Annotated in this window: 55 protein-coding genes and 2 pseudogenes (1 of these 57 only partly in view); 29 read left to right on the plus strand and 28 right to left on the minus strand. The window is 59.9% G+C overall.

The genetic code is table 11. The annotated features are described in order from the left end of the window. The first annotated feature begins 81 nt into the window (after positions 1-81). From HDG34_RS15050 to HDG34_RS15065, 4 genes are all read left to right on the plus strand, one after another. Positions 82-447 (plus strand): macro domain-containing protein, encoded by a 366-nt coding sequence (locus tag HDG34_RS15050; protein WP_221309150.1) that lies wholly within the window; start codon positions 82-84, stop codon positions 445-447. 136 nt (positions 448-583) lie between these two features. Further along, on the plus strand, positions 584-892 hold the full coding sequence (locus tag HDG34_RS15055; protein WP_184061046.1) for a hypothetical protein: 309 nt from the start codon (positions 584-586) through the stop codon (positions 890-892). 318 nt (positions 893-1,210) lie between these two features. Continuing rightward, positions 1,211-1,867 (plus strand): hypothetical protein, encoded by a 657-nt coding sequence (locus tag HDG34_RS15060; RefSeq protein ID WP_184061047.1) that lies wholly within the window; start codon positions 1,211-1,213, stop codon positions 1,865-1,867. A 19-nt stretch (positions 1,868-1,886) separates the two neighbouring features. Next, positions 1,887-2,303: a type II toxin-antitoxin system antitoxin SocA domain-containing protein gene (locus HDG34_RS15065; protein WP_311734761.1), complete on the plus strand. Its 417-nt coding sequence runs from the start codon at positions 1,887-1,889 to the stop codon at positions 2,301-2,303. Positions 2,304-2,371: 68 nt separating this feature from the next. On the opposite strand, the gene HDG34_RS15070 is transcribed toward HDG34_RS15065, so the two are convergent. The 4 genes from HDG34_RS15070 to HDG34_RS39840 form a co-directional block, all read right to left on the minus strand. After that, positions 2,372-4,402 (minus strand): BCCT family transporter, encoded by a 2,031-nt coding sequence (locus HDG34_RS15070; RefSeq protein ID WP_184061049.1) that lies wholly within the window; start codon positions 4,400-4,402, stop codon positions 2,372-2,374. 254 nt (positions 4,403-4,656) lie between these two features. Beyond that, positions 4,657-5,526: a mechanosensitive ion channel family protein gene (locus HDG34_RS15075; protein ID WP_184061296.1), complete on the minus strand. Its 870-nt coding sequence runs from the start codon at positions 5,524-5,526 to the stop codon at positions 4,657-4,659. A gap of 723 nt (positions 5,527-6,249) precedes the next feature. Next, on the minus strand, positions 6,250-6,663 hold the full coding sequence (locus HDG34_RS15080; RefSeq protein WP_184061050.1) for a hypothetical protein: 414 nt from the start codon (positions 6,661-6,663) through the stop codon (positions 6,250-6,252). Positions 6,664-6,709: 46 nt separating this feature from the next. Then, positions 6,710-7,780 carry an inovirus-type Gp2 protein gene (locus tag HDG34_RS39840; RefSeq protein WP_184061051.1) on the minus strand — a complete coding sequence of 357 codons (1,071 nt, stop codon included), beginning with the start codon at positions 7,778-7,780 and terminating at the stop codon, positions 6,710-6,712. 313 nt (positions 7,781-8,093) lie between these two features. Between HDG34_RS39840 and HDG34_RS15090 the strand changes: the two genes are divergently transcribed. From HDG34_RS15090 to HDG34_RS15115, 6 genes are all read left to right on the plus strand, one after another. Continuing rightward, entirely contained in the window at positions 8,094-8,468 is a 375-nt protein-coding gene (locus HDG34_RS15090; protein ID WP_184061052.1) for a hypothetical protein, read from the plus strand. A 430-nt stretch (positions 8,469-8,898) separates the two neighbouring features. Then, complete coding sequence (locus HDG34_RS15095) at positions 8,899-9,222, plus strand: hypothetical protein (protein WP_184061053.1); 324 nt, start codon at positions 8,899-8,901, stop codon at positions 9,220-9,222. A 182-nt stretch (positions 9,223-9,404) separates the two neighbouring features. Beyond that, the gene (locus HDG34_RS15100; RefSeq protein WP_184061054.1) at positions 9,405-9,728 is read left to right on the plus strand and encodes a hypothetical protein; all 324 of its coding nucleotides are present in this window, start codon (positions 9,405-9,407) and stop codon (positions 9,726-9,728) included. Between the two features lie 213 nt (positions 9,729-9,941). Next, positions 9,942-10,337 (plus strand): hypothetical protein, encoded by a 396-nt coding sequence (locus HDG34_RS15105; RefSeq protein ID WP_184061055.1) that lies wholly within the window; start codon positions 9,942-9,944, stop codon positions 10,335-10,337. A gap of 144 nt (positions 10,338-10,481) precedes the next feature. Next, the gene (locus HDG34_RS15110) at positions 10,482-11,051 is read left to right on the plus strand and encodes a hypothetical protein (protein WP_184061056.1); all 570 of its coding nucleotides are present in this window, start codon (positions 10,482-10,484) and stop codon (positions 11,049-11,051) included. A gap of 12 nt (positions 11,052-11,063) precedes the next feature. Then, a complete protein-coding gene (locus tag HDG34_RS15115; RefSeq protein ID WP_184061057.1) occupies positions 11,064-12,248 on the plus strand; it encodes an arabinofuranosidase catalytic domain-containing protein in 1,185 nt (394 codons plus the stop codon). Positions 12,249-12,296: 48 nt separating this feature from the next. Here the strand turns inward: HDG34_RS15115 and HDG34_RS15120 are convergent, their stop codons facing one another. From HDG34_RS15120 to HDG34_RS15130, 3 genes are all read right to left on the minus strand, one after another. Continuing rightward, positions 12,297-13,583, minus strand: coding sequence for a hypothetical protein (locus HDG34_RS15120; protein ID WP_184061058.1), 1,287 nt, complete (start codon positions 13,581-13,583; stop codon positions 12,297-12,299). A 67-nt stretch (positions 13,584-13,650) separates the two neighbouring features. Then, positions 13,651-15,783, minus strand: coding sequence for a DEAD/DEAH box helicase (locus tag HDG34_RS15125; RefSeq protein ID WP_184061059.1), 2,133 nt, complete (start codon positions 15,781-15,783; stop codon positions 13,651-13,653). Positions 15,784-15,811: 28 nt separating this feature from the next. Further along, positions 15,812-17,425, minus strand: a complete 1,614-nt coding sequence (locus HDG34_RS15130) for a DnaB family ATPase (protein ID WP_184061060.1) — start codon at positions 17,423-17,425, stop codon at positions 15,812-15,814. Positions 17,426-17,525: 100 nt separating this feature from the next. On the opposite strand from HDG34_RS15130, the gene HDG34_RS15135 reads away from it, so the two are divergent. The 7 genes from HDG34_RS15135 (at position 17,526) to HDG34_RS15165 (ending at position 26,592) form a co-directional block, all read left to right on the plus strand. Continuing rightward, a complete protein-coding gene (locus HDG34_RS15135; protein ID WP_184061061.1) occupies positions 17,526-18,098 on the plus strand; it encodes a hypothetical protein in 573 nt (190 codons plus the stop codon). Positions 18,099-18,148: 50 nt separating this feature from the next. Further along, positions 18,149-20,362 (plus strand): hypothetical protein, encoded by a 2,214-nt coding sequence (locus HDG34_RS15140; protein WP_184061062.1) that lies wholly within the window; start codon positions 18,149-18,151, stop codon positions 20,360-20,362. A gap of 280 nt (positions 20,363-20,642) precedes the next feature. Then, entirely contained in the window at positions 20,643-21,818 is a 1,176-nt protein-coding gene (locus HDG34_RS15145; RefSeq protein WP_184061063.1) for a hypothetical protein, read from the plus strand. Positions 21,819-21,821: 3 nt separating this feature from the next. Beyond that, positions 21,822-23,516, plus strand: coding sequence for a hypothetical protein (locus HDG34_RS15150; protein WP_184061064.1), 1,695 nt, complete (start codon positions 21,822-21,824; stop codon positions 23,514-23,516). A 70-nt stretch (positions 23,517-23,586) separates the two neighbouring features. After that, a complete protein-coding gene (locus HDG34_RS15155; protein WP_184061065.1) occupies positions 23,587-25,566 on the plus strand; it encodes a hypothetical protein in 1,980 nt (659 codons plus the stop codon). 143 nt (positions 25,567-25,709) lie between these two features. Next, complete coding sequence (locus tag HDG34_RS15160; RefSeq protein WP_184061066.1) at positions 25,710-26,123, plus strand: hypothetical protein; 414 nt, start codon at positions 25,710-25,712, stop codon at positions 26,121-26,123. A gap of 25 nt (positions 26,124-26,148) precedes the next feature. Next, positions 26,149-26,592 (plus strand): hypothetical protein, encoded by a 444-nt coding sequence (locus tag HDG34_RS15165; protein ID WP_184061067.1) that lies wholly within the window; start codon positions 26,149-26,151, stop codon positions 26,590-26,592. Between the two features lie 54 nt (positions 26,593-26,646). Here the strand turns inward: HDG34_RS15165 and HDG34_RS15170 are convergent, their stop codons facing one another. After that, on the minus strand, positions 26,647-27,129 hold the full coding sequence (locus tag HDG34_RS15170; RefSeq protein ID WP_184061068.1) for a hypothetical protein: 483 nt from the start codon (positions 27,127-27,129) through the stop codon (positions 26,647-26,649). A gap of 256 nt (positions 27,130-27,385) precedes the next feature. On the opposite strand from HDG34_RS15170, the gene nhaA reads away from it, so the two are divergent. Then, entirely contained in the window at positions 27,386-28,741 is a 1,356-nt protein-coding gene (gene nhaA, locus HDG34_RS15175; protein ID WP_184061069.1) for a Na+/H+ antiporter NhaA, read from the plus strand. A gap of 31 nt (positions 28,742-28,772) precedes the next feature. Then, positions 28,773-29,282: a hypothetical protein gene (locus HDG34_RS15180; protein ID WP_184061070.1), complete on the plus strand. Its 510-nt coding sequence runs from the start codon at positions 28,773-28,775 to the stop codon at positions 29,280-29,282. A 27-nt stretch (positions 29,283-29,309) separates the two neighbouring features. On the opposite strand, the gene HDG34_RS15185 is transcribed toward HDG34_RS15180, so the two are convergent. The 3 genes from HDG34_RS15185 to HDG34_RS15195 all read right to left on the minus strand — a co-directional run bounded on the left by HDG34_RS15185 (position 29,310) and on the right by HDG34_RS15195 (position 31,531). Continuing rightward, a complete protein-coding gene (locus HDG34_RS15185; protein WP_184061071.1) occupies positions 29,310-30,242 on the minus strand; it encodes a TraB/GumN family protein in 933 nt (310 codons plus the stop codon). A 66-nt stretch (positions 30,243-30,308) separates the two neighbouring features. Continuing rightward, positions 30,309-30,512 carry a hypothetical protein gene (locus tag HDG34_RS15190; protein ID WP_184061072.1) on the minus strand — a complete coding sequence of 68 codons (204 nt, stop codon included), beginning with the start codon at positions 30,510-30,512 and terminating at the stop codon, positions 30,309-30,311. Beyond that, the gene (locus tag HDG34_RS15195; RefSeq protein ID WP_184061073.1) at positions 30,509-31,531 is read right to left on the minus strand and encodes a DNA-binding protein; all 1,023 of its coding nucleotides are present in this window, start codon (positions 31,529-31,531) and stop codon (positions 30,509-30,511) included. The genes HDG34_RS15190 and HDG34_RS15195 overlap by 4 nt, the downstream gene beginning before the upstream one ends. Before the next feature lie 155 nt (positions 31,532-31,686). Here HDG34_RS15195 and HDG34_RS15200 point away from each other — a divergent pair, with 155 nt between their 5' ends. From HDG34_RS15200 to HDG34_RS39175, 7 genes and pseudogenes are all read left to right on the plus strand, one after another. Then, on the plus strand, positions 31,687-32,859 hold the full coding sequence (locus tag HDG34_RS15200; protein WP_184061074.1) for a tyrosine-type recombinase/integrase: 1,173 nt from the start codon (positions 31,687-31,689) through the stop codon (positions 32,857-32,859). A gap of 241 nt (positions 32,860-33,100) precedes the next feature. Further along, positions 33,101-33,379, plus strand: coding sequence for a winged helix-turn-helix domain-containing protein (locus tag HDG34_RS15205; RefSeq protein ID WP_221309151.1), 279 nt, complete (start codon positions 33,101-33,103; stop codon positions 33,377-33,379). 252 nt (positions 33,380-33,631) lie between these two features. Continuing rightward, positions 33,632-34,195 carry a YSC84-related protein gene (locus tag HDG34_RS15210; protein WP_184061076.1) on the plus strand — a complete coding sequence of 188 codons (564 nt, stop codon included), beginning with the start codon at positions 33,632-33,634 and terminating at the stop codon, positions 34,193-34,195. 588 nt (positions 34,196-34,783) lie between these two features. After that, positions 34,784-35,257 (plus strand): hypothetical protein, encoded by a 474-nt coding sequence (locus tag HDG34_RS15215; protein ID WP_184061077.1) that lies wholly within the window; start codon positions 34,784-34,786, stop codon positions 35,255-35,257. A gap of 218 nt (positions 35,258-35,475) precedes the next feature. Continuing rightward, the gene (locus tag HDG34_RS15220) at positions 35,476-36,348 is read left to right on the plus strand and encodes an undecaprenyl-diphosphate phosphatase (protein ID WP_184061078.1); all 873 of its coding nucleotides are present in this window, start codon (positions 35,476-35,478) and stop codon (positions 36,346-36,348) included. A gap of 38 nt (positions 36,349-36,386) precedes the next feature. Then, positions 36,387-36,545: pseudogene (locus tag HDG34_RS15225) on the plus strand (site-specific integrase); the annotation flags it as partial. Positions 36,546-36,629: 84 nt separating this feature from the next. Further along, positions 36,630-36,773 (plus strand): annotated as a pseudogene (locus tag HDG34_RS39175) (LysE family translocator); the annotation flags it as partial. A 159-nt stretch (positions 36,774-36,932) separates the two neighbouring features. On the opposite strand, the gene HDG34_RS15230 reads toward HDG34_RS39175, so the two are convergent. The 8 genes from HDG34_RS15230 to HDG34_RS15265 all read right to left on the minus strand — a co-directional run bounded on the left by HDG34_RS15230 (position 36,933) and on the right by HDG34_RS15265 (position 46,754). Next, positions 36,933-37,919 carry a cellulase family glycosylhydrolase gene (locus HDG34_RS15230; RefSeq protein WP_184061079.1) on the minus strand — a complete coding sequence of 329 codons (987 nt, stop codon included), beginning with the start codon at positions 37,917-37,919 and terminating at the stop codon, positions 36,933-36,935. A 49-nt stretch (positions 37,920-37,968) separates the two neighbouring features. After that, positions 37,969-39,087 carry a hypothetical protein gene (locus HDG34_RS15235; protein WP_184061080.1) on the minus strand — a complete coding sequence of 373 codons (1,119 nt, stop codon included), beginning with the start codon at positions 39,085-39,087 and terminating at the stop codon, positions 37,969-37,971. Beyond that, on the minus strand, positions 39,077-40,369 hold the full coding sequence (locus tag HDG34_RS15240; RefSeq protein WP_184061081.1) for a lipopolysaccharide biosynthesis protein: 1,293 nt from the start codon (positions 40,367-40,369) through the stop codon (positions 39,077-39,079). The genes HDG34_RS15235 and HDG34_RS15240 overlap by 11 nt, the downstream gene beginning before the upstream one ends. Positions 40,370-40,381: 12 nt before the next feature. Continuing rightward, positions 40,382-41,536, minus strand: a complete 1,155-nt coding sequence (locus HDG34_RS15245; protein ID WP_184061082.1) for a polysaccharide pyruvyl transferase family protein — start codon at positions 41,534-41,536, stop codon at positions 40,382-40,384. Then, the gene (locus tag HDG34_RS15250) at positions 41,536-42,783 is read right to left on the minus strand and encodes a glycosyltransferase (protein WP_184061083.1); all 1,248 of its coding nucleotides are present in this window, start codon (positions 42,781-42,783) and stop codon (positions 41,536-41,538) included. Before HDG34_RS15250 ends, HDG34_RS15245 begins: the two co-directional genes overlap by 1 nt. Next, a complete protein-coding gene (locus tag HDG34_RS15255; protein ID WP_184061084.1) occupies positions 42,780-45,068 on the minus strand; it encodes a polysaccharide biosynthesis tyrosine autokinase in 2,289 nt (762 codons plus the stop codon). The genes HDG34_RS15250 and HDG34_RS15255 overlap by 4 nt, the downstream gene beginning before the upstream one ends. Positions 45,069-45,138: 70 nt before the next feature. Continuing rightward, positions 45,139-45,603, minus strand: coding sequence for a low molecular weight protein-tyrosine-phosphatase (locus HDG34_RS15260; protein ID WP_184061085.1), 465 nt, complete (start codon positions 45,601-45,603; stop codon positions 45,139-45,141). After that, positions 45,600-46,754 carry a polysaccharide biosynthesis/export family protein gene (locus HDG34_RS15265; RefSeq protein ID WP_184061297.1) on the minus strand — a complete coding sequence of 385 codons (1,155 nt, stop codon included), beginning with the start codon at positions 46,752-46,754 and terminating at the stop codon, positions 45,600-45,602. The genes HDG34_RS15260 and HDG34_RS15265 overlap by 4 nt, the downstream gene beginning before the upstream one ends. Between HDG34_RS15265 and HDG34_RS15270 the strand changes: the two genes are divergently transcribed. Continuing rightward, positions 46,705-46,863, plus strand: coding sequence for a hypothetical protein (locus HDG34_RS15270; protein WP_184061305.1), 159 nt, complete (start codon positions 46,705-46,707; stop codon positions 46,861-46,863). The genes HDG34_RS15265 and HDG34_RS15270 overlap by 50 nt on opposite strands. A gap of 92 nt (positions 46,864-46,955) precedes the next feature. Here the strand turns inward: HDG34_RS15270 and HDG34_RS15275 are convergent, their stop codons facing one another. Further along, entirely contained in the window at positions 46,956-48,317 is a 1,362-nt protein-coding gene (locus HDG34_RS15275) for an undecaprenyl-phosphate glucose phosphotransferase (protein ID WP_311734766.1), read from the minus strand. On the opposite strand from HDG34_RS15275, the gene HDG34_RS39180 reads away from it, so the two are divergent. Together HDG34_RS39180 and HDG34_RS15280 are read left to right on the plus strand one after the other, a co-directional pair. Beyond that, entirely contained in the window at positions 48,199-48,441 is a 243-nt protein-coding gene (locus HDG34_RS39180) for a hypothetical protein (RefSeq protein WP_260321198.1), read from the plus strand. The genes HDG34_RS15275 and HDG34_RS39180 overlap by 119 nt on opposite strands. A gap of 363 nt (positions 48,442-48,804) precedes the next feature. Continuing rightward, positions 48,805-49,167, plus strand: coding sequence for an IclR family transcriptional regulator C-terminal domain-containing protein (locus HDG34_RS15280; protein WP_184061087.1), 363 nt, complete (start codon positions 48,805-48,807; stop codon positions 49,165-49,167). 134 nt (positions 49,168-49,301) lie between these two features. Here the strand turns inward: HDG34_RS15280 and HDG34_RS15285 are convergent, their stop codons facing one another. The 8 genes from HDG34_RS15285 to HDG34_RS15320 all read right to left on the minus strand — a co-directional run. Further along, complete coding sequence (locus tag HDG34_RS15285; protein WP_184061088.1) at positions 49,302-50,903, minus strand: LamG domain-containing protein; 1,602 nt, start codon at positions 50,901-50,903, stop codon at positions 49,302-49,304. Between the two features lie 198 nt (positions 50,904-51,101). After that, positions 51,102-52,220, minus strand: coding sequence for a DUF746 domain-containing protein (locus HDG34_RS15290; protein WP_260321183.1), 1,119 nt, complete (start codon positions 52,218-52,220; stop codon positions 51,102-51,104). Beyond that, positions 52,168-52,626, minus strand: coding sequence for a hypothetical protein (locus HDG34_RS15295; RefSeq protein WP_184061089.1), 459 nt, complete (start codon positions 52,624-52,626; stop codon positions 52,168-52,170). The genes HDG34_RS15290 and HDG34_RS15295 overlap by 53 nt, the downstream gene beginning before the upstream one ends. Before the next feature lie 9 nt (positions 52,627-52,635). Beyond that, positions 52,636-53,271, minus strand: a complete 636-nt coding sequence (gene tssJ / locus HDG34_RS15300; protein WP_409259387.1) for a type VI secretion system lipoprotein TssJ — start codon at positions 53,269-53,271, stop codon at positions 52,636-52,638. 32 nt (positions 53,272-53,303) lie between these two features. Continuing rightward, on the minus strand, positions 53,304-54,377 hold the full coding sequence (tssG, locus tag HDG34_RS15305; RefSeq protein ID WP_311734762.1) for a type VI secretion system baseplate subunit TssG: 1,074 nt from the start codon (positions 54,375-54,377) through the stop codon (positions 53,304-53,306). A 26-nt stretch (positions 54,378-54,403) separates the two neighbouring features. Beyond that, entirely contained in the window at positions 54,404-56,203 is a 1,800-nt protein-coding gene (tssF, locus tag HDG34_RS15310) for a type VI secretion system baseplate subunit TssF (RefSeq protein ID WP_184061092.1), read from the minus strand. A gap of 12 nt (positions 56,204-56,215) precedes the next feature. Further along, positions 56,216-57,322, minus strand: a complete 1,107-nt coding sequence (locus tag HDG34_RS15315; protein ID WP_184061093.1) for a hypothetical protein — start codon at positions 57,320-57,322, stop codon at positions 56,216-56,218. Continuing rightward, positions 57,319-57,378: the end of an ImcF-related family protein gene (locus HDG34_RS15320; protein WP_184061094.1), read on the minus strand. Its footprint extends 3,531 nt past the window's final position; only the last 60 of its 3,591 coding nucleotides appear in the window; its start codon lies beyond the right edge, outside the window; its stop codon occupies positions 57,319-57,321. Before HDG34_RS15320 ends, HDG34_RS15315 begins: the two co-directional genes overlap by 4 nt.

A 57,378-nucleotide genomic window follows, 5' to 3' on the forward strand; every position in this document is an offset into this window, starting at 1 on the left:
CAACGTCAAATATGACCTTATAAGCAGCGACAATTACCCCGTTGACCGGCCAAGATAGTTGTCGCTGACCGGCCATGCTGCTTGACGCTGTCTATTCCGGACAATTTCGAGGCTTACGCGGTTGCGTGCGCGCGTGGAGAAGTCCGGCCAGGGCGCGTTCAAGTGTTTGAACGGACACCGCCGGCACATCCCCGATACATCATTAACTTTCCCACAAAACGTCACTGGCGTGACGGCAGCCTGATCGAGGATATCGATGCAGGCCTCTCGGATCTGGTGAACGTCCTCCAGCTACGGCATATCCGGTCGGTCGCCATTCCGCCACTTGGCTGTGGTCTGGGTGGTCTCGATTGGGAGCACGTGCGACCACGTATTGAACTCGCCATGCGGCAGGTTCCGCAGGTGTACGCGCTGCTTTGTGAATCCGGGCACCAACCACTGCGATAGCTGGCTGGCGAGCGGCGGCGCCACTTCTGTCCGTTCAAGGGCGTACGAGAACAGAGACACATGAAGGAGCCGCAATCCTATGGGTGCCGCGGGCGGCGCCTTCATGTCGCTCCTGTCTGTCACACGGGGAGCGGGATTGATCAACCTCACCGCGAGGCAGACGAAAATGAGCACTCCCGAGACTGATGCAGGCGCGGCCACGCCCACACTCGACCAGCAGGTCAACTTTATGTCCAGCTCGACAAGCCCGCCGTTGCAGGCCTGCGTCGTCCAGATCTGGCCGGATGGCCTCGTCGATCTTGTTGTCACCGACCCATCGGTACTCGATGTGTTCAAGGTGCGGCGCGTGCCTTTCGTCGCTGCAGATGGCACCAACACGCCGGTATATGCGGGTGATACGCGATACGCACAGGCGCTGGCCGCGTCGTCGGATCAGCAGCCGTAGCTACGCGCCCGGTCGTCCGCCTTGCGGCACATGGCGCGGTGACCCGGTTGTCACTTCGCACGTTTCCAATCGCGCAGAACTGCACTTACTTCGCCACGGCGCGTTCGCGGACCGTGGCGCTTTTGCCGCCGTTATCACCACCCGGCCGGCAGTTCCTGATCCGCAGTAAAAGCTGACCGCATCAACCCATCCAATGGAGGGCTCCCGCCGGATTCGCGATGCGCTCCGGTGGGCTTTCCCCACTCCCTTTTATCGTGCAGAAAGAGCGTTATTCATAGGAGATTTAAACATATGCAGACTATCCGATTCCCAGCGGAAATGCTGAAGGCCGTCGCTTCGCTTGCAGCAACGAAAGATTCTCGCAGCTACCTGAATGGTGTGCTCGTTGAGGCACGCAAGCACGAAACACGTCTGGTCGCCTCATGCGGCCAGAAGCTTGGGATTGTGCGTGCGGATGTTGAAAACGAAGTCGATCACGACGTCTCGTTGATCATCCCGATGAGCATGTTGCGGCAGATCAAGGTGCGGGCGCGGCCAGGGCTTTTAACGGAGCTCGTCGTCGATGGGGACAATCACTATCTCCGGCTCCCCGGGGACGGCATGCAATACACCTTCAAACCGGTAGCGGACAAGTACGTTGACTATGCCAGAACGGTGCCTGGTGAATTCTCGGGTACCGCGGCGCAGTTTGATCCCCAGCACCTGATGGATTTCTCCCGATGCGCGGCCGTCCTGACCGGCAAGCCAGGCGTGCCGCGCGTGACCCCCAATGGAGACAAGGCGGCTCTCGTGACGATCAACGGCTACGACGATTTTGTCGGCATTCTCATGCCCTACAGGTTCACAGGCACCGACAAGCTGGCCGACATCAGCTGGTTCAAGAGGGTGCGCATGCCTGCTCAAGGACAAGATGATGTCGCTCCATCCAATGCAACTCGCCGCGGAAATCGTCCGGCGATCGCCTCAGCACGGTAAGCAGCAGACGAACCAGTCGGTGCAGAAGCTCGCGTACTTCTGCCATGGCTGGAGTCTGGCTCTGAGAGAAGAGCCGATTGTCGATGAACTGTTTGAGGCCTGGCGGCTCGGGCCCGTGCTCGGACCGCTGTATCACACCCTGCGGGTCTTCTCGATCGCCTCGATCCCCGCAGATCACCCTTTCATCAGGCGGCAGCCGCGGCTGTCCGACGCCTGCTGCGAGGCGAAGCTGATCGAACGAGTTCTCGAGGTGTACGGCAAATTGAGTACAGCGAGGCTGTCGTCAATTTCGCGCATGGACGGCGGGCCGTGGGAGCTCGCATGGCATGGGTCATCCCATGAGTGTTGGATCAGCAACGAATCTATCCATGCCTGGTTCGACCGTATCGCCCACTTCGAATACACGCCTGGTGAACATTGCCCGGAGTATGACTGAGTGGCCGTGATCCATGATGTTTCACCTTTTCTCTATAACCAATCAGGAGATTTTTAGTGAATCAACCTTTAGCCCTGCTTGCCACCCGTGTCGGCGTGGCCCGGTGCGCGGCTGAGCAGGTGCGTGCGAGTATCGGCGGATAGCGACACGTAGCGCTCGTATTGCCGCAGCACGTCGGCGATGACCTCGTCGCCGCGCAAATACTCAATATCGTAGCCGACACGCCCGTCCGAGAAGAACGTAACGATCTCATAGACGTGCGAGCGCCGCGCCTCCGGCTCGGCCGCGTCGCGCACGAGGAACGCCGGCGCGGACTTGCGCGAGACGCGCGCGCCGTAGACGAAGTCGCGCTGCCCGGCCGTCGGCACGGTGAGACGCACGGCGTTGTCGTCATCGCGCTGCACGTGCGCATCGACGCCGCCCACACGCAGTTCGTTCGCCACCTTCTCGAACGCGGGTACGACGGTATCGGCAACGAACTGGCGCGCTTCAGCTTCCGTCGTCTGCCGCAGGATGTGCGCCAGACGGTGACGCCAGTGCTGTCCCGTCCAGAAGTCCGTCGCGAGCGCCATGTCCTGCGAGTAGTGCGCATGGTCGGCCTTGAGGCCGAGCCAGAGCCCGTAGCAGAGCGCGAGCATGATGAGCGCGACCGGCAGCGCCGCGATCAGCGTCATCGTCTGCAGCGCCTTCAGGCCGCCCGCGACCAGCAGCACGGCGGCCGTCACGCCGAGCAGCGCGGCCCAGAAGAGCCGCTGCCACACGGGCGAATGCGTTGCACCGCGCGTGGCGATCGAATCGATCACGAACGCGCCGGAATCGGCCGAGGTCACGAAGAACACCGCGATCAGCACGATCGCGACGATCGACAGCAACTGCGTCAGCGGCAGGTAGTCGAAGAAGTGGAACAGCAGCGCGTCGACGTTGCCGGCCGTCTGCGCGAGTGTGCTCGCGGCCACGTGCGAATCGAGCCAGATCGCGCTGTTGCCGAACACGGTCATCCAGACGAGGTTAAAAGCGGTCGGCACGAGCAGCACGCCGATCACGAACTGGCGGATCGTCCGGCCGCGTGAGATGCGCGCGATGAACATCCCGACAAACGGCGACCACGACACCCACCAGGCCCAGTACAGGATCGTCCAGCCACCGAACCAGCCCTCCTCGCGTGGCGATGCGTAAGCGTAGGTGCGGAACGACAGGTCGACGAAGTTCGACAGATACTGGCCGACGTTGTCGCTGAACGCGCGCAGCAGGAACGACGTCGGGCCGGTGGTCATCACGAATGCGAGCAGCAGGAACGCGAGCAGCAGGTTCAGTTCTGACAGCCGCCGCACGCCCTTGTCGAGCCCTGAGGCGGCGGAGATGCCCGCCAGCGTCACGACAAGCGCGACCAGTCCGATACGGAAGGCATTGCCGCCGGTATTCCACCCCGCGACGATGTGCAGGCCCGCGCTGAGTTGCATCACGCCGTAGCCGAGCGTCGCCGCGATTCCCGCGATCGTGCCGACCAGCGCGAACGTGTCGACCGTATGCCCAATCCAGCCGTCGATGCGTTCGCGTAGCAACGGATACAGCCCGGAGCGCAGTGTGAGCGGCAGGTTGTAGCGGAAGCCGAAATACGCGAGCACGAGGCCCATCACGCCGTAGATCGCCCACGCGTGGAAGCCCCAGTGGAAAAACGTCATCAGCATCGCCTCGCGTGCGGCCTCCGGCGTGCCGCCCGCGACGGTCGGCGGCTTCAGGTAGTGCTGCATCGGCTCGCCCACGCCGAAGTACATGAGCCCGATGCCCATGCCGGCCGCGAACAGCATCGCAGTCCACGACACGAAGCTGAATTCGGGCTCGGCGTCGTCGGGGCCGAGCTTGATGTTGCCGAAGCTGCTCGCCGCGATCAGCACGAGAAAGATCAGGAAGGTCGTGACGGCGAGTACGTAGAACCAGTCGAAATGGCCGATGACCCATTGCTGGCCGGCCGTGAAGAACGCACCGGCCTGGTCGGGCCGCAGGGCGCAGACTACGAGCAGCGTGCCAATCACGGCAAGCGACGGCGCGACGACCTGTGGCTTGAGCGTCGTCTGTGGCATTGATCGAGTTCGGGGCATGGTGTTGGCATCCAGAAGAAGCAGCACGAGGATCGGTGGAAGCGGTGTCGATTGCAAGCACGGCCAGTTTCAAATGCAAGTCGCTACCGCTACAGCTCCAGGCAGCGGCCTGCGGTCCGGTTGCCGATCCACAGTCAGGTCCATTATGGAGCGGAGCGGCATGGAATTGACAACGTCGTGGCAAGCCAGACCTGCTGAATTAAAGATACTTCAACATTTCGGGGGACTTATAACTTCTCCCCTTTATCCGGCCTTTATCTGGCGGCGGCCGCGTCGCCGGTCGCCGTACTCTGCACGATGTGCAATTCGCGGGTGCGCAGCGGCAACGAGCATTGTGCGTCGGCCAGCGTCTGCCGTACCTGGCGCGCGAGATCCCAGCGCATGTCCCAGAACACGTCGATGTTCGACCAGACGCGGATATTCAGCACCGCCGTGCTGTCGTCGAAGCGACTGACCATCACCTGCGGCGCGGGCTCCTTCAGTGCACGCGGGTCGGCAGCAGCGAGGGTGCGCAGCGCCTGCAGCGCACGACCCACGTCATCGCGCACGGAGATCTCCACTTCGAGATCGAGCCGGCGCGTCGGATTGCGGCTGTAATTGCGGATCGAGTTGCTCCACAGGGCGCTGTTCGGCACGTATTCGCAGATACCGTCGGGTTTCGTCAGGCGCGTCGTAAACAGGCTGACTTCCTGGACCGTGCCCGCGACGCTGCCGGCCCCACCATCGATATAGTCGCCGACCTTGAACGGCCGCAACAGCAGCAGCATGATGCCGGCGGCGATGTTCTGCATCGTGCCCTGCAGGGCAAGACCGATCGCGAGGCCGGCGGCACCGAGCACCGCAACGATGCTGGCCGTCTGGATGCCCAGTTGCGACAGCGCCCCGATGATCGCGACGACACGAATACCCCAGAGGCATGTGTCGCAGAGGATCGGGCGCAGCGTGGCATCCATGCGCGATTGACGGGCAAGCAGACGGCCCAGCGAGAGCGAAACGCGGCGCGCTATCCACCAGCCCGCCAACAGGATCACTACGGCGGCGCACAACTGCGTGGCGAAAACAGCGAGTGCATCCCGGAGGAATGTCCACCGGTCCGGATGGATTTCGGCGAGAAGATTCGGCATGGCTTTAGGGGTCCTTGTTATGCGTGGTGATTGGTACATCGCCACGCAGTTGAAAGAGAAGCAATTGCTCCGGAGGTACCGGCCTTCAATGGCGATGCGCTCGGAACGGCGTGACGTCGCTGGAGACATCGTGGACGGAACCTGTCGTAAAGTGGCCGTCCCTGGTAGGGGAGATTCTACCGGTACGGTGTGTGTGCCGGTGCAACTCGTGTCGGGAGGCGGGTCACGGGCGCTGGCCGGAGGCGATATGGCAGCGGTGCTGGATATCGCCAAATTGAAATATCTCGAAATTACTGACGTGTGCACCAGATAGTGCGTAATACGTTATACAGTGTCATAAGGATCCAACGCGTACCGGCCTGCTGCCGATCGCGCGTGACGCCATCGATGACGCGAAACGCAGAACGTTCGCAGACCGTGTGACATTTGCTAACCGGATCGCCTCATCGTTGCCTGGCTTCGTGGACGGCACGGAGGTGAATGGTGGTGACCTGGTGGAGTGGTTCAAGGAGCGCCTGCATGAGCTCCGCGGTGTGTTTCGGGAGAATCTCCATGCCTCACTGAAGGCGAAATTCCCCGAGATCGCCGGAGACGGGGTGGCGATCAGCGGCGCCGATCTGGTGGACTGGGTGAATGAGGAACTCGGAGCCGAGCTCGAAGCTGTTCGTGGTGAGCACAGACAGGTGTACTCAGGACGAGTTCCCCGACCCCGACATCGCAACGCTATCCTTCAGGGAGTTCGAGGAGTGGCCCGACAATTTCGAGCTCGACCCTGAGAGCGACGGACAGCTTGGCATTTACCACTGTCCGGAGTGCGGGCCAAAGTTTCGCGAAGGCATTCGCATTGAATGAGTTCGTGATGCCTGAAGCTGCCCGCGAAGGACGCCATAGCCACGGGCGCAGGCGGCGGTTGCCCATCCGGGCATGGGAAGAAAACGGCTGGCCGTCGGCACTATGCAAGCGATTGATCATCGCGTGTTGCGGGAGCACATCATGCCAAGCAAATCTCAAAAGCAGCACAATTTCTGGGAAATCGTCTTCCACAGCCCGGAGTTCGCGAGGAAGGTAGACGCCAGTAAGAAGGTCGCCCATGAGTTTCTGGAAGCTGACCGGCGTGCCGGGCGGTTTCAGTCCCACCGAAATCCGCTTGTACCGCGGAAGAAGTAGTGGTCTGCTTCTTGCCCTAGCGTTTCTTTCCCGTCACTAGCGTGCGCACTCCGCCTACAGACAGCCGGAGAAACCGATCCAGTTTCGTCAGATACTGAAGCGCATCGTGCAGATCCTGACTGGTCTGCATGTGTTGTGGCCCTTGCCGCCACACAGTGGGCGCTGGCGTGGTCCAGACAAAGTATGCCCCGCAGCCCTGTGTGGCGCGCCCAGACCAATACGCCCCTATTCTTTCGCCAACGTCCTGAAGATCCACGCTGATAGCCTGGCTAAAAAAGAAGAGGCAGTGAAAATGGTAACCAGCGCCTGAGCTGTATTCGATCTTTCGTACGTGCCCTGGCATTGCCGTATCGAAGTCATGTTTGAGAAGAGAGATCAGCCTGTCGTAATGCTTTTTGGCAAGCTTGTGAACTTCCCTGAAGGATGAACGGTGAACCCAGTCAGTCGTATCGTGGTATCCAAGATCGATGCGGATATATTGCATGGATTTGTGATGGGAAAGTAGATTCGAAATGTAGCGTTGCAGACTTTTGAGGTTCTTCGTACTCGCTCGGATAAAGTAGTGCTCGCGCGTTTTGAAATCCTTGTCCGATAAAACAGATTTTAACGCTGTCAATGATTTGTTGATGTCGTCGATCACTTCCATTGGCGGACCCATCGAGAGCCATTTGTTTCCAAGATAGAAGCCGTATCTCGCCAGTTCTGTATTTCGGGAAAGGATCTCTTCTAATACCGGATTGACAATGTGATGATCGAATACCTTCTCAAGCTGATTGAGATCGAGATACAGCCATGTACGAACCAGCAGGACATCAGGTGTGAGTGGAACAAAATGCCCCTGCGTAGCTTGATGTGATTTAGCAACCAGGCGAACATCGTTTCCGTCCCTGATTCGTTTCGCAAGACGATCGATCCGGCCGAGCGCCTCGAGCATTTCGTTTTCAGACTTGAGCCGGATGCGTGCGCCGACGGGCAGCGAGCGATCGAATGAAAAAAAATGATCGCGCAACCCATCATTACCCGCTTGCTGGAGCAGCGACGTGTCGCCAGCGAAAGATGCTCCCAACCCATTTTTTCCTGTCCTCACGGCAGATTCCTTGTCAGAGCGTTACGAATCAGTCTAGATGACTTGGTTCGCATTTGCTCACCCACTTGGTTCGCATTCGATCTGCGCGGGCCGTTGCGGTCCGTCGCTTTTATCGCGTTTTTTTCCGCGGCGGGACACATGCGCGAGGCCTGGTTAGCAGCCTTGGCTTGCGCGCGTATGCATTGGCGAGTCAGGAATTGCTGAAATGGACGATTCAAAAAAATCTCAACGATATATTCCGCCCGCGAGTCCAGACCAGTAATGGAACGAACTCAATTATCCAACAGACAGAAACGAACCAAGGAGTATCACCATGTTGAATAACGTTCTCAAGTTTGCGGCAACGGCAGCTCAGGAAACATCTGGCATTTTCGATAATGCGCCGGTTGAATCCGTGGTTAAACCGGCCTCGGGATTTTTAGAAACGTGTACGGACTGGGTCAACGAAAACAGGAATGCGGTCGTTGGGGCCGGCGCTGCGGTCGCAGTTGGCGTGGGCATTTACTACAGCTATCCGTGGCTTCGCGACAAGGTCAAGGATATGACCGGCGGAAAAACGGAAGCGACATCGGCGACACCTGAAGCGAATGCAGCGCCCACCGCCGAGGAGATTCAGGAGGGATTGGAGGAGGCGGTCCGTAAAGCCAACGAATACACGACCCGAAATCCGAAGTCGGCAAAGAAGTAAGTCACGCCTCTAAAACAGCAATCACCGGGGACGCTCGCGTCCCCGGTCTATTTTGTCGATCTGAAGAACAAAGGAGTTGGAAATGGGTTTCTGGAAATCACTCGGCCAGGGAGCGGGCGCCATTATTGGACTGTACATCGGCTGCCGGCTCTGTCAGGAGTTCGATGAGTATCTGCTGAAAAAGAAGCGTGGATTCTAGGACGGACCTATCCGGAATTGGAATCAGGCGCCCGGCAGCGCGGTCTCGTCTCCGGGTATTTTTCCAGATGGACAGCAGAGTGGATTTCAAATGGACTTCTGCATTTCGGTTGCCTGTGGCGCGCTTCTGGTCGTTGGACTTTACGCATTGGCCAGGATCACCAGGCTATTGACAGCCGTCTTTGCAGGAGAGACAGAAAGCGGGCCAGACTTGACGAGGAGGTAACGACCGATGAGCGAGGCAATGATGTACACGCTGTACCGTGCGAAGGCCGCTCTGGGCGACTTCAACGACGCGTTCTTCCCTGCTGATCCGGATGATCCCGCTGCGCAGTTAAAGCGAAACGAAGAACTTATCGAGGAGCTCGACGAGCTTCTATGGGTCCACGATCAGATCGGGGTGGAGCTGACCCGCATCAGGGAATGCGCGCAATCCGAAGCGGATTTCGCGAAGCTCCAGGTGGCGGCCACGAGTGCACAGGAAGACACGCCTGCCAGGGGCTACCATCGGGTGGCTGAGTTCTATCGCAGGCTGACAATCCTGCGCGAACTGTAGTCGTCTGAGGTCGGACATCGAGGCGCGTGGGCGATAGTCTGATGTGGTGCTGGACGAGGCTGAAGCATGCGATGCAAAAGGCGGAGGGCATGCCCTCCGCCTTTTGCCGACCTCATTTTTTTGCACGGTATGCCCTGCGACCTGAATGACGAATTGTGTGAATCGTCTTTCAGGAGCGTGTCGTGGAAGAGAAGAAGAAGCCCGGGTTCGTGGCCAGGGTGTGCGAGGACCTCTTTTGCAGCTGGAACGGTGACGTCGACCCGGCCCGCTTTTTCGGTTATGGCTTTGTGATGCTGGGCGGCCTGGTATTCATCATTCTGTCGATCTACGACACCATCAAGCACCAGACCTTCAACAGTCTTGCATTTTCAGGCGGCCTGGTCGCGATTGCCGGTGCCGTCACGGCCGCGGCAGCTGGCGTGAAGATCAAGGAATCCTCGGAGATTCCCATGCCAACAGAAACCATCGAGGCGGTGGAAGCCGAGATCGAGACAAAAACAAGCTGATGCGCGTATATCCATGCGGACCTCGCGACGTCCCCGTCCCGGGTTCCTCGCCCGTTGCCCTATCCGAGAAACGTTCAGATAGATATTACTCAAACGGGTGCTGGGCGACGGCGCAGCCCTGCGGCCCCGAAGAAAAAAACTGCTCTGGCTACTCCTATGAATGTCAGGCAGTTCAAGGAAACGACATTCGATTACCAAAGGAGAACTGTGTATATGACCGATCCAACAGACGAATCCCCGCGTCTGCGCCGGTCGAACTGGATCGAAGTAGTCAGGCGGCTCAGGACCATCTCGCTGAAGGGTCTGGGCATTTTGTTACAGCACGCATTTAACGGGACACAGGAGGCGCCCGACAACTTTATCAACTGGATTCGTTCCCAGATATTGCACCCACGGGATCTTGACTGGATAGACGAACACGCACCTGCATTCCGGATCGATGTGATTGACCTGGTTCATCCCCAGACGCACCACTTGACACAGACGCTGAGCATTACGTTCAGAAGCCTTGATTTGACGGTTCACCACCCGCTCATTATCAACGTATATCTGGATCGCGACCGGAAGATCCAGCCGGGATCAATGCTGGTGCTTTCAAAACTCGAATAACCACCCGCCAGTAACTGCCCGGCCACCACGTGGCCGGGCTCTATGCCATGAGACGCAACTACCGCCAGGTGATGCGAGCGGCGGGATGCCGCCTTGCCGCCAAAGATACCCCGATCGTTCCCAATGATTCCAGGGAGAGCTGAGATGATGCTGCATGAAGAAGTGCCGACTCGCGAAAGCCCGCTTCCGAAACTATTGGAAAAGACCGTGGCCGGCCTGTGGTTCCTGCGGAACGAACTGGCCGAATATATGGACGATGGAGGCCTGTCGAAGCTGAGCGGCTACATTGACGACGTATGGAAGCGTGCTGTCGTATTACACAACCAGGCACGACCGTTCATGCCGTCTTTCCGCTTCCGGCAGGATGAGGATGACTTGACCGTGGTGCATCTCCTGGTGCTGCTGCCGGGCCCGCATTTCAATCAGGGTACGCTCGTCGGCGAAGTACGGATGAACACGGCCGTGGTTGACGGCCAGCTTGTACTCTCGCCGGCACAGGAGTCGGGCGCGCACGCGCTCGCGCGGCAGCACAGATGGAAGGCTTCCGAAGAGGAGCTTCAGGCACTCGATGAGCTGATCAGTTCTGCCACGCGGCTCAAGCGTCTCGCCCGAAGCTTCCCCGTCAATATTGCCTTTACCGATCACGGAATCGAGATCGGCGCGAACTATCACGATCCGGCCGCCCCGGTGCGGGCCGCCCTCAGGTCGATCTAGCGGAATCGTGCCATGACTATCCTCGACAGGCAGTATTTTGCGACGAGCCAGCAGTTTGCCGATGCGGTCGTCAGGCAGATCACGCAGACGCCGGCGGATAACCAGTTTGTCAGCAACGCCCTTCAGAGGGCGATAACCGCCGTAGAGGCGAGCAGTCCCGATGCGCAGATCGTATACGGCACGTTTTCGTATCGGACGACGGCCGGCAAATGGATGCGGCAGATCGATCTGCTCGTCGGGCTCGCCTCTCCCCTGAGTCATTTCAGGTATTCCATGCTCTTCAACACGAAAAATAACCTGGGGGACTATTACGTCGATGTATCGACGATGCAGATGTTCGATCTGACAGACATAGTTTCAGCCGTTCCTTTCATCGGCCCTCTCGATACGCTGCAGATCTCGCCGGTGGCAGCCTGGAGTCTGCGACGATTGACAGGGCAATGGTCAGGGGCGGCTATTGGGGTCACGCGCGCTGCTGATGGCGTCCAGCATGACATCGGGTTCACCGTGACTGGTGATCTGGATCTGGACGCGCTGGCAGCATTTGCCGGCTCGGGCGATGCCACGATCCGTACCTGGTACGATCAGGGCGGCAATGGTAACCATGCCGTGGCGAAGGCCCTCGATGGCGCGCAGCCATACATCGTGCAGGCTGGCGTTCCCGTCACCATCAACGGGCAAGCGGCGATCATCTGGGATTCTGGCGGCACCGTGAACCAGCAACTGCAGGCCGCGGTGCAGGTCCCCATGTCCAATGCAAGTCGTGTGACGATGAACGCAGTTTTCAACTGTGCTGTCCAATATGGCACTGGGGTCGCGGATTATTTCGTGAGCGCGTCCTACAACGTCTACCGTTTCGGTGTCGGGCAGGTCAATTCGATGTCGCCGCCGCGACACGCGATGGCCACCATGGTCACCAGCAGCCAGCAGAGCAGCAATACCGTATCGGACACGGGGTTCAATGCCGCGAGCGCATTCCAGAGCGGTGGATTCGCGAATATCGTGTTAAACGGTGTGCAGACGGCGGGCACCGCGGCGTTGGGCACCACCGCAAATGCGCAAACGCTTGTGCTGGGACTCGCACCATCGTCGAGCAAGCAGCGCGCAACAGTCTGCCTTGCAGAAGCGATCGTGCTTCCGTCTGGGGATGAAAATGCACTCTATGCCGATCAGCGCACCTACTGGAGTTGTCCCTGACTGGGTTCGATCTCAACTGATCGGTGCCGAAGCTTTCTTTTTTTGTGGCTATCCGTTGAAGATGCCGCGCAGGCCCAGGTAGTTGCAGTACTTGCTCCCGCGCAGTGACCGGAAGGCTTCCTGCAATGCCGGCCGCTGGAAGGCGCGCATCAGCAGTTTCGCGTAGGCCTCGATCCTGTCGCCAGCGGCGATCACTTCACGATCGCGCCCCTGTGCGGTCTCCGACAGCTTTCTGAGGGCGTCGCCCAGTTTTGCTGCCGCAGCGGAGAATTTCGACTCAAGCTCCAGAAAATGTTTCACGTTATCGCAGTAGGCCTGGGCGGCGTCGAACACCTCTTCCAACTGTTGCACGGACAGGACAATCTGCCTGCTCCGGATGATGGACGCAAGAGGGCCGGACATCGCTTTGCTGGCCGTATGGCCCGCGCTCGTCTTCTCGACCACAAAGCCACTGCGGCTCATCTGCTCCAGGCGGCTTCCCTGGTTTGGCGTCGTACTCGCTACCACGCTGGTCATGTTGAAATATTTGCCGTTGCCCATGAACTGTGAATCGAACAGTTCGACTGCAGACTTAAGTGTTTCGACCTTTTTCGCGAGCGCGTCAATCGACGCCCTGTCTTTCGCGCTGCCGCCTGCGAGGATCGCGGCCAGCTTCTCGATGGCAGAGATGACCTCCGCCGGGTACTTCGTGAGCATGTAACCTGATCCGGCGAGATCGGTGGACAGCGCTGCGGTCAGGTTTTGGGGCTGCCCCTGCCCGGTTGTGAAAAAATACCATAGCCCGTGAAGGCTGATTTCGACCCGGTTGCCGAGCTTCCCTTTTTTCTGCTCGAACTCCGCCCTGTTCTGCCGCGTCTTGCCCTCATACTTCGCGAGCTTCCCTTCGATCGACCGGAACGCGTCCAGGATGATGTCCTTGTAGTGCTTGAAATTCAGCACGGGGTCCTGGAACAGCAGGGTCTTGAGCGTCGTGGCTATGCCCTCGAGGGCGATCCCTGCCTGTTCTTCTGCACTCGCCCTGGTGTAGCTCTCGAGAGCGGGGAAGTTCATGACTTCCAGTCCGACACTAGCGAGCTGCTGGTTGACGCCCCTGATGATCAATGCGGTGAGCGCGGGCGTGACAGCGTTGCCGTGAATCAGGTCACGCAGTTGATCGTAGTACTCGTGGATGGATTCGGCTACGACATCCATCGCCGCATCGTGTTCGAAATCCTCATCCACGGTTTCGGCCATCCCGGCGCGTACCTGATCGTCCCCTTCCGGTACCGAGTCATCCAGGGTTTCCTCACTCTCGACAGGCTCATCACATTCGAGCGCGACGCGCAGCAGGCTCACGATTCATTCTCCTCGCTCAGATGAAACTCCGGACGACAGCGTCGTCAAAGGATTCGCGAGGTACAGCTCAACCCATGTGCCGGCTGACGCACGCCTGTTCGCGCGGCTGGTTGGCCCACCGCAGCCAGTCGGGTAGCTGCGCTCCGTATACATCGGTCGCCAGCCGACCGGTCCAGGGCTCCATTGCCTGTGTGAATTCCTCGCACGCGATGGCGTCAATCGTCAGTGATCCTGTGGCGCGCCCATTGCGCTCGCGAAGGGATTCAGTGGCGATCAGCTGTTCGTTCTCGAAGCCGAGCAACTCGTCGACCTGGGCGCGGCTCCATTGCATGATGTCGATTGTGCGCGAGGAGATGTTTGATTCGCTCCCGGTATCAAGCACGACGTCGTTGACATAGACGCTTTCGTCCTGTCCGAGCCGTTTGCACCGCGCGACTGCCTGATCGTACTCGAACGAACGGAAGGGAGAGTTGGCCATGACCATGGTGTTCGCCATGATGAGCGGTACGGCAGACGAGAGTGACTGGTACGTGGCGATCATGGGATTGGCATCCTCATTGCGACCGAACTCATTGACCATACCGGCAAGCTCGTTGTTGGTCTCGCCGTAGACACGCAGTGGCCGGTAGCCCTGCTGTTTGAGGAATTCGGCCGCGGCATCGACCACGCCCACGTAGCTGGTGAACATCAGCGTCTTCTTGAGCGCGGTATCAATGATGTCCTCGAGACCGATGTGCGGCACCATGTCGATGATGCACTGGCCCCGCTTCCTGCCGAGAATCTGCCCGAGTGCCTCGCCCTGCACCTTCAGCTTGTAATATTTCACGACTGATTTCGCGTCCTTGAAGTCCTGGCGAATCGGTTTCGGTAGCGCCGGGAGGATGACCTTCTTTTCGTAGCTTGTGGCGAAACGGATTTCGTCCTTGAGCTTCGACGGATCGAAATCCTTGCGGATGAGTTTGACCGCACGCTCGTAGTGCCGGAAGTTCTGTTTCTGTTCGGGTGTGACGAGCGTTTTTCCGAAGGCCTTGAGCGCGTTTTCGAACATGCGTTCGTACTGGCGCATGTTCGAGAGGTAGTGTTTCGCGCGTTCCTCGATGAAGCGGCGCATCTCTTCGCGGATGGAAGTGAGCGTATAGTTTTCGCCGTTGGGGATGCGAACCTTCTTCTGGATGTGGTGGAGCTCGACCTTTACCACGCTGCCACTCTCGACCTTGTAGGTGACTTTTCCCAGCCGGTGCGCGAGGATGTCGTTGGCGCGCTGGGACGCCTTGCCGTAGATCGCGGAGAAGCGTTGCTGGGCGTCCCGATCGAAGAGTGGATCGATGGTGCGGAATAGCGGTGCCATTTCGCCACCCAGGGCCTTGACCGGCGTGCCGGATTCCCAGAGGATGTACTGGCTCTTCGTGATATCGCACAGGGCGATGAAGAGTTGCGTGCGCAGCGCCTCGATTTCGTTCATGCCGTGGGACTCATCCAACAGGATGACGGGTTTGTGCCAGTGTTGGGTACGGGCGAAGGCGAGGAATTTTTCCTGCGCGTCATAGTGCACGATGTAGTAGCGCATCCGGGCTTCGGGCGGCCGGCCCATCTGGCTGTGCCAGTACGGCTGGGGCCGCTTGAACTGGGTGACGATCGTGTCCTCCCAGACCTTCTTCACGGCCCGACCCGGACATACGACGATCACCACGTCGGCATGCAGCTGCAGCCCGAGCGCCAGCCCCATGAAGGTCTTTCCAGTGCCAGGGCCGGCGCCCAGCAGCGCACCGCGCAGACGAAAGCGCGGGACCATCTCGTTGAACCAGCGAAAGAAGCCCGCCTGGTGTTCAAGCGGCGCCCACTTCAGCTGGTTGAGCTGGGCCGGGTCCAGGATATCCGGATGCTTGACCAGCGTGTCCTTCATCCATGTCGCCTCATAAATGCTCGCGACGACCTTCTTCAGCGCCCTGATATTGTGTCCCCTCCTCTTTTCCGCAATGATGCGGCTAAAGGCGTACACCACGTCAGGGGCGAAGAAGCGATTGAAGGCGATATCGGAAGGACTGACCCTGCTGAACATGATGCTGGCGATTTTCTGTGTGCCCCAGACCTCGCCGATGGTCTTTGCGACGGAATTGCCCGGCAAGCCCGATAGCTTGATCTGGTCTCCCGATTCCTCAACACGTACCATGCCAAGCAGACGTCGCAGACCGTAGAACATGGGTTGCTCCTGATACGATCAGAAATGGTCAGGCGCCCTCCATGGAAAAATCCCAGAAGGGTTTAACGGAGCGGCCGCCAGGCGCGCTGCTGGGAGGGCCACTGGCCGTGCTACCGGCAGGACCACCTCCAGGTGATCTGCACGTGATTTCGGGTGCGTCGATGTCGAAGGGAATGCCGTGCTGGTTAAAAGGCAGCACACAGTAGAGGTCTCTTGATGAGGTCTGGCCGATCAGGCGATGCTTGCCGCGCTGAACCGTGAGGAACGACTCACCGTTGACGATCTCGATATGGATGAAGATCTCCAGATCAACCTCCTGATCGATCTGGCGTGAGCCTTTGTAGTAACCCATTCCCGGCAGGTGTTTGACGAACTCCGTGGTCCCTTCGCGGATGAGCTGGCGCGCATCGCTCGAAAGCTGATGTGGGGTGATAAAGGCAATCTTCTTGACTGAAAAGAAGTTGCGCACGCGCCGGTATAGATCGAGCAGGTCGGTGCCGGCTGGGCCCGTGGTGCAGCCAGTAGTCGGCAGCATCGAGAGGTAATCCACCATGCACAGGTGGACTTCGTAGCCTTCGGCCTCGAGTTCGAGGATCTTGTTGCAAAGGTCCTTGTAGGTCCAGTTCGAGGGGTTGACCCGCATGAGGCGGATCTCGTAGCCGTTCACTCGCAGGCGATCCTGCACGTAGGTCGCAATGGGTGCGATGTAGGCCTCGAGTTGCTCCTCTGACATTTTCTCGAAGTCAGCGCGACTCCTTGTGATGATTTCTGCCTCGCGTCCGTCGTGTGCCATCAGCACTTCGTACATGTACTGGAAGTTCAGCTCGAGATCATCTTCGAAGGAGATGCGCAGAAGCAGCGGGCGACGCGCCGGATCGATCATCTCGGGCGTATTGAAGAGCGCCACGCCGATGAAGATCGCCAGTGAAAAACCGGTCTTGAACTTGTGCTGCAACGCCGGGATCACCACTTCCTGCCCGCGCCTCAAGCCGCCGCGCAACATCCGGTTGACGGCTTGCCAGCCAGTCCTCATGAGGCTTTTTCCGCTCTCGGCCTTCTTGACTTCACGGAAGATGCGCTTGATCTCTTCCACGCGCGAGAAGTCGACCTCGGAGACGATGGCTGGATCCTTCGCCTCCGAGTCGACCTGATAGGGTTCGAGCTCGGCGCACACCTCCGAGACGAACTGCTTCATGCTGGTGACTTCGGTGCGGTTAAAGCGCAGCTTGTTGGCCGCCTGGTTGATGATCTGCTGGATTTTCTCTTCACGAAAATATTCGTTCAGCGAGCGGCGCAGGTTTAGCACGGTGCGCCTCAGGCGGCTCTCTCCGAGCTCGGCGCTCATGCCGTCGACAAACGATCCATAGAGCTGCTCATCCTCCCCACAGTCGACTTTCAGTTGCTGCAGGATCTCGACGCTTTCGTGTTCGTGGTCCGGCGGGACTTCGCACATTGAGAGTGCGGTCTTCTTCAGGGCCCGGACGATCTCCCGATCATGTTCGAGTCCGATGGAGTGTTGGGGCTCCTTGATCTCGGCGAGCACGTTTCTCACGAGCTGCGCGGAATTTTCCTGTGCACCAGACAGTTGGTTCTCGCGAAACAAGAGCGTGATGCACTTCACGAGCATCAGTTTGTCGTTCATGTCGGTGAATAGTGTGAACAGCGTTTCCCATGCATAGGTAGGCGACGGGAAATAATTTTTTGACTGTCGGCCCTTATCGACCCTTACGGAGCCGAATCACGTGATCGCGTCAAGCTCACCCGGTTCATTGAAGGAGATCGTGCTCATTCCCCACTGGGTGCATGAAGCATTGGCCCGTCAGAAGCTGCCGCTCTCGGAGTGTCTTAATTTCGCAGTGCTGCAGAAAATGTCGAGCGTCAACGATCTGGCCTGCTTTTATGGTCTGCAGCACTACATCGAGGAGCTGGTCTATGCGTCCGGCACGCTCGCGCGCTGCTGGGAGGAGACGGCGAAAGACAGGGACAGCCGTGCGCTGCTGATGCAAACGATTCTTCCGCTTGCGGCCCATCTTCAGGCAAGCGGGGAGCTTGATTCGCGCCTGTTCAGTCCGCAGTCGCGCCTGCCGTGGCACGACGAGCCGTTCAGCATTCACGACATCACGAGGGAAGTCGGAGGTGTGGTGATTTACCCGGGTTTCTTTGTCGAAGAGGGAAAACCCAACACATACCGGGAGCAGCTGGTCGTTGGTCTTCTGAAACTATTGTATGCCTACAACGCCTCGCACGAAGTGTCGGGCACGCGTCTTTTCCGGCACTACCTCGACATGTTATCTGGCAGGCAGTTGACGGTCTGAGTCGGCCCGCCCCGGTAGCCTCCCTTTAATCGTGATAGTCAGGATTCCAGATGACCTACGCAACCACCCTCTTCCGGAACAAGGGTCGCAATGGCGCGCTGCCGGTTTCGCAGCTCGATCGTCTGATCGAGTCACTTCGTGGTGAACAGCACGAGCGCGGCTGCGCATTCGCGTCGAACCAGATGACGCGCGCAGCACTTGCTCTGGAAAGCATCGACTCTTCGGTGCAGATCGAACTGAACAACACACTCGACGGGCTCAACACGGCGCTTGAGACCATCGTGACGGAGCTCGGGCTCGCCCGCGAACTGACTCAGGCACAGCGGGACGCGGCCGGCGCCGCGGGGATGCTCTCGGGCGACATCGCTGCGGCGCTGCATCAGCCGATCCGGCACGAACGCGTGTCGACCGAGAGTGTGAACTACCTCTCACCCGAGACCGGCGAGTTCTTCTACGAGCGCATCCAGCCCGCGCTGGAAGCCTACGACGAAAAGGAGAACAGGAACGCTGTCGTCTATATGGTGGCCTACAACATGATGGCTGCCCGCCAGGACGAGTTCGGCGAGGCGTTCTATCCAACCGTCGTGGTCGGTAACGATCAGGTGGGCTACACCGTCTCGATCCGGCTGATCGAAATCAGCAACGATATCCGCCGGCCGATCTCTGGCGACGCGTCGAACAACTTCAACCGGCGCAACATCGTGCAGGCGGTGATCTATCCGGACCTGCTACGCAACGACATCACGAAGGTCATACCCGTGGTGCGTGACGACTCCGCAAAATACTTCGTCGACCCGGCGCTCGTTGCTCCCTACAGCGTGCTACTCACCGACGGCAGTGCGTCCAACACTGCGCCGCTGGCGATTGGGAAGAAGTTCTCGCTCGTCAACATCTCGCAGACCGAGTCGACGCTTGACAGCGGCCTGATGGATATCACCGACGCACTCGACACCAACGTCGTGCTCGACGCCGTGTACGTCGAGTTCACAAGCGGCGGGACGAACGAAGTGGTGAAGTTCCGTACCGGTGCCATGCAACGCGCGACGTTCAACTTCGCGGTGCAGGGCTACTACCGGGAGATGAACCTGCAGTTCGACAGCGAGACGCTGCTTGTCGGGCCGAACACGGTACTCGCTGATGGCGGTCAGTCAACCATTCTGGCGCCGGTTCTTTCGCAGGGCTACGAGGCCCGTATCGGCATGGACGTCTTCGGCAAGGTGGTGCTCGAAACCGGCGACATCTCGTTGAATGCTTCGACGGTACGACTGAATGCGATCAAGGATACGACGGACAAGGTGCTCGATCTGACGGCCGGCACAGGCGCCACGCTCGCCGCCCTTTTCGACGACGCGACGGTCATCGGGTACGACATCGACGCGCGGCGCACCAACAGCAACCGCCGCCAACGCGGCAAGCTGCTGAATACCAACTTCTTCAGCCAGGTGTACACGGTTCCGCTGCACGCACCGATCACGATTCCACGCCCGATGCAGGTGGGCGATGTCAATGATTCGAGCGACCTCGCGGCGCTGATCACGGCCACACGCATCATGACCAGCAACGACGCGGTCGATGCGATTTTCAGGCTGCGCGATCTGCTGGCCGAGACAACCAGTGCACTGAATACGACCCCAGTGCCGAACAACCCGCTGGACACGCCGGCGATCCTTGGGGTGTCGGCGTTCATCATCCAGCCGGCGTTCATGTATCGCGAGCTGCAGGTCGACTCGAGCCTCGATTCGCTCTCGGCTCACCAGCGCGCAGCGGACGTCCAGGCGGCGCTCGTCAACGAGATTCGCGACATGGCCTACACGCTCTACGTGCAGTCGGGCTACAAGGCCGCCGCGGATGCACGTGCCGGTGGCGTGGCGCCGGTACCGACTGTCGTGATCGGGACGGATCCGTATATTGCACGATATCTGATGACGACCGGCGACCTGCGCACGATGGGCATTGCGTTCGACACGAAGGTTGTCTCGACGCTCAACGAGCGCATGTCGGGCAGGATCGTTCTGTCGTTCGGCGACTTCTCGTCCGAGACGGCTGGCGTTCCGAATCCACTGCATTTCGGAAACATGGCGTGGAAACCGGAGACGACGGTGGTGCTGCCGATGGTGCGCAACGGCGCGCAGTCCAAGGAGCTGACAGTACAGCCTTCCTACCTGCATATCAACAACCTCGCGGTCCTCGGCGTGATCGATGTCTCAGGTATCACTGCCGCGGCGACCTCGAAGGTGCCGGTGAACATGCGCACGGTGGCGTGAACGATGCATCGTTATGCGTTACGCATATCCTGTCCCGGGGCTCGTGCCCGCTTCGGCCACGTGGCCGCGGCGGGCTTCGTTTTTTGCCGCCGTTGCAGTTGCCGGTGTCGGATATCCAGGCAGGCCTCAGGCCTGCCTTTATGCCCGCCGGGGTCTGATAACGAAGAATTCTTCGACGATATATCACTGTCCTGAGCGCCGCTGTCACGGCGCACTTGCAGAACAGGGAAGTCATGCTGTTCAAGTCAGGGAATCGAAATGAACGCGTCCGAACCAGCGAATGAGTTTTGACCAGAGCGACCACTTTGTCCCCGACACGTGGTACGGAACACCCGTGTTTTCTGTCGTGGGGCGCAACGAGCTGTATGCCAGTCAGCAGCACGAGAAATTCGAAAAGAGAACAAGGTATTTTAACTATTTACCGCAGACTGTGACCGTTATTGAGCGCAACGGTCTGTGTGTGGAATTGCCACCCCTTCCAGACGCCTCGCGATCGACCTTTGTGATCCAGACGGACTGGCTTGTGCACCGAAGTCTGCAAACGCGTTTGATGCAAGCGCTCAAGAACGGTCACGAGCACGAGACGAAAAGCGTTATCGCCCTGCGCGAATGCGTGCAACGCCAGAGAGTTGAACCGCATGACCACTGGATCACGTTCCGGTGCGAGTTGTCGGTGTCGCTGGAAGATTTGAACCGACATAGGGGAGAGATTTACGAAAACGATAGCGACATTGTTATTTCCGTCTATCCTGGAATAGATGCGGGCCCGCATCCGTTTAGCGAGACGGGGCGAGTTCTTGCAGAGCTGCACTCGTGCACGCAGGCAGCTGACGAGCACGCGTTCTTCGAAAGCATCAGGATCGTGGACAACGCAGGCACCAACGGCGACCGGTTCATCAACCGCAATGGTTCCGTACACCGCATTAGAAGTGCACGGGATCCGACCCGGGAAAATGGTGTCTGGCTCGCCCGTCAAAAACCATTTACGCACCCGCGCCAGACCGACCAGATCGGGTGGCGGCGCTACGGATTCGAGGAAGCCGATGAAGCGCTTGAACTGTATAAAACTTACGCGGATGCGAAACATTGTGGTGATCGGGAGACGAAGCAGAAGCAGGAGCTTGCCGGGCAGGAAGAAAAACTGGCACGGGCGAAATATGAACTGAAGGAGCAGCAGGTCGCACACCAGGAAAAGCAGCAGGCATGGGAGCGTGAGAAGGCGAAGTTCCAGGAAGAGCTGGAACGGCGGCAGTTCGCCTTCGAGGAGGAAACGCGCCGCAGCAGGCAGGAGGCCGAGCGTGCACGCTTCTATTACGAGCAGCAGTTGCTGGAGGCAAAACAGAACGCCGAAAGGAGGAAGGAAATCAACGACTGGCTCAAGCAGATGCCAGGAATCCTGAGTGCGGTCGCGCTTGCGTGGTTGACCTATAAAACAGCCAGGTTGCAGGCGAAGTAATAATTGGTAATCAGGGCAGCAAATGTGCCGGAACCGGCAGGGAGAGAGAAAATCGACCCCGAAATTGAAAGACTGATCGATGCGCATACGCCGCGTCTGAATCCGGTGATTGCGAACGGCATCGCGGTCGAGCACATGCAGCAGGTGCACGTCATCAATTACATCGATTCGGTGTTTCGTGCGGCTGCGAAGGGTTTTCCGGAGTGGCTGACGTACGAAGGGTGTCGTGTGTGCGCCCCACCGGAAGAATATGGCGAGGCATCGCGCAAGCAGGGCAACAGCAGACGGACGATCGATATCGCGCGATCAGATCTCTATCTGGTGAAGTTCCGTTTCAGGTTTCGGGATGAAGAAATCGAACGCAGCATGTATCTGCCGTTCGTGGGTGAAGCGGGAAGCATCATGCTCAGAGGCAAGCGGTTCTTCATCTCCCCTGTGCTGTCGGACCCGATCATCAGTGTGGGCGCTGAAAGCGTTTTCGTGCGACTGCTGCGCGATCTGCTGACGTTCAGGCGCGTGACGCACTACTTCGTGGCCAATGGCCGCGTCGACCAGGCGAGCGTCGCGTGGTCGCTCGTGTATCACAACACGCAGAAGAAGATGAAGAACGTTCAGCCGACGGTGAAGATGCATTCGACCATGGCGCACTATTTGTTCTGCAAGTATGGCCTCGTCAGGACGTTCGAACTGTTCGCAGGATGCACGCCGGTCGTCGGTGGTACCGAGATCACCGAGGAGCAATATCCGCCCGATGCGTGGGTGATCTGTCGCAGCCGGCAGTTCAAGCCAAAGGGATTCCTGAAATCTCTCTATGAGCCATCGCGGCTACGCATTGCAGTCAGGCGCGAGGAATACACGAGGCTCATGGTGCGAAATCTCATCGGTGGCCTTTTCTACGTTGTCGATCATTTTCCGTCGCGGGTGCTGCCTGAGTATGTGAACAATTTGACACCGGCATGGAGGGACAACACGCGCACGTGGATCCTGCTGATGGGGCATGTCCTGTTTTCCGGCGACATGCCAGAGGGTGTGCTCGCAGACGAAATAAACAAACATTTTAAATCGCTTGATGAATATGTCGATAGCTTCGTGCTGAAAAAATTCAACGCAATTGGCATGCCGGTTTCCGACCTGTATCAGTTTTTCGCCGTTGTAGTTGAGAAAATCAGTGAATGGATTTTTGAAGGTGCAGGTCACATCAACAGCATGTACGACAAGGAGCTTTCAGTTCTGTATTTTGTGTTACAGGACATCACGAGAGCCATTATGGGGCTTTATTATAAAGTCACGTCCGTCGAAAAGAAGGATCTCACGCGCAAGGACGTCGAAGACCGGATGCGAAATACCATCATGACCGGGCTGATCTACCGCATTACCCGGCAGCATCCGGAGGTGACACCGCAGTCGAGCTCAGGAGACAACAAGGCGCTCAAGATCACCGGTGTGCTGGTACCGCAGTCGGACAGCTCGAGGCAGGGTGGGCGGAAAAAACGGACGGCGCTGGATGATCCCACGAAGTTTCTGCACGTCTCCATGGCGGAGGTGGGTGGCTACAGCAACCTGCCAAAGTCAGGACCCACCGGGGACCGTCGCCTGAGCCCATGGCTGCAACTCGACCCATCAGGACGCGTTCTGCGTAACCCGAAATTTATTGCAATGCTTGAACGTATTCAGGGCGAGATTACGCGCTCCAGATAAATCCCCTTCGCTTTCGGTATCAATCCGATTCCACCAGGCGAGTAACAGATTTTTCAAGGAACCAATTTTCATGTATTCCACGCTTTCCCAAACCGCGCCTCATTCATTGCCAGTGAGTCCGCAGGCACTGGAACAGGGTTTTCTGCGGTTTTCCATCCAGGATCCCCCGTACGTTCCCAGGGTCGAAATCGAATCCTGGATGTACAGCTACGTGCGGATCGTCGCCGGCTTGAGCGCGAATGTGATTCAGGAGCAGGCCCAGAGTAATCCGCTACGCGTATTCTTCTTCAACCTCTTTGCCAGAAACAATTTCGCCAACGAGGAATTCACTGCGCTGGTTCAAGGCATTCTTGACTACGTGGTTGTCACGGTTGTGAGCCAGCCAGGCATCCAGGTGGAAGCAATACTCGATGATGCGGTGAGGAATCTCATCGAATTGATGACGGCATCGATGACCAAGCTCTATCCGCAACTCGGCCACTATCTGAATGCGCAAAGCGCCGAAGTGGTGAACGGCCATATACGGGAATTCGAAAGGATCACCGAGGCGATCAAGGAGTATCGAAGACGGTTTGGCTATCAGCAGATTTCGCCGGGCCAGCCGGGTATCCGGTCACCAGGATATGACAGGATGGCTGTGCCGCCTGCGCGCCCGGGCGGCTTCCCGGACATCTATCCGGCACTGGACCGTCAGCCGGTGCCGGCGGGGTACCCGGCCCGTTACGACGGTGTGCATGATGCCTCGGCGCAACTTTTCGGTGGCGTCCAGTCGCCGCAATCCACTGCTCCACGGTCCGGCGAGATATTCAGCAGCCGGTTCTCCAACCTGTCCGACACGTCAATGCCGCGATATGCGCATGTGAACGGGTCGACGTCGCAGGGAAATCGCACAATGAATGCCGTAATCGAAGAAAAGCCAGCACATAAGGATGGTCCGCTTGAGGACATCAATGAAACCGCGCTCGTGTGGTTTCCATTCCGCGATCAGTTGTATCACCCCATCTACGACCCGGATGCGCACCAGCTCTTCTACCAGAAACTGGCGGGGGGCGATGTGCTGGCCGTTCTCAGGAACCGCGGGGATGACATGGATTACGATCGTCACAGGACGAAGAGTGTTTTCGGTCCGATTCCTCCGGCGCTCGACCTTGATGACCGCGAGCGGGTCGCCGATCGCCTGCAGCAGGGGCTGAAGGAAATCAGGCAGGAACGACAGGCGCGCGAGGAAGAAGCAGTGCCGGAGGTCTGTACACGCGTGAAGGAGGCGGTCATCGAGGAATCGTCGCTGGAGGCCGTCTGGCTGCAGGCAGCCATCGAGTGGCAGGCCTCGGCGGAAAGCGGAGACCGGCCCGGGATCTTCCGCGTATATGGTGATGTGTACGACATTGCGGTCGGCGACGAGGATGAAAGCGATTTTGTCGAGTCGCTCAGAACTGCAGGGACGTTCAGGAATCTGCGCAGGACGCTCGACGACCAGTATGGCGTGGTATCGGAAAGTCTCTGGCACAAGGCCAACGACCGCGCTACCCGCCTCGTCAATCGGGTTCTGGCGTTGAATCTGGGACTGCGCGAAACCTCGATCGATTCGTTCACGGAAGATCTGGAAGCGCTGCTGCAGATGTTGCGCCAGTCCCACGGGGCAGCGATGGTCGAGGCGCTGGAGCGGCACCAGCGCACCCTGATCGCAGCGATCTATCGGGAAACGCCCGGGGATAACCAGGCTTTTATCACGGACGGTTTGTGCGATTCCTGGCCGGAGGGTCTGGACAGACCGAAGCTGACGTTCATGTCGTCGTGGTCGAGCCTGACATTCGTGAACTGCACGTCACACGAACTGGCCGTCGAATGGGCCAGCGACACGGCCGCGCTTGTCACGAGGCACGCGGTACCAGTCTTCTACCAGATCGTGCGGGATATCGTCGAGGAGGCGCGGGTTGTGGGCCATAACCTGGAGCATTACCTGTTGCAGACGACCGATGGGAAGATCATCGAAATCGGTACTGCCTTCCTTGCTGACGATGAGGGATATGTCGTGCGGCTTTTAAAGTAAGTAGTACATATCGGTTGGGAAGAACATTCGACCTCCGGCAGATGGCCGGAGGTGTGGATGGAGTTCGGGAAGTGAAATGACGATTCATGCCAGTAATCTGGTGCTGGATTCCCGGGATTTGCAATTTGACAAGGAGTGCAATCATGAACGTGGAGGGAGATCCGCTGGAAGTCATTGTCCAGGGCGGATCCATTGATGCCAATACGGTGGTCTACGGAGTTGTGCAAGGTGCGCTCTCCGACGCGGGCTTTACCGGGGTGACGGTTTCTTCGCCGCAAGGTGAAAGGGCGGCGCATGTCGGCAGGATCCCGACCATGCTCGATGCCTTGCGGGTCTCGCGCCCGGAACTGTTCGCGACGCCCATCAACGTGAAGCAGCAGGCGTGCGTTGAGGAGGTCGGTTCGCTCATCGCGGACAATCCCGATCACCTCGATCTTGGACACATCGTCTACGGAACGGGAGATTCCGACGACGTTGATCCGGGCGTGAGCGCCGAAGATGCCGCACAGGTAGCGGACAAGTCAATGGAGGCTGAAGCCGTTCAAGAGCAGGTCTGACTGGCGACGGAACAGGTAGTGCGAAGTGCAGAACGTCCTTCCCAACTTTCAATGGGAAGGACGGGCAGTACCTTTGTTTTCATTTTTTTTGGGGGATTCCGGCAGCAAACCGGGAAACCAGTTCTCAAGGAGGTGTGCTGTGACGAGGACCGGATGTCAGGCAGGGGGTGCAGAAGTCGCCGCCCTGCTTGCAGTGATGACGCTTGACGAGAATTACTCGACTGACGCTCTGGCCGCCAGGCTTGGCTGGACGATGTCGGCTACACGCATGATGATCCAAACTGCGCAGGACACGGGCGTCCTCTGGCAGAATTACCAGGGGGCAAGCAAGGGGCCAATTCTGTGGGTGCGACGCGAGCGCAAACGGGAGTCGGCCGCAGAGCCGGCCCGGCCAGTCGGGGAACTGCAGGGCTATGAGCAGCAATGGCGTATCTTTCGTGATCTCTGCATGCTGACGCGCACCGCGTAAAGTCGCGCGCGTCGTTCCGGCTCGGGAAAGACGGGGGTACGCCCTGCTGGATAATCAATGGTAGCGCTGTTGCTCTGCTGACCATTTGAACGTGCGCCGCCATTTTCCCCCGGCCTTTTCCCGGAGCTGGAGATCGTGATAGCCATCGGTCATGGATGGAAGGACCGTGAGCGCGTTCGCCGCGTCTGAGACATCGTGACTGCGTGTGCCGTCCTTGTGCCATTCGCCCGCGAGCATCTTGTCGAAGGCCATCGGCTCGGCGAAAACCACATGCAGCGTCTTATCGTCAATCACGAAGAGATAGAGCGCTTCGAAATCCGCTCCATCCCCGGCATAACCCTCGCTCCATCCTGCTCGCACGCCGAACGCGTATTCGCCCGTGCGCAGCTGATACGCAGCTAGATCGAAGCGCGACCAGTTCATCGGCATGGCGTCCAGTGAGTTTCCTGCGTCACGTGCGTCAAGGCTGACCGGGAGATCGATGTTTGTGTCGTACCAGTCGGTCGGTGTGGAGACGGGCGATTCGGTTCGCGCCACGAGCCTGGGCGCGCCGGCGGCGGTGCTTTCGAAGACGCCAAACCAGACGTGCCGCGGGTCGGTATCGTCGTTGCCGAGGCTGTCGCATGAGGCGGGCGGATACTTCGGGGCCCTCGCGGCGAGTTCCGGACTGTCTGCGAGGCAGATCGACCATCCCTGGAGCGTGAGGTAAAATCAAGAAAGGGTGTCAGCCGCGTGTTGTGGTGAGACAGGCTATCTGCGCTGGTCGGGCCGCCACGCAGGACCTTACGCGCCTATGTCACAGAACCCGTCCGCCGATAATTTTTCCCGTCCATTGCGCATCGCGCGCAAAGCCTTCACGGCCCTCGAACATTTCCTTCACGTTGAAGCTGCTAGCGGCATCATCCTGCTGGCGGCGGCTCTAATCGCGCTCGTCTGGGCCAACTCGCCTTTCGCTCATGGCTACCACGCGCTTTGGGATTTGCCCGTCACGCTTGGCGTTGGCGAATTCGCTTTCACGAAGTCAGTGCACTTCTATATCAACGACGCGCTGATGACCGTGTTCTTCCTCGTGGTCGGGATGGAAATCAGGCGTGAGATCCATGACGGCGCACTGAGCGATATTCGCCAGGCGACATTGCCGCTAGCGGCGGCGGTAGGCGGCGTCACGGCCCCCGCCATCATCTTCCTCGCGGTAAATCAAGGTTCCAATGCCGCTAACGGTTGGGCAATCCCAACGGCTACGGACATCGCGTTCGCCATCGGCGTATTGGCGCTGCTTGGACGTTCGATTCCCGGCAGCGTGCGCGTCTTTCTGCTTACGCTCGCCATTGTCGACGACATCATTGCCGTGCTGATTATCGCGATGTTCTATTCCTCCGGACTCGATTACAGCGGCTTCGTCCTTGCCGCTGCGGGGATCGTCGGTGTGCTTGTGATGAGGCAGACCGGTATCGCCGCCGCGCCGGCGTACATCGTGCCAGGTGCAGCCGTCTGGACGGGCCTGCTGATTAGCGGAGTCCATCCCACGCTCGCGGGCGTCATCCTCGGACTGCTCGCACCAGTTCTGCCGATGCGTGGGCGTGAGCGGGTGCTCGTCGAATTGTCGCGTGCCACGCACGACGTGAACGACGTTAGCACGCAGGAACACGGCCGCAATCATGCCGATCGGATCGCCAGACCATTGCAGACACTGCGCGTTGCGCAACGCGAACTGCTCCCTCCCGTCGTCAGGGTGCAATGGGCGCTGCACCCCTGGGTTGCGTACGGCATCATGCCGCTCTTCGCGCTAGCGAACGCCGGCGTGACCATCGATGGCATCGATCTTTCACAGCACGGCGCGCAGTGGGTTGCGCTCGGCGTCGCGGTGGCACTTGTGGCCGGCAAACCGTTGGGCGTCTTTGGCGTCACGTGGATTCTCGTCAGGCTGAAACTTTGCAGACTGCCGGCAGACATGACCTGGCGCGGGGTCGGGCTGATTGCGCTGCTGGCGGGCATTGGCTTCACCATGTCGATCTTTATCGCGACGCTGGCATTCACCGATGACCAGCTACTGAATGTCGCCAAGCTGGGCATACTCGCGGGTTCATTTCTGGCGGGTGCCATAGGCCTTGTGTGGGGCGTCTTCGGCGCACGCCGAACTGCCGACTAGAGGTCCGCGCGCGCATCAATGAACGATCGTGATGAGTCGCGACAAGCCTGTCAGCACGCACCAGCGGCGAAAGAAATCCAGGCTGCTCGCACTGCCGGACTATGCGGAGAACGAGTCTCGCAGCGCGCAATGGCTTGCCGCAGTTGTGCGCGAGCACTGCTCAGGTAACTGGCGGCGAATCCACGCCGAGCACGTGCTGCTTGCCGGATATTTTATTGTGGCGACGAAACTCCATCGGGTACCTGAGCAGCTCATGGCCGATCTTATCCTGCGACGGGCGACACAGCTCTTTCTTGACGCAGACCTCGCCATTCTGGCGGCGCCGGCGACGCGGCTCCTCGCATACGACCGCGAGATCGCGCGCGAGTGGGGGCAGGATCCGGATGCGCCATCTGAAGCCTTCCGGGCTGGACGGCTCCAGGCGCTTCAGGGCTTGCAGCAGTGCACCACACTCTTCGGATCGGTGGAGTTTGCGGATCTGGAGCCGATTGCACGGGCAAACCTGGACAGGCTCGTTCAACAGTACGCCCGCCCTGGCTGATGCGCGGATACGGGCGCTCGACGAGCTTCACCCCTGCGTGGGGTCGGCTGGCAATGTCACTGGCCTGATGGTGTAGCCCGCCTGTTCCAGGAGGTGGAGCAGGCCAGCGTCGCCGGCGAGATGTTCGGCTCCGACCAGCACGAGTGCGTTTCCCTGATTGAGGAATTGCTGAAGCGGTGCCATCCATGCTTGGTTGCGCGTTTCCACCATGAGCCGGTAGAACATCGCAGCGTCGGCCGGATCGGCATAGCCTTCGTCCTGCTCCTTGAGCACCGCGTCGTAGTCGCCGCGGTTGACCGCGCTGACCGTCGCGACATACCCGCGCTCAACGTGCGGGTCCAGTGCCATGTGTAGTTGCTCTTCATAGATGCGATCCGGCACGGCCTTGCGCTGTGCGTCGACCGCCACCTGCGTTTCGAGCGTTTCGACAGGCACGCCATATCGGGTGGCAGCCTGCGCAAAGATCTCGTCACGGGAGAGCTGGCCGGGAGCAACGCAGCGCTGGGCTGCCACTGATACAGCGCCGGCCGCGCTTTTCATCGCCAGCATCAGGTCGATTGCATCACCGTTGACGGCCGGGCGCGTGCACTGACCGAGGTGTCTGAGGCGGCCCACGTCGTCGTCGGACAGCGAGCTCGCCCACGGCGCCCGCTCCAGTTTCCCCCTGGTCATGAGACTCGCATAGGCGTTCGGAGCGAGGACTTCAGGCAAGCCCTGCGGCTGCGGCTGCGGTCCCTGGGTGACCGAGCTTTCGATGACAAGGCGTGCACGACCCTGAAGCGCGGACGCTAACGGTTGGTGCAGGCCCGGATAGGGAATGTGCACATCCGGGACGAGCACACTGGTTGCGCCATCTGGCGCGGTCACCTGCAGCGCGGGGACACTCTCGCCGGCTCTGGCCATTGTGATGCTGGCTGTGACAAGCCCGATCGTTACTGCCAGGCGAGCGAGCTGATTCATACATGCAGTCCTGTTTGTTGAATGCGCAGCCATTATCGGATGAAATGATGCGTTCCGGGCACTGCCTCAGAACAGCCGGGCGGGTAACGCATTGAGATTGCTCCACTTCACAGCGCTACGGAACACCCGTCCCTCCTCGTCGCGTGATTCGATGATCACGCGCTGGCCGCGCGCTTCGGCCACCACGCGCACGACCCGGTCACCGTAGCGCATCAGTGCGTTGATCTTCGGGCAGACCGCCTTGCGTTGTCTCCGCCGCGGCTTGTTCATGCCTTCGTACCTGCCTTGCGCGCAGTACGCCCAGGTTTGATGGCACCGGCAGCTGCGCCCCGGCCACGGGCAGCGCGCCCTGAGACGCGCGGGGCCGTTGGTGCGGTGCCGGCTTTGAGCCGCAGGGCTTCGAGTTCCTGGGTCTGGGCGGAATGGCTTATCCGCAAGGCGCCCAACTGCCCTTCGAGCATGCCCGCCTGATGACGCAGATCGCCCAGCTGCCCCTGCAGCAGATGGATCTCGGCGTGCGTGCGCTTTGCATCGGCAGCCGCGCGCTTCTGTGCTTCTGCGAAATCGTGCTGCACGCGCGCAGTCGCGCTGCGCTCACGTTCGATTTCGAGCAGCGCACGCTTCTCGGTCGCCTGCAGTCGCGTTTCGGCCTGAGCCGTGCTCGCCCGCTGCTTCTCGAGTTCTGCGGCGAAGTCGGCGCGCGCCTGTGCAAGCGCGGTGTCGCGCTCGCGACCTGCCTGCTGCAGCCGGGCGATTTCCTCTTCGAGCGCACCGCGAGCGGCTTCGGCCGCCGCCTGTGTCTGTTCGAGCGCCTGGACGCGGACCTGCTCGGCGAGCAGCGCGGCGGTGCGCTGTTCGAGCGCGGTTTCGGTGCGTTCAAGGTCCACGCGCGTGGCGGCGACCGACGCCTCGGCTGCGAGCCTGCCCTCCTCGACCTCGATGCGCAGCGCCTCGAGCGCCTCGTGCGCAGCCCCGGTGGCGCGCTTCCAGAGCACGGCGACGAGCTCCCCGGCGACATCCTGCAGATCATCGGGCAGGTCGGCGTGCTCGACGCGCACGCGGCTCTTTTCGCGCAGATCTGCCCAGAACTCCTGAAGCACCGCGACGGGTGTGCTCATGCTGCCGCGGCGCACGAGCTGGTAGAGGCGGTTCGCGGTCGGCTGCTGGCCGAATCGGAAGAACAGCAGCGCACAGGCCTCGCGGTACAGCTCGCGGGTTTTGGGGAACTGGATCTTCAGGCGGTCGATTTCGGCTGTGAGGCTCGTTTCGTCGGCGATGGCGGCGGACATGGCAAAAAACCAGGCGGTTAGCGATGCACAAATATTACAACGTAATACCGTAGATATCTACTATTTTTGTGCTTAATTTTGACATTATTCCTATAATGTTGAATATTTTCGCGCCGGGTGCGAGAATCGCCGCGTGCCCCATTCCGAGACTGCCCATGAAGTCCACCGCGATCGCGCCGCGGCCGCTCGACGCCCTCGAACTGCCCGCCGGGCTCGACGGCCGGCACGGCGTGAACCGCGCGGACGGTCGCGCGCAGATCGCTGCCACCGACGACCTGAACGCGATCCGCGCGTGGCTGGCGCGGGTGGCCGATACGAAGGCCACCATGGAGAACTACCGCAAGGAGGCCGAACGGCTGCTGCTGTGGACGATCGTCCAGCTCGGCAAGCCACTGTCGTCGCTCACGCATGAGGACCTGCTGGCCTACCAGCTCTTCCTCGCCGACCCGCAGCCGCGCGAGCGCTGGGTAGCCGGCGGCCGCAAGTTCCCGCGCCACGATCCGCGCTGGCGGCCCTTTCATGGGCCGCTGGCTGCGACCAGCCAGCGCCAGGCGATGGTGATTCTCAACGCCCTCTTTGCCTGGCTCGTTCAGGCCGGCTATCTCGCCGGCAACCCGCTGTCACTTTCGCGCCAGCGCGCGCGGCGCGCGAAGCCCCGCGTCACGCGCCTGCTTGAGCGCGACCTCTGGCAGGAGGTGAAGGACTACATCGATGCCCTGCCCCGCGAGACGGATCGCGAGCGTGAGCGGTTTTCGCGTGCGCGGTGGCTCTTCACCCTGCTCTACCTCGGCGGTCTGCGTATCTCGGAGGTCAGTGGCAATACGATGGGGCGTTTCTTCTGCCGGCGCGACGCCACCGGCCACGAACGCTGGTGGCTCGAGGTCACCGGCAAGGGCGGGCGTGAGCGCCTTGTGCCCGCCTCGGCCGAGATGATGGTGGAGCTTGGCCGCTACCGGCGCGAGCGGGGTCTGGCAGCACTGCCCGCCCCGCACGAGCAGACGCCGCTGGTGCTGCCGCTCGGCCGGTCCGTGAAGCCGCTCACACGCGCGGCGCTGCACACCATCGTGAAGGGGATATTTGCGGGGGCGGCCGCAAGGCTGAAGCTGCGCGGCGATGACTACGCCGCGCGTGCCGCGCAGCTTGAACGCGCTTCCGCGCACTGGCTGCGGCACACCGCCGGCTCCCACATGGCTGATGGCGACGTCGACCTGCGCCTCATTCGCGACAACCTCGGGCATGCGTCGTTGACCACCAGCAGCCTGTACCTGCACGCTGACGACGACCGGCGTCATCAGGAAACGGAAGAGAAGCACCGAATGGACTGGTGAGCGCTTCAACAACAGATGCCGCAAATCGGACGGCTTCGGCCGAATGGGGGAAAAAAGGGGCTTTTCGTACGCCAGGCGCTCAGGGCGTGCGCTATCCAGTTTGTGCGAGAAGCGTCCGGCATAGTCGGACGTGGAAAGATGGAAGCTGTTATTGGATGCTCGCCACGCGGGGTGGTCGTGATGCCGGCTAGACTGCGGAGTGGCATCCAGCAAACCATCGTTTCCTGGACGGCTTGCGTGAATGGCGAAAGCGGACGGAAGACCCACGGTTGGCGGCACCTGTGGAGGGTCTGTGATGACTTTGCATGAGGCGATAGTCGAAGTACTCTCGATCGACGGTAAGGCGATGACAGCGCCTGTTATCGCGGCAGAAGTTAACCGGCTCGGGCATTACTCCCGCCGCGACGGATTGCCCGTGCCCGTGAATCAGATCAGTGCGCGCGTGAGCAACTACTCGCACCTCTTCACACGCAGCGACGGATTGATCGATCTGCAAAGCCGATCACAGGAGCAGGCATAACGGCCTCGGTCGATCAGCGACATTCGAAGGGCGGCTCCCTACCCTTGACGAAAAGCTCATCGCGCCGTGAGCAAGACGACTCCCGGAGCATCGCATGGCGGAGATGCCTTTAGGAACCTGCCACGCCGCTGTTAGACCACGGTCCAATTGACTTGACGCCAGGCAGGAACCACTATTGATATGACCCGGGAAGATCCCGATGCGGGAGTTCGTTTCTCACCGCCAGGTCGCCTTCCGAATGGAGCGAGTGTCATGAGCAAGTACCAGCGGCTTTTTCTTGCAGTCCTGCTTCTTTTGTTCGCAACGGCCTGTTCGACCCAGCAGAATTCTTCCGCAGGAATGGGTGATCCAGAACTGGAGGCGCAAGCGCGCGCGGCGCTGCTGCAACTGTTTGACACGGCGTCCAGAGCCGAAGACCTTCATGATCGGGCGAAGGCAGTTCTCGTGTTTCCAAACATCTTCCGCGCGGGCCTCGGGGTGGGCGCGCAAGGCGGAAGAGGGGTATTGTTCGGTCCCGACGGTAAAGTCCTGGGCTACTTCAGAAGCACAGGGGTTTCGTGGGGCCTGCAGGCTGGTGCGCAGACGCTCTCGGAGGCGTTGTTTCTGATGACCGACGCAGCCGCGCGCCAACCCTTCGATAGTAGTGGGTGGTCCATTGGCGTAGGCCCGACCGTTGTAGTCGTGGATGCGGGCGCAGCCAGGTCGATGAACACCACAACCCTGCAGGCCGATGTCTATGCATTTATCTTTGGTCAGCAGGGATTGATGGCCGGACTTGGCGTACAAGGCCAACGGATTACGAGGCTCAATCCGTGAAGTGAGCGACGGCCCCGTCGAGTTGGATCTGCTCTTTTATCTGGTACGACCTTGGCCGTTTCCGACCATTCGACTTCCTCGTAAGCCGACGTTTGCGAACCATGAAAGCTGCAGCTATCCGAACGCCGGCCGAACGATTCCATCAAACTATTGCATCCACCGGTTGAATCCGCCATCTCGTGCCGCCGATCGCGGCCGTGCGACGTTCAGGCTGAGCATGCCCAATGCATGAGGCGGCATCCGGCCGAGGATGTGTCAAACGTGCTGCTGCGCAGTCGAGTGCGAAACTAGACCCACAAGAACGCTAGGTATCGGCTTCGCGGCACTTGGGGAGGGGCAAAGCGACATCCGAAAACGTAGCCATTTCGAGTTTTGACGCGCCCTCGGCCAATGTCGGTCGTTCGGCGCGGGCCTTGAAATCTGCGCCAATCTTGGCAGTGTTCCAGATGCTGGGCTGCATAGCGGCCAGGGGTTTCTACGATGACGCTCCGCTGCGTTGTAGGCTCTCGCCTCGCACAGTGTCGGCTGGGATGATCGCGACCTACGAGAGTTGATGCCAACTTTCGCAATCTATTACGTGAGAGAGCAATGTCACGCTTCTCGCAGCCGCTGACTCACCTTATCCACGAGAATCTCTCGGTGATCGTGACATTCGCATTCTCTTGGCATCCGCTTTTATTGCTACGCGGGAGCAGGTTCCATGGGGAATGGAAGTATTTCGACAGAGCCCTGTTCAAGGTTTCGGAACAGTGTGCTGAAAGGGCCTGCCTGGAGCTTGCTACGTTCATTCGGCTACTTGACGACGACGAGAAGATCGCTGAACACCTTCGACAGTCCGATAGCGACAGTTTTGGTCAAGTCGTGAAAAAGGACCGACCCAATGAGCCGTTGTACCTTCGAGACTTAACCAACAAGATCATTCACGCGCAACATCTCAAGTGGGACTTCTCCGTCCCCGACGACCCCAAACTGGTCTGCATTTCGCGCGACCCGGAGAGATGGTTGAGGGCCGAGATACAGGTTGTAGCCCTTGTCGCGTTCTGCGGACAGCTCATTGCCTGAGGCGACGGGCAAGGTATCCCGGTGTTGCGCTATAACGCGCCCGTCTGTTCGTCGCACCTTCTTTGACGCTCCCACAAGATACCTTCTTCCTCAGCTCCGGCCGCTGCGCTATCGGTCCATTGAAGAACCGCGGCGTCCGCCCTACACAAATCACACTCCGAGATGTTTACAGATGGTAAGGTTTCGCGGAACCACACTTGCCTTGAAAGGAGAACGCTTTGGCAAATGCATGTTCCGGCGGCCTGGACATCGGCTTCGCCTCACTGAGCTACCTGCAGATTGGATTTCTGGGTGTCGTTCAGGGCATCACTGAGTTACTCCCCATCTCTTCGACGGCGCACATGCGCATCGTGCCGGCCATGCTCGGCTGGCACGACCCGGGCTCGGCCTTTTCCGCGGCAATGCAGCTGGCTGCGCTGGCCGCGGTGGTCAGTTACTTCTGGCGTGACGTGCGAGGCGTCGTGGTGGGAAGTGCCGTGGCCATCCAGCAGCGTCGCTTTCAGGACGACTCGTTTCGACTCGCGGTAGCAATTGTACTCGCGACAGTGCCCATCGGCCTTGCCGGCCTCGCCCTGTCGTCTACGCTCAACGCGTGCGGTACCCCATTGAGAAGTCTGTCTGTGATTGGCGGTTCCTGCATCGTGATGGCCATTCTGCTTGCCGTTGCGGAGCTCACCTGCAGTCATCGGCGCACGGTCAAGGAAATGCGATTGCGCGATGCACTCATTGTGGGAATCGCGCAGGTAGGCGCCCTGATACCGGGTGTCTCGCGCTCGGGCTCGACCTTGACCGCAGCGCTCTTTCTCAACTTCAAACGCGCGGAGGCCGCACGCTTTTCTTTCTTACTCGGGCTACCCGCGATTGCGCTGGCCGGACTGAAAGAGCTTTGGGTACTGCTTCATGCGCACATTCCATCTGAAGCGTGGTCGCTGCTGCTTTTCGGACTGGTGGTTGCAAGCGCGTCCGCTTTTGCTGCCATCTGGGGGCTCATGAAGCTTCTCGAGAAATTCTCCACCTGGCCATTTATCGTCTACCGTGGGGCGCTCGGTGTGTTTCTGCTCGTCGCCGTTCCGTTCAACCTGCTCAGCTAGCAACGCAGCCGCCGCGCATATGACCCGGCGGCGCAACCATGGGGCATAGCCATGCAACGCATGCACTTGCCAGGGGCGTCGAGCTGAGCGCCGTGCGCGACAATCTGCGGCACGCGTCAATCTCGACGGCATCCATCTATCTGCATGCCGACGACGTCAAGCGGGCGCGGCAGTTCGGAGAGGCATTCACGGCCTGAATGGCTTATGCCGTCATGAAATAAGGGGAAGGTCTTCATAACTGCAAGGCTTATGATAGCAATTCGACCGGTTAGGCCGGCCCCCTGGCGATCGCGCTGTATTCGTGGGCGGGCATGTATCTCGGGAAATGGCTGGTGCGTGCGAAGATCCGGCGATGGTTCAATCGCTGCTGCTGCGGATTTCTGGCGGCGACCGGCGTGAGTTTCCTTCTGGTTCGGCGAGGGTGAGGAGTTACAGCAGCGCATGAACCGGATCAAACGTCACGTGGCAACAACACTCGCTTTTCTAGCTGGCGAAACGCTTGTTTGCCTCATGCTATTGGCCGCACTCGTCGGCAAGTTGACAGAACGGATCGACAGATGGCGGCCGCCGCGCTGAGTACACGATCAGCGCGAATGCAACGCGGTTACCGCCGCATCGAGCGCAGGTTTTTGCGCACCAGACGCATCCACCAAACCAAAATTGCGCTCGCGGAGATTCTTGCCATTCGCCGTGTCCTGCCATTCGTAGATTGAAATCAGCGGGGTCTTCATCAAATCGCGCTTCATGAGAAATGACCTGATTTTCGCGGCTTGGCCATCGACCCCGTCTTTGCTCCCGGACGAAACGCCCCACTCGGTAATAAGCGCAGGCAGCCCATATTGCACGCGAATGTATCGGGACGCCTCCTGAATCTGCTGCGCGCTCATTCCATATGCGTGGTACGAAACGGCGTCGATGCAATTCGCTGACGACGAGTGAATGCTCTGCAAGAGTTTGTCCGATTGTGTTCCGGTGGCGGGAGCGGTTGCGAAGCCGAATCCTATAACCGGAACGGACGCGTAAATCGCTTTCAATCCTGCGCATACCGCGATCATATATATCGGGAATGTCGTATCGACACGGCCCGTCGGCCAGTATACAGGCAGGTCCGGTTCATTCCAGAGTTCGATGCCAAGCATATTTTCCCCGTAAGTGCCGACCAGCTTGCTCACGACTCGAACCAGTTGTTCGGCGGCGTCGTGCAATTGCGCTTCATGAACGGCCTGATCCGATGAAGTCTGCGCCAGCGGCACTGTCGAGCGCACAGTAAGAAGAACCGGCAAGCCCGCCGCCTGGGCCGTGGCAAATGCGCTGGCTACCCGCTTCTGATATTCAGAGGAACGCATGGCGTTCACCCATACGCCCAAACGAACGAAGCTAAATCCCGCTGCCCTTATGCTCGTCGCGGCTGTCGCCGTGAAGCGCTGGATCTTGACCTGGGCACCTACTTTTGACGGGCCTTCGCTATTGGCAATCCAATGTTTGAATTCCTGCGAATGGACGGGTCCTGCCACGCCAAGCATGCAGGCTGCGATCACGCCTGTTCTCAGCAGCTTTTGAACTGGAATCATGCTGGACTTATTGCTCCCGGTCGATTGCTATTCGCGCTCGCCCTGCTTTTTATTCGACGATCCATCTAGCGCTGCGCGCCCGGAATTCCGTCGGAAAAGGACGTGTCGACGCGGACCGGGATGAGCGACCTGACTGGGACCCCAGGCAGGTCAGCCGCCACGCGCAAAAGAGCGCCACGCTTGCCAGGTGCCGGATGTAACTTCCCAGATCCGGTTCGAACAGCATCGAAACCGCCATGTGGCCGATGACCAGGCACGCGAGCATATCTACGGCGCTCGCATTAGCAGTAGCCCCCGCCAGATGACCCGGCTTCCGGCCAAACACCGCCCCGACCGCAATCCATACGAACACCTGCATGACGAACTCTTTAGGTCCCAAATTAAACAGGACAGGAGCGTTCAATTTCAAGACCGCGTACAAATAGTCAACACAGAAAGCCCCGAACGACGCCGGTTCGAACAGGTTGTAGAAGCCCGTGCGCGCGCCGTAGGGTGAGCCCGCAACGAGATAGTCCATCGCCATATCGCGTGGATGCATGAGCGCGACGTATGCTGCATCCGGCAAAATAAACAGTCCGAGCAGGACTGCAACAACCAGGACCGTCTTCAGCCGCAGCGAGGCCGCCTCAAATACCCACACGCCTATCGCGATAGCCAGAATCAACGCGAAGTAAATACGCACGGTCAACGCGTAACTCGCGTACAGAGCAATGGCAGCGATCGCGACGCACCATACGTTCCACCTCCGTCCAACCAGAACGAGTACGATCGACATCAAAACGACCAGCGTGTCCTTACTTGCCACGAACAAATTGAAGAACACGCACGGTGCAAGCAACACCGTGTTCACTAGCAAGCTGCTGAGCCGCTTCGAGTATCCGATCATCAGCCAGATGAATACGATGCCGATACTCAGGACCAGCAGGTTGCTTCCAATGCCGCCTAGCGCGGAATAGAACTTCGCCACCGCGTCGAAAGAAGTGTCCTGATAGGTGCTTGATCCCCCTACCTGGGACTGAATCTTGTCGGAATCACGAAACACAAACTCTGGCAGGAACGCACTGGCTTTCCAATACAGCGTCACATACAGCAGGATCGCAAGGCTTGCGAACAGGCGAACGGCGCCTTTGCTCAAACGTGGGCCTGTGTTCAGTACTTTACGAAGCATGAGTCGCTTCCTCATTTCGTACTACAGTTGTTCCGTCTGACGTACGAGTACGCATGACAATAGAAGCCAGTACCGCCACAATCCCCGTGCTCGCCGTCAGATGCGCAAGTGCCGCGCCGGTCTCGCCCAATCTGTTGATCAGCGTCCATTCAGCAGGAATACTCAAGACTGCCACGCAGAAAATCGCGAAGACAACCTGTCTGCCCAGACGCAAAGCGACCGCGCTGACCCAGTACACGTCTGCGATCGATCTGAGCACGAACGAGACCAGCAGTATGAGTAGCGTTCCGAATTCACGACTGCCAGCGGGCTCGTGTGCCATATGGAAAATGGGCCGGTGAACGATCAGAATTGCGGCGGCGGCGAGCAGAGTGATGCCAACGCTGGACAGCAGGGAATGTCGCAGGGTCGCCCCGAACGCTCCGCCACTCGAGCTCAGCGCGCGCACCAGTCGCGGTCCAGCCGTCACGACAATCGTGGCATAGGCGACCGTCTGAATAGAATTCGAGATTGACCATGCAAACACATAACGGCCGAGTGCATCGCTTGAGAAGACCTGGCTTGCCAGAAATCGCTCGCCGTATTGCAGACCGGAAAGGACGATCGCCGCGAAGAAGAACGGTAAGCCGTCCATCCACACCGAGCGAAAGCCGCCCACCTTGCACGCTCCATGAGTACTCCGGTTCAACTCCAACTCGCGGCTCTTGCGCGACATACACCAGCATGCCGCAAGCGCCGCGACGACATTCGTCCCGCACCAGAGCAAAAAAATCGTCTCAACAGAGTGGATCGCGTCGGCAAGCAGTCCGATAATCGCGACGCCAGCCCAGCCGCCAGTACGGATGAAAAGCAACAGCGCGCCCGCGCGCTGCCGATGCAGCGAAAACACATAGGATGTCGTCTCTAGCCCCGCATGCTCGGAGAAGGCCACGAGCACTACGCCCCAGAGAATGCCGGGCGTGATTCGACTAAACGCGTTGAAAGCGGCGCTGCGATACACGATCATAACGATGATGCCAACCGCCACATACCCAACGCAATACAGCAAGAGTAAGCGACGAGCATCATGAATCGCTCGCGCCGGATTCGCTGCGCTCAATCGCCGGTTGATTTCGGTGCTGAATCCCAGTCCAAGCAATTTGGACGACAGGACAGATATCGCGAGTGCCAGTCCAAGATCGGCAACCGCGGAAAATCCAAGCGTGCGGGCCACGATGATCGTCAGCGCAAATTTCAGCACTAGCGATGCGATACGGAAGCCGAGGCGAACAAGCAATTGCATAACCTCGCCCTGTTAGGCGCTTCTCGCGGCCCGGAGCACCGCGAGAATACGATCCCGGCCCGCACGAATCCGCTCAGAAGCCAACGACGCATTCGTCCAAAAATCGCGAATCGCATTCGGAGCAAGAATCGTCGCGACAACTTCGTCGGGATCGAAGTCCGCCGCATTGGCCACCCAGCCGTCCAACCCAAGGTCGGCATACGCACCAAATCCTTTGCGTTCGTAGCTAAGGTGGTAAGAAGGAACGCCGTTCAGCACGGACTCCAGTGAGCCATGCAGGCGAACCGAAACCACGACGTCGGGCGTACCTGTCGCCAGCAATTCCTTGAGCGGCACAAGATCGCCGTTGATGCCGATGCTGCGATAGTAAGCGAGGTCGTCGTTGCCACGGCCCGTGCTTTGCACCGCGAAGCTGATCCGGCATACCTGGCTCAGCCGTTGAATTAATAGCCGCGTTGCCGCCTCATAGCGCTCCCGTTGCCGCGCGTTCCAGCTCGGCGCCCTGCGCAGCACGAAGGCCACATGCTGGACATTGAAGCTAGCTCCCTGCGCACGCGCGATGATCTGCGCACTGCGCCGCTCGAAGTCGAGGACTGCCAGGTCGGGGGTGCGATAAGTGTTTGGGTTGTGGGCGAGAAAATCAGCCGAGCGATCATCCCGAACGAACACGGCCGAAAACGTTCCGAGCATTCGTGACAGATGCGAGCGCAACGGCTCGGCCGGCATCGCAGGCCCGATGCTTTGCGGCATGTATACAACCGGCTTGCCCGAACGGCACGCCGCGCGCATCTGCAGCAGGTGGCCGGCCTCAAGCTTGAGCGCTTCTTTCCAGTTGCGAGCGCGCAAGTAGCCACCGCCGACGCCGACCACCAGATCAGCCGACGCCAGAACGCGCAATAGCCCGCGCACCCGGCAGTTGCTTCCGATAGGGACCACCAGACTGGCCGCACCGGCGACACGGGTAAAGCCACTGTCCGCAAGAACCGGCGCCGGATAAACGTCCGCATGCTGGGAGAAAGAGTCTGGATCAGCTGCAATAATCGATACGCGCGTCGTATCCCCAAAGGCCTGCTTCAGCAGATCAATTGAAAGGTCGACAAGCAGCCCGTCGCCGGAGTTCTTTGAACTGTACGCGTGAATGAGCGCCACGTGCGTTTGGTTCGGCATCAAGCCACCTCCTTGATCAGACGCTTGTAAAGATCCACGGTCTTTTCAACCATGACGGCGGCGGAGAAACGTTCAGCGGCCCGCACGCAATTGCGACTCATGCGTTCGCGCATTTGCTGGTCATGGACGAGCGCGTCCGTCGCCTCTGCGAAAAGCGTAACGTCATCTTCGTTTGGCACGACGAAGCCGATCTGTTCCGCGTCGATCAATTCAGCGGCGCCGGAAACTCTCGTCGATATGATCGGAACGCTGGCCGCCATTGCTTCGAGAACGACATAAGGGAAACCTTCGTAACGGCTGGGAAGCGCAAAGATGTCAAAAGCGGAGAAATAACGACGCGCGTCGGGAGTCGGCCCGAGTACGCGCAAATTCGCCGGGATGCTTTGTTCGCTCAAACCCGAAGCCGCGACAAAGTCGCCAGGGCCTATTATGGCGAAAATGACATTTTTGGTTCCGCGCTTGAGCATGATCCGCGCAACATGCACGAGTCGATCGACGCCCTTCTGGAAATCCAGACGCCCCACGAAACCGACAACGACAGCATCGGGCGCTAAACCCAATGCGCCACGCGCCTCCGCCCGCGGCAATAGCGACGGAGCAGGCACGCCGTTGAAGATAGTTTCGATGCGATCCGCGGGAATCCGGAGTACCTGCTGCAAATGCCTCGCTTCGTCGATGGACACGGCGATAATGCGGCCACTACGGAAGCGGCCCAGCAAACCTTCGACCAGCCCATAGAAGCGCCTTTGCGCTTGTGGCAGATAGGGATTGAGCGTATAGACAGCGTGCGGCGTATAGACCTGCTTCCACGGTCCAAAGCATAGCCGCGCCAGGGCCCCTGCTTTCGAACTGTGACTGTGAACGATGTCCGGCTTGATCTGCTGCAGGCATCTGAACAGCTGTGCGAACGCTACTACGTCAGAAACGCCGACCGAGCGAAGCAGCGGCAGACGGTGAATCATGTTGCATTGCGCAAGCACATTTTCGTTGATGATCACATCATCGAAACGGGCTCCGAGAGGAACGACAAGATGAATCTCGAAGCCACCTAGACTGCGCAGGCCGCGCACCATGTCGGCAATATGAACGCCTACGCCACCGCCCGCCGCTTCGACAACGAGCGCGACCCGTAAGACCGGTTTCAGTGTGTTCGGACACGTTTGCTGAACCGCCGAAGAATGGCGCTTTCCCACCGGATGCGGCCGATCGATCACATCGGCCACCTCGGTCGCACTGGTTTGTATCATCGCCCCCACCCAATACGAGCAATCAGTTGACGCCAACGCGGCACCTGCTTGAGGCGCGGCTCTTCGTAGCTGTACTGCACATATCGGTAAGTGCTATTTTTCCGGCCATACGACAGGCGTGCGGATTTTGGATCGATTCTGTTCAGAATCGCGCCGGTGACCACGCTTCTGGTTTGCGCAAATCGCTTCACGGATTCCGCCAGTTCCGCAACACGTGTACGGCCAGCCCATGCCACGAGCATCACCGTCGCGCAATGTTCCGAAAGCATCGCCGCATCGGTCACGGCGAGAACCGGAGGTGAATCGACGAGTACGAAGTCGTAGTCGCGCGAACTGGATTCGAGAAGCTGCCCCACGCGTTCATGCATGAGCAACTCGGCAGCATTCAGTGGCAACTCGCCTGTTGAAATGAAATCGAGATTCGAAACCACGTTGCGATGAATGACCTGATCAAGAGAGAGCATTCCGGCGATCACGTCCGTCACTCCGCGCTCGCGCTGTTTGCCGAAATACTGATGGAGCGAGCCCCGCCGAAGATCCATGTCAATGACCAGAACCCGCTTTCCGCCCGTCGCCAGCAGCGCCGCGAAATTGGCGGAAACAAAGGACTTTCCGACGCCAGGTGTGGGGCCCGAAATAAGGATCACGTTATCTTTTGCGTTCAACATCGCGAACCGGAGCGCGGTGCGAAGGCTGCGCAAACTCTCTACGGCCGGCTCTCCCGGCTGATCGGCCGCAAGTAGACGAACACCCGATGCGTTATCGCTGGGAGCCCGATTGATCTGCTCTTGACGGCGCGATGCTGGAATCGTTGCGTACACGTGCAAACCAATCAGGTTTTCGATTTCCTCCGCTTCCGCAATCCCCGCAAAAAGGAAGCTGTGCGCGACCGCAAAGCCCACCCCCAGCAAAAGCCCGAGCAACGCGCCCGCTGCAATCGTCACCGGCCGGTTCGGAAAAGCGACGTCTTCGGGCACGACCGGCACGTCGACGACGCGCACAGTGCCGGTCTTGCCCGCCTTGACCAGCTTCAGTTGCTGAACGTTATTTAGCAGTGCCGTGTAGAGATCGGTATCGACCTTGACGTCGAGCATCAAACGCACGGCGTCCTGCTGCATATCGGGCATTCGTTTGACCTGCTCGTCGAATACGCTCTGCTGGGCACGAAGCGTCGCGATTTGTGCGTCGAGAGCAATCACGTTGGGATGCGAAGGCGTAAAGCGCGCCGCAAGCACGTCACGTTTCTGCCGCAGTTCGAGCATGCGTATTTTCGCGTCTGCCGTCTGCTGAAGGACAAGTTTGGCTTCCTCCGTGAAATCGACGGAACCCTGCTTGTTGCGCATCTGCGTGTATCGCGCTTGCGCGTCTTCGAGCTGTGCCTTCAGTTGCGGGATTTGGGTATTCAGAAACGCCAGGGATTGCGCCGCTTGCGCCGCCTTGCGCTCAATGTTCTGCTTCACGTAGTAGCGGCCAACTGCCTGTAACTGGTCGCGAACCAGGACAGGATCGGCTCCCTTGAGGGTCGCGATCAGAACGCCGGAAGACTTGATCTTCTCCTGAATGTTCAGCCCATTCTGCATGCTCGTAATCGCGTCAAGCCGGGACGTACGGATCAGCTTGAACTTCGTGCCGGGTGCCGCGTTGATTGACTTGACGAGCAACGTAACTGGACCATAACTCGTTGCGAACACTTCCGTCTCGCCGACTCGCCCCGTGACGGGACCGTCAAGGTGCCAGCCCGAAAGACGGTAACGGCCGCCGGACAGCACGGTGAGCGCGAACCTGTTCCCTTCCACGCGCTTCGGCACGTCGAACTGGACCACATCGGCGCTTTCCGTACCCCACGCCCACCCGCCAATACCCAGGATTCCTGGCCGCATTACGGTATCGTTGAAGCGCGAGATGAAGTTGCCGATAAGCGGGAACCGGCTCGGACGCACGACGATATAGCTATGCAATTCGTCGACGACGCTGGTCACCACGAGCCGCGAAGCCATGATCTGCTGTTCGGCCGAGGTCGGCGAGTTGTAGTCGAAGAGAGACGACACGTCGCCCAGCAAACTCTGCGCTGACGCCATGGCGCTACCGTCTTCGACCTGAATCGAGATGTCCGCCTGATAGCGGGGGGGAAACAGAAAAGCGAATGCCGCCGCGAACACAAGGCACGCGAGGCAAATCTTGAGAATGATCCAGCGGTACTCGATGAGCACATCCAGCAGCCCGATCAGATCAATTTCATCATCGGGTTTAAGCGCCTCGTTTTCGGGCGATTGCAACGATTTCATTGTGATGGATTTGTTTTTTTCGACCCTTTCAGGACGACGAATAGTCTGTAGACGAAGCTGACGCGTCGGTTCAGGTGGATACGCCCGCAATACGTGCGGCCCACTCTTCGACCCCAGCTTCGATAAGCGTCAGGCTTTCTTCGAATGACGCGCGCCCTTTCCGGTAAGGGTCCGGAATGTCGCCCCCTCCATCGGGATGACCGCGCTGCGTCGAAGAATAGCCAAGTAGAAAGATGCGTCCATGCAGGGACGCGAACCGATGCTCCAGGAACTGCTTCTGGATGCGGTCCATGACGAACACAAGGTCGGAAGCCTCGGCCATCCACGCCGCCAGTTGCCGCGCGTGGTGGAACCGTATGTCGAGGCCGCGCTCCTGCATCAGGCTGACGGCGGTGGGATCGGCACTTTGACCAATCAGCGCCGTGATGCCGGCGGACTCAACCGTGACTGACTTGAGGCGTTGCGCGAGGAGCACCTGCGCCATTGGACTTCGGCAGATGTTGCCAGCGCACACGACCAGTACGCGCTCGATCATTTCGCCACCAGGCCCGCAGTCAACCCACTGCTGATCAACGGCATCAACAGACTCAGCACGCGGTTGAATCGAACCAGCCCGTTGCCATCGACGTACACCACGTCGTTCGGCTGCAGCTCGAAGTCCTTGGCAAGCAACATCGCAACTGGCGACCGGGCGTCGAGGCGAAACACCTCGGGCGTCCCTGACAACGAACCACGAATCACGAACATCTGGGCGGCGTCGGCAGACGACGAGTTGATACTGCCCGCCTGCGACAGCGCGTCGGCAAGCGTAAGGCGGCCGGTTCTGCGTGGAATAGCCGCGACCGGCTTGTTCACCTCGCCCATCACATACACATCGTTTTCGTCGCGCGACACGACACGCAGAAAATCGCCCGGCTTCAGATAAATCAGCGAGGGGTTCAATCCCTGAGCCAGCAGGCGCGTCAGGTTCACGCGGTGCGATTGGCCGTCGCGCACCAGCACGAGGTCGCCCTGATCGGCCGTGTCGCTGAATCCGCCGGCGCGGCTGAGCGCTTCGTAAAGCGTCATGGGCACGTCGTTGACGGCCAGCGCGCCCGGGCGATGCACTTCTCCGTCGACATAGACCTGACGGGCCCGATACGAAGCGACCCGAACGGTCATCTGAGGGTTGACGAAGTACTTTGCGAGCGCGCTTGTCAGGCGCTGCTGTATCTCTTCGACATGCAGGCCCGCCACGTGCAGCGTACCGGCATAAGGAAAAGTCAAGCCGCCGCTCTGATCGACGATAAATCCGGGCGACGGATCGCCGGGCCGTGAAGATGCGGGGGTTTGCGATGAACCAAGCGCAGCCGCGAACTCCGGGTGATCCCACACGACGATTTGCAGTACATCGCCGGGCCCCACCGTATAGGCTTGCGGCGTTCCCGACAGCAATTTCGATAACTCGAGTTGCTGCTGCCGCCTGTTTTGGGCGAGGTGCGAGACCAACGCCGCATCGACCTCGGTGATCGCGATGGCCGGCGTACCCGGCGTCGCATTGGCAATACTGCCTGGCGCGCTTGCGCCGGTTTCCTCAGCGGTGCTCAACGCACCAGATGCGCCTGACGCGTTCTCAACGCGAGACGTATCCATTCGCATGCCTGGCGCCACCGCGCACGCTGACAGCAGCAGCATTACCGACGCCATCAAGGCGCCAAGCCGGCAGACCGGCCTGGTAAAAATCAAAGCGGACATCGTGTTCAACCTATTCGTCAAGCGAGTGCGCCGAAGCGCTGCCGCCTTGTTTAACGCCTAACAGACTTACGTTCCATTGGGCTACACGCGTTACCACTGCCAGGCAGTACTTCGTCATGAACTGTCCTGTCGGCAGTTATTGGCAGAAGCACGTCAATATGCATTCCGATGCAGCATGCCCTTCGCCACCGTCGCGAGAATGATGCGCATATCCATACCGAACGACCAGTTGCGTAAGTAGTACAGATCATGTTCAACCCGCCCCTGCATTTTCTCGATCTCGTCGGTCTCGCCGCGAAAGCCATTGATTTGTGCCCATCCGGTAATGCCGGGCTTGATTCGGTAGCGATGGATATAACCGTCGACAATGGTGCGGTACTCGTCGTCATGCTCTATCGCATGCGGTCGCGGCCCGACTACCGACATTTCACCGCGCAGTACATTGAGAAATTGCGGCAATTCGTCGAGGCTCGTACGGCGCAGAAATGCGCCTACGCGGGTGATCCGCGGATCTCCGCGAGTGGCCTGGCGAATCACACCAGACTGCTCGGCATGCGGGCGCATCGACCGGAACTTGTAGATGCGGAATACGCGCCCGTCTGCCCCCTTGCGCCGTTGGGTAAACAACACCGGCCCCTTCGATGTCGCCTTGACGGCCACCGCGATCGACAACATGATCGGCAACAATACAAGCAGACTTGCAAAAGCAAACAACCGGTCGAACAGCGCTTTCTGCATCAACGCGTACGGCGTCATCGGCGAGGCCATCAGATTGATAGCCGGCGAGCCGATCAGATCGACCACGTTCCGGTCGAACATCACGAGACGGCTCACGTCGGGAATGAAGCGCAAGTTGACGAGATCATCCTTGAATTCGTCGAGTACGCGCAGCAACGTGCTCTCGTCGGACATTCGCAGCGCGAGCCATACTTCGTCGACCTGTTCCCGGCGCACCCAGTCAGCAAATTCGCGCAGACGTACGAACGAAGGCAGGCCATCCCCGCCCGGCTTTTTATCGCCAAGCGTGTTGAACGTGGCGACGACCCGAAAGCCCGCCGCCGGCGATCTTGTGATGTTGGCGATCACGCTGTCGCAATGCACGCCAGCGCCCACCATCGCGACCGTACGAAGATTCCGCCCCGCGCGCCTGCGTCGGCCAAGCATCGCATGCACCGACAGGTGCGACGCGGCAATCCCGATAGCGGTAATCACCGTCCAGCTCACGCACCAGAGCCGCGAGATCGAGGCAGCACGGTGAAGCAGAAACATGATGACAAGCCCGCACGCCTGCACCACGAGCCAACCGAGCACGACGTTGAAGACTGGACGCCATTTCAATCGACCACGCCATGAACCGTACGCGCCGAGCCATGGCAACAGCAGAATGGCAAGCGCCATGTCGAACATCACCAAAGCGCTTTCGAGTGTCCGCTGCGCCACGTCGGGTTTGAAAAACAGCGAAGCAAGAGCCGCCCCCAACGCAATGGACACCACGTCTAGCGGACGCGCCAGCACGCTTTCCATTTCCACGAAGTCGCGGCCAGCAGCTTGGCGAATCACCGTGCGCACAACAACTGACTTAGGATTAGACGGCGTCACGACTTCGAGCCGCTGCGTCGATGCGATGCAATTCGTGTAGCGGTGCCGCGCACATGCACGCGACGCTCAATTCGAAATCAGCCGTCGACTTCACGACATCAATCTCAAGCTCTCTTTGCAATGCCATCTGGATGCCCTACCTATTCAAAATAGCTGGATCATCCTCCAAAAAATAGTCACGGCGCTAGGATCAATCCTAAAAACCAAGGTTTCCTACATGCCCTCATGGCGGTCGCATTAGTTATTAATGTATAAATCGCTTACCAGAAAGGCGTTTGGGCGAGATTAAGGTGTTCGGCGAAGGCCTTTAGTTTGCAATTCGTGCGGCTTACCTTTGTCGGAGGCATCATCTGTAATCGGATTCAGCACAAAGTAGTGCAGAAGAATTGTGAAGCGAAAGCGGGTGCACGCCGTCCTGACAGCGCTCAAAGCATTGGCTGGCAAGGCCATGATGAGCATGCATTCCGTGGCCATCCAGAAGCAGTACTGGGAGACCTACATTGCGGATCGCGAGCCGATGACGAAAAGCGATGGGAATTCACTGGAAGCTTGGCTGCATGAGCTCGCCGAAGTGAAGCGTGTTGGCTACGCGCTGACGAAGACCGAAACCCTTGCCGGCGTCTTCACGCTCGCGGCTCCTGTTTTGAACCGGCGTGGCGAGCCGCTTGCTGCCATGGCGGTGTGCTTCGATACCCGGCGCGACATCCGGGCGATGGCCACGCCACTGATCCAGGCGACCTGGCAGTTGTCAGCGCGGCTCGGATAGCGGCAAAGGCACGTGAACTTCTTCACCGCTCCGCGGGGATTGGCGGATTACAGATTTCGATGGATGGCGCTGTGGAAGAAAGGCCCACGTTTTCGAACCACGCATGATTGTGATTGGCCCTTTCCGTCCCCACCTCAGGGCGTGCCCCAGTACGCGCGCTGACTCACGTTGAGGGTGTTCTGGTCGGCGGAAGATAGCGTCTGTGGGAAAATCAGGATTTCGCCGTAGGCGGCCGCGATGTTGCGCACCGTACCAAGTCCGCCGATCTGCAGGCTGTCCGAACCGTTCGCACCGACTGTGCCCGTCTTTGTGGTGCCGTTGTAGACGCCAGAACTGGATGCCTGATTGAATGTCTCCAGCAATACGCCGGTCGAACCCGTCACTGCGCCAGTGACAGCAGTGAACCCGTTGCCGCCACCGCCCGTGGGGTCATACGCGTACATGTCAAACTGGCTGGTGCCGGTTGTGTAGAGTTCGGTTGGATTGTCCGAGTGACTGCTCAACAGCACCGGATTGCCGTATTGCGGACTGAGGCCGCCGGGGAGGCCGAACACCGACGCGCGGCTAAACGGCTGGGCGAACGTAAGGGACGCCACCGGAGCGTTCACGGTCCCAGTGACCATTGTCTGGCCGTTTGAGCCCGAGCTGCCGCCGTTGGTGACCACCACGGGTTTATTCACCTGCGGCTGGAGGGTCAGCAATAATCCTGCGTTGACGATCTGAGGTTGCGCAGCCGCAGCTGACTGCACCAGTGATGCGCCGTTGCCGCTCTGATCGTACCAGGCTGCGACGTAGCCATTTGCGGAACCCACGAACGCGAGCAGCGTGGTGAGATCGGGGTCCCCCGCCGGGGTGAAACCGATATCACGTACGGCGCTGTCGGAATCGCGCCGCACATTGATGCAGGGTCCGGCGTAGTGGCTGGAGAGCCGCCGCAGACTCCATGCGCCGGCCGCGGACGCGGTGAGGCGGTCCAGCACGCCGGTGAACGCGGGCGTCTGACCCATGCCAGCGCTATAGTGGCGCAGGATCTGGTCGGCACTCAGTGCGCTGTTGTAGACCGCGAATTCGCCGATCGTGCCGTCAAGTGTTCCAGCGATATTGCTGGCCGCGCCGACATAAAGTCCGGGTTCGACCAGTGGCGCCATGGCAGGTCCACCACGCTGTGAGCCAATAAGCCTGCCGTTCAGATAAACGGCAAGCGTCTGGTTAGCCCCGGTACAAACAGCCGCGAAGTACTGCCGGCCGAGCGGAACGGTGCAGTTGACGCCACGATTGGAAAAATTCTTCGTGTAGTACATGAGGCTGCCGACCGGACTTGCGGACGCGCCGATTGCCCAGCCGGTCGTTCCTCCGGGCGCGCTCAGGGAAGCCATAATCGTGCAACCGAGGTTTGATACTGACTGGCTGAACGAAATCACGCTGATCCAGCATTCGAGGCTCCAGTCCGTACCCGCACAGAACTGGTTTGCAGCGCTCACGTCAACATAGCCGCTCCCACCACCCGTCAGCAGCAGGTAACGGGTATTGGCCGATGTCGGCAAGAGATTGGCTCCTGCAGCAAGAGACACCGGCGCGACATACGTTCCATCGCGATTGTTGCCGCTCGAATCGGCGGCCACTGCGCCTGACATCTCATTGAGTCGCCAGTAGGCATATGGGCCATCGGTCAGTATCACCTGCTGATAGTCCGGGCGACCTGCGGCCATCAGCAGCCGTTTCGAGAGGCGGCTCATTGCTGTCCGGCGACGAAGCCGCAGATGGTCGCGCCGTCGTCCAGCGTCTGAATCACACGGATGTCAAGCCTGTCCGCCACATCCATCGCTATCTGGTATTCCATGATGCTGTGCTCCTGTGCGATGCACACGTGCAGATCAGATAAGGAATCCTCTTAAATCATGATGCAGGACCTGAAGCGGGCGAGAATCCGTACACTACGCCGCATCGTCTGCGATATGGAACTGGCCGTTACGTTCAACTACTTTGCGCCGCATCGAAAACAGCCGGCCACAGCCAGCGCATGACCAGCCGCGGGCGTCCGTATATTGAGCGGTGCCTGACCGGCCGCAGAACGGACACGGTGTCGTCGTGCCTGGAGTACTCCCTACCCGGATCCGCGCCGACAGGGTGCCACTGGGCTCCAGCTGATCCGCGAACGCCGTGAACATGTCGCGCCATTTCTGGATCATCCCATGACTCGTTCCGATCTCGTCGGACACCTGCATGAACGGTAACGGCAGCGACAGGTAGCGGATGAACGTGCGCATGCGATCGCGCGAGCCCATCTTCGTGTTGACGAATGGGGTGCCTCGACGCCGGCTGAATTTGAGCTTGCAGCCAGTACACCGGAAATGCGGAAAGCCGCCTTTCGGGTGATCCACACAATGGGTCATGCGGCTACCGCAATCCGGACACGACGGGGGCCGGTGACTCATCGAGTTCAGTTCATCGAATTCGCGCGTCAGCCGGGCGGTCAGCCCGAGATCCTCACGTGCGCCAGACTCGTCGAATAGCAACGGCGCGGGCGACAGTTCGGCTGGCCGTCCGCCCAGTCGGACCAGGCGCTCCCACTTGCCGTCCGGATCGAGTTGCAGCAGCCAGGCGCGATACGCCGTGACGCGCTCCTTGATGTCACCTGGCAGGCTTCCCATCCGTTCCCCGGCCTCCACGCATGAGATCGGCTGCGACAGCAGCGAGACGAACACGTCCAGCTTCTTGAGGTGCTTTTCCTCCAGCGGCGTGCCGGCCGTGCGGCCGAAGTAACGATTGCAGGTTTTGCACTCGAACATCGGAAGCCGGCCGAACGGCCGTGTCCTGAATCCCGCGCTGTTAATGTGATTGCCGCCGCACCGCGGACAGCCGGGGCGTGGCTCATGACTCGCGGACAGGACCGCGTCGATCTTCGCAGTCAGATACGCCGTCAAGTCCCGATTCTCGCGGGAGGAGTCCGCCGGTACGACACAATCTGGACGATTGGATAGCATGCCCGGTTTTACTGATTCAACAGCCACTGGCAGTTGCAAGCCCTGGATAACCAGGTTGCCGGGAGTCAATCACATTCACGCAATCTCCGGGGCGGAGATCAAGTGGACTATCAACGTCGCGTGTCGAGCCATCCGGCAGCTTGACACCGTATCGATAGATCCTGACGGGTGAGTCAGCCGGCTTTTCAAACAGACGGGAGATGTCGAAGCTCAGGCCTGCGCCGAGCCCTACCCCATTGATGCCGCCGCCGCCAAAGCCACCCGCGCCAACACTGGCCGACGGCGCGCCCGACGCCTGAGGCATGACCGTCGTCAGATACTGCTGGCCGGTAATCTGCCCTGTACTCACGTGAGCGTCGTCTGGCATCGGACCGGCCATCCCGCCCGTCGTGCTGCAGCCCGACTGCACTGCGAGCACTATCACGAACAGGGCAGCGCGGGCCCATCGATGCATCGTCGAATTTTTCTGATCCATACCTGCCCCTCAGCCCTGCTCGCCGGCAGCAGGCTGGGAGTTCGCCGCGGCCGCCGACGCGGGGCTTGCCGGTACGGACTGCTGGGGAGCACCGTGTTTGACAGGCTGCGATTTTGCGTCGACCAGCACCAGCTCGTTGCCATTGACCTCGATCCTGACGGGGTCCGTCTTCTTCCACTGCTTCTTCGGGATGGTGAGCTTCCACGCCCTGTCCTGCGTGGGGTCCCGGAAAAAGGCCACCACACCGACAAACTGCGCATCCGGGTTCATCGGTTCGGTGATGTTCGCGCTTGCGTCCGGGCGCAACACAACGTCCTTCGTGGCCAGCAGATCTGTCTTGAGAAGTGTCAGATCATCGGACCGCAGTTGCGAATAATTGAGTTGTGCGAATGTCTTCTCGTCCTTGAGCTGATAGAACCGGATCACTGTCGAGAGCGATTGTCCGTGGGCATCGGCGTTGACCGCAGTGCGGCCCTTCAGATCCACGTTCATCTGCTTGACCTGGGTCGTGAAGACCCATTTCGCGGCATCCACGGTGCTGTCGCCGACCGCCTGGGCCACGCCGCATCCGGCGAGAGCGACAGCCGACAGAATGGCGATAGCGAGACTGGCGCGATGTGCCGCGCGTTTCATCTTCTGGTTCATTTCGAGGATGTCCCCGTTGATTTTGCTGTTCTTCATGCGTGTGCGTCCCCTGCTCCGTTCCAGCGGCCAAGCTGCACGCGCGTGATGCGCGCCGGCGCGTCAGCGGAGGGTCGAGCCTGCGCTTCCAGTTGTGCCGTAAAACCCAGGTTCGTCTGACGCGGCTCGAGCATGGGTCTGGGCATCAGGTCGGCCCGTACGTGCATCTCCAGATCCGCTTCACTTTCGTAGCCCAGATAGAAGCGCAGCAGCGTCATGACCTCGCGATGGACGGGTTGCCCCGGCACGAGCGCCAGCACGGTTTCACGCGAGGCCGGCGTGATCACCACACGAACCACGTTCGCGCGGTCGTAGAAGCCGCGGCCGAGCAGGCACTGCTCGCCAAGCGCGGCGGGTTCGAAGTCGTTCACTTCACGCCAGACCGGATGGAATTCCTCAACCGTGATCGCCGCATCCGGTATGGCATGTCGCAGCACACCGGCCAGCCCTTCCGCCGTGCGCGTTTTCTGCATCGCGAGCCCGAGCATCGAGAGCAGCCGGCGCTTGTCGGCCACCTCTGCGAGTCTCTGGCGGGCGCCCGCGGATTTCCGTTCTTCGCCTCCTGCAACCGCCAGCAGGTTGGGAATGGAGATGGTGGTGCGGGTCGGCGCGCTGAACCCGAATCCGGCGAAGCTGAGCAGATAGCGCGACACCGGATCCGTGCCGTCGCGCCTGAAGCCGATGGGGTACCGGTATTTGCGCGCGACGCGGTAGAACTGCGTGATGATACGGTGGTGGAAGATGTCGAGAAACGCCGAGAGGGGCTCTGCCCCGTCGCGATGCTGCGCGACCTCGTCGACGAAATACGCAGGCATGCGCGCGTCGACCCCGTAGAGCCCGAGGAACGTCGTCACCACCGACGGCGGCGCTGCCGGATTGTCGCGGTCGAACCTGACCGCGTCGATCTCGCGCCCAGGAAAACCCAGCTGGGCGCGCGAGCGGAACCGCACCGGCTCCGCGGCCGGCGAATCCGTGGTGCCCAGAGGCGGCATATCCGGGTCAGCCAGCTCGAGCAGTTCACAGAAGCGGATAAAGTTCATCCGCGTCGCCTGTTCCAGCAGCGCGGGCATCAAGGGCCCAAACCTTGCCGGTGCGTTCAAAACGGCGCCCCTTCGCCCTTCGTTTCGGGCCATTCGATCCGGCGTCCCGCCGGCTGGGTCACGATCACGAGCTTCGTGTAGAGATTGAGCGTCGCGTAGAGACCAATGAAACGGTTGAGCATGCTGCCGAAGAGTTCAAGATCCCCTTCGCCCGCGAACTGGCTGGCGTCGAGCGTGACCGCGACTTCCACGCCGCGCATCAGACCGCCCTTCACGAGCCTGCTCAGCGGCCGGTGCTTCACGTCGGTGATGGCATTGATGCGACGGCGGTTCAGTTCGCCCTCGGTCCAGTCGTAGAGCGCGAGTGAACCGCGCAGGATTTCCGCGTCGAGCAGCGACAGATAGTTGGGAGCAAGGTGGGAAAGCACACGCCACTGGAACCGGTCGCCCGTTGGCGGATAGACCGGGAGGGTGGGCGCCGTGAGGTTGCGCACCGCGCCGATGTTGGTGAAGCCGCCACGCATGCGCGTGATTCCAGCTTCGCGCAGGGCCTTGCGCGGCAGCATGCCGTTCGTGGCTGTCACCGACAGCGAGAGGGTTTCGGTGGGTAGACTGTTCGCCTGGTCCCATGCGTGGCCGCCGAGCACGATCCACGTGTCGAACCGGCCGGATGGCCCGCGGCGCATGCGGGTGTGGTAATAGCGTTCAGGCATGTCGTGACGCAGCATGCCGCCACGATGCCGGAACGCGGCGAAAGGCACATATTCGAAACGGCGGCCGCGCTCGAAGTACTCCACGCCGTCGACCGAATAGATGTCGATGAGCGAGCCGTGTTCGGCGCGTGCGCGCACGCGGTATTCGGTCTCCTGCTGCGTGACGGTCACGGGGTCTGCGCCAACCGTGAAGAGGTTGATCACCGGGGTGCAGTAGAGGCGGATATTGTCAGCATTGAAGCGCATGTCGTCCGGGTACGGGCGCTCGAGCACAACTTCCACATCGACCGATGTAGCGGACGCGGGAAGCGCCTGTATGTCGAGCCCAAGCAGGTCGACAAACATGAACTTCTCGGGAAACGTGAAGTATTCGAGGAGCAGCTGGTAGCCGCCAAAGGCGTTATCGGCCTTGGGCCAGAGCCGTTCTTCAGTGGCAAACCCGGCAGCCTCAAGGCGCAGACCCGGCATCGCAACCGGCCCGCCCGGCCTGTCCTCAGGCCAGCCCGGCACGCGCACCTGCATCGCCACCGGCTTTGCCGTGAGCGCAGCGTAAAGGGAGAGCGCGACGGGTCGATCGGCATTCAGGTACAGGCGCAGACGTGGCACGTGCAGCCGCTCGCGTTCGGCCTGCGTCTGGATGGCCAGACGCAAACGGATGACCGAGCGACCATCTTCGCGCGCGTAGACGCCCGCTTCCGGAAGGGCGAGCGGATACAGGTCGACGCCCTGGGTCGTACGGTATACGCATTCGGTCGCGACGTTGCCGTCGCCGACAGGGTCGGAGGTGGCCTCCAGACCTGGCTCAAGCGTCTCGTGCTTCTGCAGCGCACCCTTTTCCGGAAGGAGCTCGAGGATGGCGAGTGACGGGATCATGCGCAGGTAGTGCGGCCACAGCATGCTCACGAGCCCCTCGGTCAGCTCCGGCAGTTCGTCATCCAGCTTGTGGCGCAGGCGCCCCATCAGGAAGGCAAAGCCTTCGAAGAGGCGTTCGATATGCGGGTCCCGCTCGCCTACGCGGTCGAGGTCGAGCTCGCGTGCACGGTCGGGAAACGCCTGCGCGAACTCCTTCCCGGCTTCGCGCAGGTAGCGCATTTCTGCCTCGTAATAGCGCAGGATTTCATTGTCGCGGGTAGGCTCTGTCATGATGACGACGTGTCAGTGGTTATCGGTTTCGTTCGCGTGCAGCTTGTCGGCGCGCACCAGCGTTGGTGCGATGAAAAGCAGCTTGCGCAGCGAAAATTTCGGGCCATGGGCCTGCATGCGCAGGTGTCCCCGACGCCAGTGAGGCGCAACCTCACTGGCGTCAATCTGGACGAGTTCGCTCGGACCCACGATGATCCGGTTGTAGCGGCTGGCGAGACGCCGTTCCAGCTTCGAGCGCTTGCCCTTGCCGGCGCGCGAGAGCTGCGAGGTGATGTCGTGCTGGCGCAGTTCATCGATGCGCACCGCGCCCGCTGTCTGCATGTAGAGCAGAACTTTCGCGCACATCTGCACCAGGGGAATAGCGGAGCTTTTCGCGTTTGGTAACGTGTGTTTTACACGACCCACATGCTCAATCAGCGAGTCGTTCATGTCCGTAAAGCTGACCTGTAACAGGTGCGGCAATTCCTGCTCGTGGTCCGGCGTCACACCAACGGCGACAAAGACAAGATCACGGTGTCCGTTTACCAGCGTCTCGAAGATATAGACGCCGGATGTCGTAAACGGCCGGTCGAGATCAATCCAGAGCGAAGGATCCACCACGCGCGCCATTTCGGGACCGAAGCGCAGATAGACTGCCGGCATGGGTAACTGGAAAAGCGACACCGGGACATCGTTGCCAATATCGGTCTGTGCGAGCCAGGTCTGCAGTGCAGCGGTCGGCTCGATCACGACGTGCGGGCGTACCTGGTAAAGCGCCGCCGACGCGGCCAGCATGGCCGGCCTTTGCGCCTCACCCGTTGTCAGGCTAGCGTGAAACGGCGGATTGTTGATCCGTATCGCTTCGACAAAGAGATCCACCGCAGCATCCAGTACCGCTGACATCCCCCGATCGCCCCTGGCGGACAGCCGCAGGTGGTCCAGGCGCTCACCGCCCCATGCTTCCAGTACCCCGAGCCACGCGTTCCACGCCGGCACGAGTCTCATGTTTGCCGCACGCACCGGTGGCGGTTCGCGACTGGTGGCGCGCGTGTCCCGAACGGCTACCAGGAAGTCGCGCGCGCAGCGCTCGATTTCCCGCTCAAGACGCACGCCGGAAAGATGATGGGTTGGCGGCTTCACTGGGGCGCAATTCCTGTGGGGAGCGACACCGACGCGTGTTTTGCGGCTTCCCGTGC

The sequence above is a fragment of the Paraburkholderia sp. HC6.4b genome, assembly GCF_014200875.1.
In the GTDB taxonomy this organism is placed as follows: Bacteria; Pseudomonadota; Gammaproteobacteria; order Burkholderiales; family Burkholderiaceae; genus Paraburkholderia; species Paraburkholderia tuberum.

Excerpts from the sequence above, each read along its gene's own strand:
- HDG34_RS15140 (WP_184061062.1), top strand. The coding sequence starts at position 18,149 with ATGACCTACGCAACCACCCTCTTCCGGAACAAGGGTCGCAATGGCGCG.
- HDG34_RS15215 (WP_184061077.1), top strand. The coding sequence starts at position 34,784 with ATGTCACGCTTCTCGCAGCCGCTGACTCACCTTATCCACGAGAATCTC.
- HDG34_RS15075 (WP_184061296.1), bottom strand. The coding sequence starts at position 5,526 with ATGCCGAATCTTCTCGCCGAAATCCATCCGGACCGGTGGACATTCCTC.
- tssG (WP_311734762.1), bottom strand. The coding sequence starts at position 54,377 with ATGCCCGCGCTGCTGGAACAGGCGACGCGGATGAACTTTATCCGCTTC.
- HDG34_RS15070 (WP_184061049.1), bottom strand. The coding sequence starts at position 4,402 with ATGCCCCGAACTCGATCAATGCCACAGACGACGCTCAAGCCACAGGTC.
- HDG34_RS15230 (WP_184061079.1), bottom strand. The coding sequence starts at position 37,919 with ATGATTCCAGTTCAAAAGCTGCTGAGAACAGGCGTGATCGCAGCCTGC.
- HDG34_RS15285 (WP_184061088.1), bottom strand. The coding sequence starts at position 50,903 with ATGAGCCGCCTCTCGAAACGGCTGCTGATGGCCGCAGGTCGCCCGGAC.
- HDG34_RS15185 (WP_184061071.1), bottom strand. The coding sequence starts at position 30,242 with ATGAATCAGCTCGCTCGCCTGGCAGTAACGATCGGGCTTGTCACAGCC.
- HDG34_RS15210 (WP_184061076.1), top strand. The coding sequence starts at position 33,632 with ATGAGCAAGTACCAGCGGCTTTTTCTTGCAGTCCTGCTTCTTTTGTTC.
- nhaA (WP_184061069.1), top strand. The coding sequence starts at position 27,386 with ATGTCACAGAACCCGTCCGCCGATAATTTTTCCCGTCCATTGCGCATC.
- HDG34_RS15130 (WP_184061060.1), bottom strand. The coding sequence starts at position 17,425 with ATGAACGACAAACTGATGCTCGTGAAGTGCATCACGCTCTTGTTTCGC.
- HDG34_RS15295 (WP_184061089.1), bottom strand. The coding sequence starts at position 52,626 with ATGGATCAGAAAAATTCGACGATGCATCGATGGGCCCGCGCTGCCCTG.
- tssF (WP_184061092.1), bottom strand. The coding sequence starts at position 56,203 with ATGACAGAGCCTACCCGCGACAATGAAATCCTGCGCTATTACGAGGCA.
- HDG34_RS15160 (WP_184061066.1), top strand. The coding sequence starts at position 25,710 with ATGAACGTGGAGGGAGATCCGCTGGAAGTCATTGTCCAGGGCGGATCC.
- HDG34_RS15265 (WP_184061297.1), bottom strand. The coding sequence starts at position 46,754 with ATGGCGTCGGTAATGCTGCTGCTGTCAGCGTGCGCGGTGGCGCCAGGC.
- HDG34_RS15235 (WP_184061080.1), bottom strand. The coding sequence starts at position 39,087 with ATGCTTCGTAAAGTACTGAACACAGGCCCACGTTTGAGCAAAGGCGCC.
- HDG34_RS39180 (WP_260321198.1), top strand. The coding sequence starts at position 48,199 with ATGTCGAACATCACCAAAGCGCTTTCGAGTGTCCGCTGCGCCACGTCG.
- HDG34_RS15270 (WP_184061305.1), top strand. The coding sequence starts at position 46,705 with ATGCCTGGCGCCACCGCGCACGCTGACAGCAGCAGCATTACCGACGCC.
- HDG34_RS15205 (WP_221309151.1), top strand. The coding sequence starts at position 33,101 with ATGGCGAAAGCGGACGGAAGACCCACGGTTGGCGGCACCTGTGGAGGG.
- HDG34_RS15155 (WP_184061065.1), top strand. The coding sequence starts at position 23,587 with ATGTATTCCACGCTTTCCCAAACCGCGCCTCATTCATTGCCAGTGAGT.
- HDG34_RS15145 (WP_184061063.1), top strand. The coding sequence starts at position 20,643 with ATGAGTTTTGACCAGAGCGACCACTTTGTCCCCGACACGTGGTACGGA.
- tssJ (WP_409259387.1), bottom strand. The coding sequence starts at position 53,271 with ATGAACCAGAAGATGAAACGCGCGGCACATCGCGCCAGTCTCGCTATC.
- HDG34_RS15060 (WP_184061047.1), top strand. The coding sequence starts at position 1,211 with ATGCTGAAGGCCGTCGCTTCGCTTGCAGCAACGAAAGATTCTCGCAGC.
- HDG34_RS15250 (WP_184061083.1), bottom strand. The coding sequence starts at position 42,783 with ATGATACAAACCAGTGCGACCGAGGTGGCCGATGTGATCGATCGGCCG.
- HDG34_RS15115 (WP_184061057.1), top strand. The coding sequence starts at position 11,064 with ATGACTATCCTCGACAGGCAGTATTTTGCGACGAGCCAGCAGTTTGCC.
- HDG34_RS15200 (WP_184061074.1), top strand. The coding sequence starts at position 31,687 with ATGAAGTCCACCGCGATCGCGCCGCGGCCGCTCGACGCCCTCGAACTG.
- HDG34_RS15190 (WP_184061072.1), bottom strand. The coding sequence starts at position 30,512 with ATGAACAAGCCGCGGCGGAGACAACGCAAGGCGGTCTGCCCGAAGATC.
- HDG34_RS15255 (WP_184061084.1), bottom strand. The coding sequence starts at position 45,068 with ATGAAATCGTTGCAATCGCCCGAAAACGAGGCGCTTAAACCCGATGAT.
- HDG34_RS15105 (WP_184061055.1), top strand. The coding sequence starts at position 9,942 with ATGACCGATCCAACAGACGAATCCCCGCGTCTGCGCCGGTCGAACTGG.
- HDG34_RS15260 (WP_184061085.1), bottom strand. The coding sequence starts at position 45,603 with ATGATCGAGCGCGTACTGGTCGTGTGCGCTGGCAACATCTGCCGAAGT.
- HDG34_RS15180 (WP_184061070.1), top strand. The coding sequence starts at position 28,773 with ATGAGTCGCGACAAGCCTGTCAGCACGCACCAGCGGCGAAAGAAATCC.
- HDG34_RS15240 (WP_184061081.1), bottom strand. The coding sequence starts at position 40,369 with ATGCAATTGCTTGTTCGCCTCGGCTTCCGTATCGCATCGCTAGTGCTG.
- HDG34_RS15125 (WP_184061059.1), bottom strand. The coding sequence starts at position 15,783 with ATGTTCTACGGTCTGCGACGTCTGCTTGGCATGGTACGTGTTGAGGAA.
- HDG34_RS15095 (WP_184061053.1), top strand. The coding sequence starts at position 8,899 with ATGAGCGAGGCAATGATGTACACGCTGTACCGTGCGAAGGCCGCTCTG.
- HDG34_RS15090 (WP_184061052.1), top strand. The coding sequence starts at position 8,094 with ATGTTGAATAACGTTCTCAAGTTTGCGGCAACGGCAGCTCAGGAAACA.
- HDG34_RS15245 (WP_184061082.1), bottom strand. The coding sequence starts at position 41,536 with ATGCCGAACCAAACGCACGTGGCGCTCATTCACGCGTACAGTTCAAAG.
- HDG34_RS15110 (WP_184061056.1), top strand. The coding sequence starts at position 10,482 with ATGATGCTGCATGAAGAAGTGCCGACTCGCGAAAGCCCGCTTCCGAAA.
- HDG34_RS15195 (WP_184061073.1), bottom strand. The coding sequence starts at position 31,531 with ATGTCCGCCGCCATCGCCGACGAAACGAGCCTCACAGCCGAAATCGAC.